The 56,893-nt window shown below is 61.9% G+C and carries 52 protein-coding genes and 2 riboswitches (1 of these 54 running past the window's edge); of the genes, 25 read left to right on the plus strand and 27 right to left on the minus strand.

The annotated features are described in order from the left end of the window. On the plus strand, window positions 1-794 hold the end of the coding sequence (locus C8K58_RS22410) for a dermonecrotic toxin domain-containing protein (protein ID WP_108574334.1). The gene continues 4,312 nt to the left of window position 1, outside the view; the window shows 794 of its 5,106 coding nt (coding positions 4,313-5,106); its start codon lies beyond the left edge, outside the window; the stop codon is at window positions 792-794. A gap of 20 nt (window positions 795-814) precedes the next feature. Here C8K58_RS22410 and C8K58_RS22415 read toward each other — a convergent pair whose 3' ends face one another. Then, a complete protein-coding gene (locus C8K58_RS22415) occupies window positions 815-1,084 on the minus strand; it encodes a PepSY domain-containing protein (RefSeq protein ID WP_034104642.1) in 270 nt (89 codons plus the stop codon). Between the two features lie 142 nt (window positions 1,085-1,226). Here C8K58_RS22415 and C8K58_RS22420 point away from each other — a divergent pair, with 142 nt between their 5' ends. The 7 genes from C8K58_RS22420 (at window position 1,227) to C8K58_RS22450 (ending at window position 7,240) form a co-directional block, all read left to right on the plus strand. Then, window positions 1,227-2,222, plus strand: coding sequence for a FecR family protein (locus C8K58_RS22420; RefSeq protein ID WP_027606444.1), 996 nt, complete (start codon window positions 1,227-1,229; stop codon window positions 2,220-2,222). Window positions 2,223-2,547: 325 nt separating this feature from the next. Continuing rightward, window positions 2,548-2,997 carry a hypothetical protein gene (locus C8K58_RS22425; RefSeq protein WP_108574335.1) on the plus strand — a complete coding sequence of 150 codons (450 nt, stop codon included), beginning with the start codon at window positions 2,548-2,550 and terminating at the stop codon, window positions 2,995-2,997. After that, a complete protein-coding gene (locus C8K58_RS22430; RefSeq protein ID WP_027606446.1) occupies window positions 2,997-3,548 on the plus strand; it encodes a hypothetical protein in 552 nt (183 codons plus the stop codon). Before C8K58_RS22425 ends, C8K58_RS22430 begins: the two co-directional genes overlap by 1 nt. Before the next feature lie 67 nt (window positions 3,549-3,615). Beyond that, complete coding sequence (locus C8K58_RS22435; RefSeq protein WP_027606447.1) at window positions 3,616-4,362, plus strand: hypothetical protein; 747 nt, start codon at window positions 3,616-3,618, stop codon at window positions 4,360-4,362. Between the two features lie 61 nt (window positions 4,363-4,423). After that, complete coding sequence (locus C8K58_RS22440) at window positions 4,424-5,104, plus strand: C39 family peptidase (protein WP_027606448.1); 681 nt, start codon at window positions 4,424-4,426, stop codon at window positions 5,102-5,104. Window positions 5,105-5,142: 38 nt separating this feature from the next. After that, a complete protein-coding gene (locus C8K58_RS22445; protein WP_027606449.1) occupies window positions 5,143-5,886 on the plus strand; it encodes a hypothetical protein in 744 nt (247 codons plus the stop codon). Between the two features lie 49 nt (window positions 5,887-5,935). After that, window positions 5,936-7,240 carry a hypothetical protein gene (locus C8K58_RS22450; protein WP_027606450.1) on the plus strand — a complete coding sequence of 435 codons (1,305 nt, stop codon included), beginning with the start codon at window positions 5,936-5,938 and terminating at the stop codon, window positions 7,238-7,240. Window positions 7,241-7,321: 81 nt separating this feature from the next. On the opposite strand, the gene C8K58_RS22455 is transcribed toward C8K58_RS22450, so the two are convergent. Beyond that, window positions 7,322-8,644, minus strand: coding sequence for a sigma-54 dependent transcriptional regulator (locus C8K58_RS22455; protein WP_027606451.1), 1,323 nt, complete (start codon window positions 8,642-8,644; stop codon window positions 7,322-7,324). A gap of 344 nt (window positions 8,645-8,988) precedes the next feature. Here C8K58_RS22455 and C8K58_RS22460 point away from each other — a divergent pair, with 344 nt between their 5' ends. Then, window positions 8,989-9,249: a hypothetical protein gene (locus C8K58_RS22460; protein WP_027606452.1), complete on the plus strand. Its 261-nt coding sequence runs from the start codon at window positions 8,989-8,991 to the stop codon at window positions 9,247-9,249. A gap of 65 nt (window positions 9,250-9,314) precedes the next feature. Here C8K58_RS22460 and C8K58_RS22465 read toward each other — a convergent pair whose 3' ends face one another. Genes C8K58_RS22465 through gnd form a run of 3 tightly spaced genes read right to left on the minus strand, consistent with a single transcriptional unit; the run spans window position 9,315 to window position 12,684 of the window. After that, entirely contained in the window at window positions 9,315-10,139 is an 825-nt protein-coding gene (locus C8K58_RS22465; protein ID WP_092357825.1) for an HAD family hydrolase, read from the minus strand. After that, window positions 10,136-11,659, minus strand: coding sequence for a glucose-6-phosphate dehydrogenase (gene zwf, locus C8K58_RS22470; protein WP_027606454.1), 1,524 nt, complete (start codon window positions 11,657-11,659; stop codon window positions 10,136-10,138). Before zwf ends, C8K58_RS22465 begins: the two co-directional genes overlap by 4 nt. Then, the gene (gene gnd / locus C8K58_RS22475; protein ID WP_256592540.1) at window positions 11,656-12,684 is read right to left on the minus strand and encodes a phosphogluconate dehydrogenase (NAD(+)-dependent, decarboxylating); all 1,029 of its coding nucleotides are present in this window, start codon (window positions 12,682-12,684) and stop codon (window positions 11,656-11,658) included. Before gnd ends, zwf begins: the two co-directional genes overlap by 4 nt. Window positions 12,685-12,910: 226 nt before the next feature. On the opposite strand from gnd, the gene C8K58_RS32540 reads away from it, so the two are divergent. From C8K58_RS32540 to C8K58_RS22490, 4 genes are all read left to right on the plus strand, one after another. Beyond that, window positions 12,911-13,090, plus strand: a complete 180-nt coding sequence (locus tag C8K58_RS32540; RefSeq protein ID WP_256221270.1) for a DUF6026 family protein — start codon at window positions 12,911-12,913, stop codon at window positions 13,088-13,090. Window positions 13,091-13,250: 160 nt separating this feature from the next. Beyond that, the gene (locus C8K58_RS22480; RefSeq protein WP_108574337.1) at window positions 13,251-15,008 is read left to right on the plus strand and encodes a phosphoethanolamine transferase CptA; all 1,758 of its coding nucleotides are present in this window, start codon (window positions 13,251-13,253) and stop codon (window positions 15,006-15,008) included. Window positions 15,009-15,122: 114 nt separating this feature from the next. After that, complete coding sequence (locus tag C8K58_RS22485) at window positions 15,123-17,348, plus strand: TonB-dependent siderophore receptor (RefSeq protein ID WP_108574338.1); 2,226 nt, start codon at window positions 15,123-15,125, stop codon at window positions 17,346-17,348. Window positions 17,349-17,492: 144 nt separating this feature from the next. Then, window positions 17,493-17,702: a hypothetical protein gene (locus tag C8K58_RS22490; protein WP_027606458.1), complete on the plus strand. Its 210-nt coding sequence runs from the start codon at window positions 17,493-17,495 to the stop codon at window positions 17,700-17,702. A gap of 102 nt (window positions 17,703-17,804) precedes the next feature. Here the strand turns inward: C8K58_RS22490 and C8K58_RS22495 are convergent, their stop codons facing one another. From C8K58_RS22495 to C8K58_RS22550, 12 genes are all read right to left on the minus strand, one after another. Next, a complete protein-coding gene (locus C8K58_RS22495; protein WP_027606459.1) occupies window positions 17,805-18,296 on the minus strand; it encodes a GNAT family N-acetyltransferase in 492 nt (163 codons plus the stop codon). Between the two features lie 173 nt (window positions 18,297-18,469). Then, window positions 18,470-19,573 (minus strand): cell division protein ZapE, encoded by a 1,104-nt coding sequence (zapE, locus tag C8K58_RS22500; protein ID WP_108574339.1) that lies wholly within the window; start codon window positions 19,571-19,573, stop codon window positions 18,470-18,472. 15 nt (window positions 19,574-19,588) lie between these two features. Next, on the minus strand, window positions 19,589-19,924 hold the full coding sequence (locus C8K58_RS22505) for a nuclear transport factor 2 family protein (RefSeq protein WP_065927894.1): 336 nt from the start codon (window positions 19,922-19,924) through the stop codon (window positions 19,589-19,591). 51 nt (window positions 19,925-19,975) lie between these two features. After that, window positions 19,976-20,692 carry a YafY family protein gene (locus tag C8K58_RS22510; RefSeq protein WP_027606462.1) on the minus strand — a complete coding sequence of 239 codons (717 nt, stop codon included), beginning with the start codon at window positions 20,690-20,692 and terminating at the stop codon, window positions 19,976-19,978. Between the two features lie 566 nt (window positions 20,693-21,258). Beyond that, on the minus strand, window positions 21,259-23,916 hold the full coding sequence (gene pepN, locus C8K58_RS22515; protein WP_108574340.1) for an aminopeptidase N: 2,658 nt from the start codon (window positions 23,914-23,916) through the stop codon (window positions 21,259-21,261). 13 nt (window positions 23,917-23,929) lie between these two features. After that, window positions 23,930-24,760 (minus strand): DUF2797 domain-containing protein, encoded by an 831-nt coding sequence (locus C8K58_RS22520; protein WP_108574341.1) that lies wholly within the window; start codon window positions 24,758-24,760, stop codon window positions 23,930-23,932. After that, window positions 24,757-25,017, minus strand: coding sequence for a YeaC family protein (locus tag C8K58_RS22525; RefSeq protein WP_027606465.1), 261 nt, complete (start codon window positions 25,015-25,017; stop codon window positions 24,757-24,759). The genes C8K58_RS22520 and C8K58_RS22525 overlap by 4 nt, the downstream gene beginning before the upstream one ends. Before the next feature lie 62 nt (window positions 25,018-25,079). Next, window positions 25,080-26,003 (minus strand): lipopolysaccharide assembly protein LapB, encoded by a 924-nt coding sequence (locus tag C8K58_RS22530; RefSeq protein WP_027606466.1) that lies wholly within the window; start codon window positions 26,001-26,003, stop codon window positions 25,080-25,082. Beyond that, window positions 26,003-26,488, minus strand: a complete 486-nt coding sequence (locus C8K58_RS22535; RefSeq protein ID WP_092357813.1) for a hypothetical protein — start codon at window positions 26,486-26,488, stop codon at window positions 26,003-26,005. The genes C8K58_RS22530 and C8K58_RS22535 overlap by 1 nt, the downstream gene beginning before the upstream one ends. Next, window positions 26,488-27,837, minus strand: a complete 1,350-nt coding sequence (locus C8K58_RS22540) for a 26S protease regulatory subunit (RefSeq protein ID WP_027606468.1) — start codon at window positions 27,835-27,837, stop codon at window positions 26,488-26,490. Before C8K58_RS22540 ends, C8K58_RS22535 begins: the two co-directional genes overlap by 1 nt. A gap of 38 nt (window positions 27,838-27,875) precedes the next feature. Further along, window positions 27,876-28,850, minus strand: a complete 975-nt coding sequence (locus C8K58_RS22545; RefSeq protein ID WP_166655324.1) for a metallophosphoesterase — start codon at window positions 28,848-28,850, stop codon at window positions 27,876-27,878. Next, window positions 28,847-29,737 (minus strand): NAD(+) kinase, encoded by an 891-nt coding sequence (locus C8K58_RS22550; RefSeq protein ID WP_003190745.1) that lies wholly within the window; start codon window positions 29,735-29,737, stop codon window positions 28,847-28,849. Before C8K58_RS22550 ends, C8K58_RS22545 begins: the two co-directional genes overlap by 4 nt. A gap of 147 nt (window positions 29,738-29,884) precedes the next feature. On the opposite strand from C8K58_RS22550, the gene C8K58_RS22555 reads away from it, so the two are divergent. Then, window positions 29,885-30,832, plus strand: coding sequence for a DUF1853 family protein (locus C8K58_RS22555; protein WP_098479704.1), 948 nt, complete (start codon window positions 29,885-29,887; stop codon window positions 30,830-30,832). A gap of 126 nt (window positions 30,833-30,958) precedes the next feature. Here C8K58_RS22555 and C8K58_RS22560 read toward each other — a convergent pair whose 3' ends face one another. The 4 genes from C8K58_RS22560 to cobW all read right to left on the minus strand — a co-directional run bounded on the left by C8K58_RS22560 (window position 30,959) and on the right by cobW (window position 37,668). After that, entirely contained in the window at window positions 30,959-31,561 is a 603-nt protein-coding gene (locus C8K58_RS22560) for a VWA domain-containing protein (RefSeq protein WP_108574367.1), read from the minus strand. A gap of 53 nt (window positions 31,562-31,614) precedes the next feature. Beyond that, window positions 31,615-32,613 (minus strand): ATP-binding protein, encoded by a 999-nt coding sequence (locus tag C8K58_RS22565; protein ID WP_027606472.1) that lies wholly within the window; start codon window positions 32,611-32,613, stop codon window positions 31,615-31,617. A 228-nt stretch (window positions 32,614-32,841) separates the two neighbouring features. Next, window positions 32,842-36,603, minus strand: a complete 3,762-nt coding sequence (cobN, locus tag C8K58_RS22570) for a cobaltochelatase subunit CobN (RefSeq protein ID WP_108574342.1) — start codon at window positions 36,601-36,603, stop codon at window positions 32,842-32,844. Window positions 36,604-36,606: 3 nt separating this feature from the next. Beyond that, window positions 36,607-37,668, minus strand: coding sequence for a cobalamin biosynthesis protein CobW (gene cobW, locus C8K58_RS22575; protein WP_027606474.1), 1,062 nt, complete (start codon window positions 37,666-37,668; stop codon window positions 36,607-36,609). Window positions 37,669-37,760: 92 nt separating this feature from the next. Next, a riboswitch (cobalamin riboswitch) is annotated at window positions 37,761-37,961 on the minus strand. Window positions 37,962-38,003: 42 nt separating this feature from the next. Then, window positions 38,004-38,209: riboswitch (cobalamin riboswitch) on the plus strand. A gap of 96 nt (window positions 38,210-38,305) precedes the next feature. On the opposite strand from cobW, the gene C8K58_RS22580 reads away from it, so the two are divergent. The 4 genes from C8K58_RS22580 (at window position 38,306) to cobM (ending at window position 40,416) form a co-directional block, all read left to right on the plus strand. Next, entirely contained in the window at window positions 38,306-38,494 is a 189-nt protein-coding gene (locus C8K58_RS22580) for a CbtB-domain containing protein (protein WP_027606475.1), read from the plus strand. Between the two features lie 11 nt (window positions 38,495-38,505). After that, complete coding sequence (locus C8K58_RS22585) at window positions 38,506-39,210, plus strand: CbtA family protein (protein WP_092357811.1); 705 nt, start codon at window positions 38,506-38,508, stop codon at window positions 39,208-39,210. Further along, complete coding sequence (locus tag C8K58_RS22590) at window positions 39,207-39,599, plus strand: cobalamin biosynthesis protein (protein ID WP_027606477.1); 393 nt, start codon at window positions 39,207-39,209, stop codon at window positions 39,597-39,599. The genes C8K58_RS22585 and C8K58_RS22590 overlap by 4 nt, the downstream gene beginning before the upstream one ends. Window positions 39,600-39,669: 70 nt before the next feature. Continuing rightward, entirely contained in the window at window positions 39,670-40,416 is a 747-nt protein-coding gene (gene cobM, locus C8K58_RS22595; RefSeq protein ID WP_108574343.1) for a precorrin-4 C(11)-methyltransferase, read from the plus strand. A gap of 441 nt (window positions 40,417-40,857) precedes the next feature. On the opposite strand, the gene nfuA is transcribed toward cobM, so the two are convergent. Next, on the minus strand, window positions 40,858-41,442 hold the full coding sequence (nfuA, locus tag C8K58_RS22600; RefSeq protein WP_027606479.1) for a Fe-S biogenesis protein NfuA: 585 nt from the start codon (window positions 41,440-41,442) through the stop codon (window positions 40,858-40,860). Between the two features lie 93 nt (window positions 41,443-41,535). Next, entirely contained in the window at window positions 41,536-43,827 is a 2,292-nt protein-coding gene (locus C8K58_RS22605) for a fatty acid cis/trans isomerase (protein ID WP_108574344.1), read from the minus strand. A gap of 165 nt (window positions 43,828-43,992) precedes the next feature. Between C8K58_RS22605 and metH the strand changes: the two genes are divergently transcribed. Both metH and C8K58_RS22615 read left to right on the plus strand, forming a co-directional pair. Continuing rightward, a complete protein-coding gene (metH, locus tag C8K58_RS22610; protein WP_108574345.1) occupies window positions 43,993-47,703 on the plus strand; it encodes a methionine synthase in 3,711 nt (1,236 codons plus the stop codon). A gap of 52 nt (window positions 47,704-47,755) precedes the next feature. Beyond that, on the plus strand, window positions 47,756-47,974 hold the full coding sequence (locus C8K58_RS22615) for a DUF2970 domain-containing protein (RefSeq protein WP_027606482.1): 219 nt from the start codon (window positions 47,756-47,758) through the stop codon (window positions 47,972-47,974). Here C8K58_RS22615 and C8K58_RS22620 read toward each other — a convergent pair. Continuing rightward, on the minus strand, window positions 47,971-49,038 hold the full coding sequence (locus C8K58_RS22620; protein ID WP_108574346.1) for an ABC transporter substrate-binding protein: 1,068 nt from the start codon (window positions 49,036-49,038) through the stop codon (window positions 47,971-47,973). The genes C8K58_RS22615 and C8K58_RS22620 overlap by 4 nt on opposite strands. A 422-nt stretch (window positions 49,039-49,460) precedes the next feature. Between C8K58_RS22620 and C8K58_RS22625 the strand changes: the two genes are divergently transcribed. Together C8K58_RS22625 and C8K58_RS22630 are read left to right on the plus strand one after the other, a co-directional pair. After that, entirely contained in the window at window positions 49,461-51,119 is a 1,659-nt protein-coding gene (locus C8K58_RS22625; RefSeq protein ID WP_027606484.1) for a nitrite/sulfite reductase, read from the plus strand. Beyond that, window positions 51,103-51,597, plus strand: coding sequence for a DUF934 domain-containing protein (locus C8K58_RS22630; RefSeq protein ID WP_003235539.1), 495 nt, complete (start codon window positions 51,103-51,105; stop codon window positions 51,595-51,597). The genes C8K58_RS22625 and C8K58_RS22630 overlap by 17 nt, the downstream gene beginning before the upstream one ends. 40 nt (window positions 51,598-51,637) lie before the next feature. Here C8K58_RS22630 and C8K58_RS22635 read toward each other — a convergent pair whose 3' ends face one another. After that, a complete protein-coding gene (locus C8K58_RS22635; RefSeq protein ID WP_027606485.1) occupies window positions 51,638-52,042 on the minus strand; it encodes a MerR family transcriptional regulator in 405 nt (134 codons plus the stop codon). A 71-nt stretch (window positions 52,043-52,113) separates the two neighbouring features. On the opposite strand from C8K58_RS22635, the gene C8K58_RS22640 reads away from it, so the two are divergent. Together C8K58_RS22640 and poxB are read left to right on the plus strand one after the other, a co-directional pair. Next, on the plus strand, window positions 52,114-53,346 hold the full coding sequence (locus tag C8K58_RS22640) for an NADH:flavin oxidoreductase/NADH oxidase family protein (RefSeq protein ID WP_108574347.1): 1,233 nt from the start codon (window positions 52,114-52,116) through the stop codon (window positions 53,344-53,346). 77 nt (window positions 53,347-53,423) lie between these two features. Further along, window positions 53,424-55,148: a ubiquinone-dependent pyruvate dehydrogenase gene (gene poxB / locus C8K58_RS22645; protein WP_108574348.1), complete on the plus strand. Its 1,725-nt coding sequence runs from the start codon at window positions 53,424-53,426 to the stop codon at window positions 55,146-55,148. A 251-nt stretch (window positions 55,149-55,399) separates the two neighbouring features. Here the strand turns inward: poxB and C8K58_RS22650 are convergent, their stop codons facing one another. Beyond that, entirely contained in the window at window positions 55,400-55,957 is a 558-nt protein-coding gene (locus tag C8K58_RS22650) for an NADPH-dependent FMN reductase (RefSeq protein ID WP_092488663.1), read from the minus strand. A gap of 226 nt (window positions 55,958-56,183) precedes the next feature. Here C8K58_RS22650 and C8K58_RS22655 point away from each other — a divergent pair, with 226 nt between their 5' ends. Next, window positions 56,184-56,420, plus strand: coding sequence for a hypothetical protein (locus tag C8K58_RS22655; RefSeq protein WP_027606489.1), 237 nt, complete (start codon window positions 56,184-56,186; stop codon window positions 56,418-56,420). 63 nt (window positions 56,421-56,483) lie between these two features. Here C8K58_RS22655 and C8K58_RS22660 read toward each other — a convergent pair whose 3' ends face one another. After that, window positions 56,484-56,828 carry a hypothetical protein gene (locus tag C8K58_RS22660; protein WP_074846394.1) on the minus strand — a complete coding sequence of 115 codons (345 nt, stop codon included), beginning with the start codon at window positions 56,826-56,828 and terminating at the stop codon, window positions 56,484-56,486. Window positions 56,829-56,893 lie beyond the last annotated feature (65 nt).

Here is a 56,893-nt window from a genome sequence, read left to right on the forward strand (position 1 = left end):
ATGTCGCGACGTACTATGCGGTCACCTGCAAGCGCAACCTCCTGCACTTTGCCACGCACCTGGACCCCAACGGCCGCGCGGGGCGGTTTTTCAGTGAGTTGTTCGGCGTGGTCACGCTGACCTCCGATCAAGTGCAAAGAGTCGAGCGACGCGTCGACGAACTGCTCGATGAGTTGACCAATCACACCCTGATCGGTCCCGACTCACAGCGTTTTGTCGCCGGCACCCATCGCTATAGCCCACACGACACGTTTGCCTTCGTACTGCCCAATGACACGGAGCAGAAAATCTATTTGCTCGATCGCTTCTTCGACCCGCACATGGATATCTACCAAAACCGTCTGAACACGCCCTTCAACCTCTCTGCCCATGCACGGGCAACGGTGCTGATTCACGAAATCACCCACATCAAATCCTTGACCGAAGACCTGGCCTACCTGGACAGCATGCGGCCGTTCCACGACCTGATCAATGTCAGCATCCGCGGCGCCAGGCCGATGCAGACCGACCTGGCCGACTTGCGTGAGACCGCCTTGTCCACCCTCACGCCCGCCGCCCTGCTGTTCAAGACCTGGGACGATTTTTCCCAGGAATGGGAAGACTTCGGCAGCAACCGCGGGACCACACCGGCCAAGGACAAGGTGCTGAGCACCACCGGCACTCGCACCCTCAGTGATGCCCGTGCCATCTTCATGAGCGACGCCGATAAACGTATCGATACCATTCTGGCGAATGCCGACTCGGTGACCTACATGATCAGCCAACTCGGCCGGGAACTGGATGCGGGAGCCTGAACAGGCTCCCGGCGGGTCTATCAGTCTTTCTGGTCACGCAGGATATTGCCCGAAGCGCCATCGATGCGCGCTTCATACACGGTGCCGTCTGACTTGCGGCCCTTGACTTCCCAATAGCCGTTGTCATCGGCTTCGGCCGCATAGACTTCGATGTAGCCGGCCTTGGTCTTGGCCACTTCAATCGCCTTTTCAATGGTGATCCAGCCCGCACCGGGCTTATCGGCCATGGCGGCGCCGGCACTGAGCAGCGCGGTGGTTGCACACAGGGCGACTAAGGTTTTCTTCAGCATATTCGTACTCCATTGTGGGAATGTCCTGAATTTTTTAGGTCCTGGCAAATAAGAATAAGTTCCAATTGATGTGCAATCGCCATGACGCCTGTTCTCGCGGTCCACCTCGGGAGGTTAGAATGTGCGAAATCAGGATGAGTTAATGAGCGAAAAGTCCGTTTCAGAAGCCGAATATGACGCCATCACCGACGCCGCCGCGCATTGGTGCATGCGCCTGCACGCCAGTGATTGCACCGCGGATGAACGTCAGGCTTTTGCGCAATGGCATGACTCCCATCCGCTGCACGCCTTTGAATACGCGGCCATGCTGGAAATCTGGGACGTCGCCGACCACCTGCCGCGCCACGAGATCCCGTCGGTGGTGGTGCCGTTCAAGCCGCGCAGCCGGCTGCGCACCTACGCGGTCGCGGCGGCGATCTGCCTGGTCGCCTTGCCTCTGGCCGCCTTCACTGGCTGGGAAGCCGGCTGGCTGCCGAGTTCCTATGAGCGTTTCCAGGCCGCCAACGGCTTGCGCCAGGTCACCCTGGGCGACGGCAGCCAGGTGGAACTCAACCTGGGTACCGAGCTGGTCTTCAGCAACTACAAGGATCAGCGCCGCGTCACGTTGAACAAGGGCGAGGCGTTCTTCAAGGTCAGCCATGACAGCGCCCATCCGTTCATCGTGCACGCAGGCGAAGGCCAGGTGCGCGTCACGGGCACCCAGTTCAACGTCTGGAAGTATGAAGACCAGGTGCGGGTCACGTTGCTCGAAGGCTCGGTGCAGATTGCCAGCGACGCGTTACACGGCAGCGTGCCCCTGACGCCGGGCATGCAGGCCAGCTACCAACAGGGCGATGCAACGCCGCGCATACAGGCAATCACCGCCAATGACAGCGCCCTGGCCTGGCGCCAGGGCAAGCTGGTGCTCGACAACCTGGCGCTGGTGGATGCGTTGCCGTTGATCAACCGCTACCTGAACAAACCGGTGATGCTGGCAGACGCCAACACCGGGACGATTCGCATCGGCGGCATCTACAACATCACCGAGGTCAATAACCTCATCCCCTCCTTGCCCAAGGTCTTGCCGGTCTATCTGACCCAGAACCAGGATGGCAACCCCGTACTCAATTCCATCCCGCGTAAATCCCCCAAAGGCTGAGCTTGCCCCCGGCTCGGGCGTCGTTGCGCCTGAAGTGTCCATTTTTGAGACACTCGACTCCCCTGGACCGCCCCTGTGGTGCGGATTCATCGTTTTGTCATAGGCAGTGTTACAACGCTGATACAGCTTGGTGAATCGTTTGTGGTACGGCGCTGTGTGTATGCCTGGGCGGCAGGTGTCTCAGCGCTGAAACAGCACTGACATCACTTCGCCCACAAACAACTCCAAGCCATTGAATAACAACGGTAAATAAAAAGCGGCACGGCTTCTGCTCTATCCCTTGCAGCGCTGTTTAGGGTCAGCGCGACGAATAAGGAATGCCGCCGTGGCCACACTCACTCAAGGTTCGATGAACGTGCTGCTGATCAGCTGTGTACTCAGCGTCGGCATCAGTGTTCCCAGCTTTGCAGAGGATGGCGTGATCGTGACAGGGCGCAACGTACAGGCTCATATGTACGGCCGCGCCGCCTTCGGTAAAGACCCCTACCCCACCACCGCCAACGCCAACCCCAGCCGGGACATCATCGGTGCCACTGGCGAGCTCAGTGATATGGATATCGGCGGCATCAGCAGCGGCTCAAGCATTGTCCGCGCAGTTCAGACCAACGGCACCTTGACCGGCCTGCACGCCACGCAAAACAGCATGTCCACCCTGGGGGCCGGCTCCGCCGCGGGCCACGGTGCGGGCAGCAGCATAGGCGGGCAGATCAGCGACTCGGTCCAGCGCGGCATGGCGCCGTTGAATAACATCGGCAGCATGCTGGGGGGCAAGTGATGAATCGTTCCCTGCTCGTTCTCGCCCTGTTGGCCAGCGCCCCGGCATTCGCCGACGACACGGCGGTGATCCACAACAGCGGCCAACAATACCAGGGTGTCGTGTCGATCAACCAGGCGGCCGGCAACCAGCAACAAATGTCCAACAGCCGCGCCATCGCGCTCGGTGGCCAGGCCACCAACGTCAACATCCAGCGCCTCGACGGCAGTGTCGACCCGTCCCTGAACGCCAGGGCGGCGATCCAGGGCAGCTCATTTACCAACGGCAACGGTGTACTGGGCATCAACCAGTCGGCCGGGGCCAATAACCAATCCATCAATGCCGTGCGGATCAGCATCAACCCTGGCCCGCAAAGCATCGATGACAGCGTCCTGTTGCAACAGAACACCACGACGCTGGCAACCGACTCAGGGCTCACCCCCACCACTGGCAGCCGCCTTGTCGTTACGAGCGACCAGGCCTTCACAGGCAGCCGAGGAGTGATTCAGGTGAACCAGAGTGCCGGGGTGGGGAACCGAGTGGCTAACACCCTGGGCATCACTATCAAGTAAACGCTTGGTAGCACTCGTTAGACCGTACCAACACTTAACCAACTAATTAGAAGCAAGGAGAAACACCATGAAACCTCAAATGGCTCTGAAACCACTGGTTTTCGCACTGGCCGCACTCATGGCTGCTGCTGCTCAAGCAGGTGGTGGCTGGCACCCTGCGCCTCAACCCACCGGTGTGGTTGCCTCTGTGGTGACCGATGTGCAGAACAGCGTGGGCAACAAGTTCGATGACACCAAAACCGAAAACAACGCCTCCGCCGACGGCTCGGTCACCAGCAACAGCGGTAACACCGGGGTCAACGTACAGGCGGGCAGTGGTAACCAGGCCGACAACTCCGGCGCCATCTCCAGTGCCAAAGGTGACTTTGCAACGGTATTCGCTGTCGTCGATGTCAATCAAAACAGCGGGCTCAACAACTTCGTCAACAAAGGCACCCAGAACAACGCCTCGTTGGATAACTCGGCTAACGGGAACTCCGGCAACCTGGGTTACAACGGCCAGGCCGGTCAAGGCAACCAGGGTAAAAACAACCTGGCAATCACCACCGCTGATGGCAAAAACATCGCAGCGGCCGCCAACACCGAGCAAAACTCGCTCGCCAACAGCTACCTGAACACTGCCGCTACCAGCTACGGGTATGGCCATGGCAGCAAAGCCCAATACGTGTCCAACAACTCCAGCCTCGACAACTCGGTTAACCGCAACTCCGGCAATGTGGGTGTGAACCTGCAATCCGGTTCGGGCAACCAAGGCAGCAACAGCCTGTCGATCGGTCAAGGTTGCAGCGTCTGCGCCAGCGGCGTGCGCTTCTGATCCAACGGGGCCTTGGCAACAAGGCCCTTTTTTATTCCAGTGTCCAGCAGGTCACACGATCATGCGCCTCGCGACCCTCACCCTCCTGATGCTGCTCACCGGCCCGACCTGGGCAGGCACCATGGCGATCTCCGCCCTGCCTGGCGGTACAGTGATCTACAAGAAGGTCGAGAGTATTCGTGAACGCCGGTTCGCCAACCTGGTGGAACAGAAAACCGATTTCAGCTGCGGTGCTGCGGCACTCGCTACCATTCTGCGCCAGGGTTATTGGCTGGATGTAGACGAAGATCACGTCATCAAAGGCATGCTGGTCAATGCCGACCAGGACCTGGTGCGTACCCAGGGCTTTTCCATGCTGGACATGAAGCGCTACCTCGAAAGCATCGGCATGCGTGCCCGGGGCTACAAAATCGCGCCAGAAACACTGGTCACCGTAAGGATCCCCGTGGTGGTCCTGCTGGAAATTCGTGGCTACAAGCACTTCGTGGTGATGCAGCGGGCCGACAAGGACTGGGTCTATATCGGCGACCCGGTACTGGGCCATAAGCGCTATTCCCATGATGACTTCGTCAAGGGCTGGAACGGCATCGTGTTCGCCGTGCTGGGTGAAGGTTACGACAAGGCCAACGCCCTGCTCGACCCGCCCACGCCACTGACCGCCAAGAACCAGTTGAATGAGTTCAGGCCCGTAGGCGATGCCGAGCTGATGGATTTCGGTTTTATCCAGAGCGACTTCTTCTAAGAAGCGCAATAAGGGGCAGGACGCTCCAGGAGCAAAAGATGAACACTTCCCGTTGGCTGACGGTCTTGTGTCTGGCAGCCTCAATGCCCGCTTATGCTTCGTCGGGGTTCAAACCCATCGAGCTCAAGGATTCGGAAATGGCCGACCTGCGCGGTCGTTACGTGATGCCGGGACGGATCATCAGCTTCGGCATTGTCATGAGCAGCACCTGGACCAACGCCGTGGGTGACACCATCACCGGCAAGGCCAGCATGCAGATCGATTCGTCGACCATCACCCCGCAATTCTACGTACAAACCACCGGCTCGACCGGCAACGGCACGAACCCGAACACCGGCACCGGCACGGTAACCGGCGGCGCCGGCCTGGGCAGCGGCCAGGGTGTGACACAAAGCGTACGCACCGCCGGCGATGGCAACACCGCCTACAACAATGTGGGCATCACCGTCGAGAACGGTTTTGCGCCCTCCAACATCGTGCAATCAGGACAGGTGCTGGTCGCCGGCGGCACGGTGACCGGTGACAGCGCGGCAGGCCGCGTGAGCGTGTCGGCCAACAACGGTGGCTTGCAGATGGCGATCCAGGCCAACCACAACCAGGGCAACAGCCTGCAGCAGATCGGCGGCGGGAATGTGCTGCAAGGCACGGTGCTGACCGGCAACACTAACTTCGTCAACAACATGACCCAACTTAACGTCGTGATGAACAACAACGGTTTGAACAACGGTGCGTTGAACTGCAATCTGGATCAACTCAAAGCCCTACGCACGCTCGGTTATTGAACTACGCTGACCGTCGACACTTACGCATTAGAAAAGGACGGCTTATTTCATGCATCGATCGTTATCGCTCCGTGCTGTGATCTGTTTAAGTACGCTCTTGCCCGCATCCGTTCTGTATGCAGCGCCAGACAGCGACATCGAAACCCTCAAACGGGAACTCCTGGAACTCAAGCAGCGGTACGAAGTGCAGCAAAAAGCGCTGGCCGTGCTGGAGCAGCGCGTGCGTCAGGTCGAAGACCAACCGGCAACCCCGGCCCCCAAACGCCTGGCCAAGTCGCCGGCAGACTTTCAAAAAGCCAACGGCACCACCGTCGCGGGCACGGGGGCCGCGGCGGCATCCGGTGGGGCGGGGGGCGGCGGCAGTTCCTACGGCCAGTCCCTCAAGGATGATTCGGCCCCGGCGCAAAGTGTCAGTAACCTCTATAACGAAGCCAGCGGCTTTTTCGGCAACGGCAAGTTCAGCTTCGAAACCGGCGTTACCTATGCCCGTTACGACGCCCGTCAGTTGACCCTCAACGGATTCCTGGCGCTGGACTCGATTTTCCTCGGCAATATCAACCTGGACCGGATCAAGTCCGATAACTGGACCCTGGACCTGACCGGGCGCTACAACGTCGATAACCGTTGGCAGTTCGACGTGAACGTGCCGGTGGTGTACCGCGAGTCGACTTACCAGTCTGCCGGTGCCGGCAACAACGGCACCGCGACGTCGGAACAGTCGGTGACGCGCGACCCGACCATCGGCGACGTCAACTTCGGCGTGGCCTACAAGTTCCTCGACGAAACCCCCACCCTGCCGGATGCCGTGGTGTCGGTGCGGGTCAAGGCGCCCACCGGCAAAGAACCGTTTGGTATCAAGCTGATCAATACACCCGGCAACGACAACCTGTTCGTGCCGGAAAGCCTGCCTACGGGCAATGGCGTGTGGTCGATCACTCCGGGCATTTCCCTGGTCAAGACCTTCGATCCTGCCGTGTTATTCGGCTCGCTGTCCTACACCCATAACTTCGAAGAATCCTTCGATGACATCAGCAGTGACGTCAACCAGAAGGTCGGCGGCAAGGTCAGCCTGGGCGACAGCTTCCAGTTCGGGGTCGGCGTGGCCTTTGCCCTCAACGAGAAGATGAGTATGTCGTTCTCGGTGTCCGACCTGGTGCAGCGCAAGAGCAGGCTCAAGCCCAACGGCGGCGACTGGCAATCGGTGGTTTCCAGCGATGCCAACGCCGGTTATTTCAACGTGGGGATGACCATTGCCGCGTCGGATAACCTGACCATCGTGCCGAACCTGGCAATCGGCATGACAGACGATGCGCCGGACTTTACGTTCAGCTTGAAATTCCCGTATTACTTCTAACCCGACCGCTACAGAATCCGGTGCACAAGGAAAAGCCCCGCAACGATAAGGGTCGTTGCGGGGCTTTTCGGTTTACCCGCCCTAGCGGATCTGGTGTTTGTGCAGCAACCGGTAGAACGTCGGCCGGGAAATCCCCAGCACACGGGCCGCGACACTCAGGTTGTCGCTGTGCCGATTGAGCACATCGCACAGCGCCTGGCGTTCAGCACGGTGCTTATAGTCTTCCAGTGTAGCCATGGGTGGCGAAATTGCCTGTTCGCCCAGCAATCCCAGATCGGCGGCTTCGATCTGGCGCCCTTCGGCGAGTACCAGGCCGCGGCGCACGCGGTTGGCCAGTTCGCGCACATTGCCCGGCCACGGGTGTTGCCCCATGGCCACCAGGGCGTCATCGCTGAAGCTGCGGGGGCGGCGGCCGGTTTCCTGGCTGTAGAAGCGTGAAAAGTGGTTGGCCAGCATCGCCACATCACCATGGCGCTCGCGCAAGGGCGCGGTGACCACCTGCAGCACATTGAGCCGGTAGTACAAGTCTTCGCGGAAAGCGCCCTTGGCGACGGCCGCCTCAAGGTCGACGTGGGTGGCCGCCAACACCCGCACGTCCACCGGAATCGGCTGGCTGCCGCCGACCCGCTCGACCTGCTTTTCCTGGAGAAAGCGCAGCAGGTTGGCTTGCAGTTCCATGGGCAAATCGCCGATTTCATCGAGGAACAGGGTGCCGCCATGGGCCGCTTCGATGCGCCCGACCTTGCGTTGATGGGCACCGGTAAACGCGCCCTTCTCATGGCCGAACAGTTCGGATTGGATCAGGTGTTCAGGAATGGCGCCGCAGTTGATCGCGACAAAGGGCCTGGCATGGCGCTGGGATTGGCGGTGCAGGGTCTTGGCCACCAGCTCCTTGCCGGTGCCGCTGTCGCCACGGATCAGTACCGGGGACTCCGTGGGCGCCAGCTTGGACAATAATTTGCGTAATTCACGAATGGGGCGGCTTTCCCCCAGCAACTCGTGCCCTTCATCTACCGGGGTGTGACCCTTGCCACGCAGGCGCGCCATGCCAAACGCGCGGCCCAGGGTCACCTGCACCCGCGCCACGTCGAATGGCAGGGTATGGAAGTCGAAAAACCACTCGCAGACGAAGTCCCCCACATTTTGCAGGCGCAGCACATCCTGGCTGAGTACGGCGATCCACTCGGTGCCACTGCGGCTGATCAGTTCCTTGACCGCTTCGGGCCGCTCCAGATGATAGGGCTGCAGGCGCAATAGGCCGACATCGCATGAGCGCTCTCCTACCGATTCCAATGTGCAGCTGTCGACATCCCACCCGGCCGTACGCAAACCGGGCAGCAACCCGTGGCAGTCGTCACAGGGGTCAACCACGAGCAAACGACGTTGGACGAGGGGCACACCCATGACTGATCCTTGGCGTCAAAAATCACTAAAGTTATTTAGAAACAACAGTTTGTAATGGTTGCCGATAACCCTAGCAAGATCTTGACAGCGTGCTTGTATCGTTTCGCTATAAGTGCGGACAAAAAGCCACTACTCGTGTTTGCAGGTCAAAAAGTTGCGTCTTCGCAAAACTTTCAATCAGCTTTCAAAACAGCCGCTTACATGACGTCCATCAGGAAAAGTTGAAATTTGTTGCTCTAACATGTGACCCGTACCCCGTCATCGCGCATCAGTACAAGTAACCCGCCGCACGGTCAGCCCAACCGCCGGTACTCACTTGAATGGGCATTTAGAGAGAGACCCACATGAACGCCCCGCTCCGCATCAACGAAGCTCTTTTGATCGCAGACCGTGCTTTCCAGCCCTTTCAATGCGTGGCCTGGCACGATGGCAATGGCGCCCTGAGCCTGAGTGTCATCGACCGCACCAATAACCGTATCGGCAGCAAACAGCTGTCGTCGAACACCTATAGCGACCCGGCGCAATTGGAAGACTTGCTGTTGCAGGCCCGCGCCGAACTCGACAAAGATGGCTACCAGTTGCAGTCCTGGGCCATGCCGAAGTAAATCGCGGCTAACTTGCGATCACTGCAAAACAGTGATCGCAAGTTGCACAATGGAACTTAAGACGCTTATCGCGCCGCTAGAATAAACCGTTCGATTGCTTCCGCAGCGCCCTCCTCGACATTGCTGCCGGTGACCACGCTGGCCTGGCGCTTGACGGCTTCTTCCGCCTGCCCCATGGCAATCGACAGCCCGGCCACCTGAAACATCGCCGGATCGTTCCCCCCGTCCCCGATGGCCGCCGTCTGCTCCAGCGGCACCCCAAGGTGCGCCGCCAGGGTCTTCAACGCCTCGCCCTTGTTGGCCAGCATGGCCGTCACATCCAGGTAAATCGGCTGCGAACGCGACACCTGGGCCAAGCCCTGGACCTTGGGCTGCAATTGCGCTTCCAACGCCACCAGCAATTGGGTGTCGTTGCTCGCGGCGACGATCTTGTCGATACGCTCCAGGTAGGGTTCGAAACTTTCCACCACCACCGGCCCATAACCCAGGCCATGGGCTTCCCGCGGTTCCACCGGCCCTGGCGGACCACGGCGCAGCCAGTCGCCGTCGGCAAACACCCAGACTTCCACATCCGGCTCGGCCGAGAACAGCGCCAAGGTCACCAGCGCCGCCTCCGCCGGCAGGTGGTGGGCAACCAGGATGCTGCCATCCGGGTTGATCAAGGTGCCACCGTTGAAGCCCGCCACCGGCACATCGATCCCGAATGTCTCGATCAGGTGCAGCATGGCCTTGGGCGGTCGCCCGCTGGCCAGGCTGAAAAACACCCCGGCCTCGCGCAGGGCGCTCACCGCGTCGACAGTACGCTGGCTCAGGCGGTGATCCGGATGCAGCAAGGTGCCGTCCACGTCGCTGAGGATAAAACGGATGGGATGAATCGCTGCATCACTCATCCGAGCGAGTGCCAGGTGCGGCCATCGCGCGCCAGCAACCCATCAGCCGCTGCGGGCCCGTCTTCACCGGCCTTGTAGGTCTGGATCCCGTCGTCCTCCTTCCATGCATCGAGGAACGGTTGCACTGCTCGCCAGCCGTTTTCGATGTTGTCGGCGCGCTGGAACAAGGTCTGGTCGCCGGTCATGCAGTCGTAGATCAGGGTTTCGTACCCGGTCGACGGTTGCATCTCGAAGAAGTCCTTGTAGGCAAAACCCAGCTGGATGTTGGCCATGTCGAGGGTCGGCCCGGGCTTTTTCGCCAGCAGGTCGAACCACATGCCTTCGTTGGGCTGGATCTGGATCTTCAAGTAGGTGGGCTTGACCTCGTCCACCTCGGTGTCACGGAATTGCGCATAGGGCGCCGGCTTGAAGCAGATCACGATTTCGGTGTCGCGCACGCTCATGCGCTTGCCGGTGCGCAGGTAGAACGGCACGCCGACCCAGCGCCAGTTATCGATCATCACCTTGAGGGCGACGAAGGTCTCGGTGCTGCTGTCGGGAGCGACGTTGGCTTCTTCGCGGTAGCCGGGCAGTGGCTTGCCGGCGATTTCGCCCGCGGTGTATTGCCCGCGCACCGAGTTGGCCCGCGCGTCTTCCAGGGACCACGGGCGTACCGCGCCGATGACCTTGGCCTTTTCACCGCGCACCGCATCGGCACCAAAGGCAGCCGGGGGCTCCATGGCCACCATCGCCAGCAGCTGGAACAGGTGGTTGGGCACCATATCGCGCAGGGTGCCGGTTTTTTCGAAGAAATTGCCTCGCGTCTCCACGCCGACGGTTTCGGCGGCGGTGATTTGCACGTGGTCGATGTAATGGTTGTTCCAGAACGCTTCGAACAGCACGTTGGAGAAACGGCTGATGAGGATGTTCTGCACCGTCTCCTTACCCAGGTAATGGTCGATGCGATAGATCTGCTTCTCGCTCATCACCTTGAGCAGGCTGGCGTTCAACGCTTCGGCGGTGGCCAGGTCGGAGCCGAAGGGCTTCTCGATCACCACGCGCCGGAAACTGTCATCGGTTTCCGTCAACAGGCCGGCACTGCCCAGGCGCTGCACCACGTCACTGAAGAAGCGCGGTGCGGTGGCCAGGTAGAACACCGCGTTGCCGGTACCGCTGCCGGCGATCTTCTTGCCGATGTCGGCGTAGGTGCTGTCATCGAGGAAATCGCCCTCGACGTAGCTGATGCCTTTGGCCAGTTGCGCCCACAATGCCGGATCGAGGGCGTTATCCCCATTGCCCTTGACCTTGCTCGCCGCCTCGGTGCGGATAAAATCCTCGAGTTTCTTGGCGAAGTCGGCATCGCTGATGGCGTTGTGATCGACGCCAACGATACGCAGGCCATCGCCCAGCAAGCCATCACGACTGAGGTTGTACAGCGCCGGCATCAGCAGGCGCTTGACCAGGTCGCCATGGGCGCCAAACAGAAACAGGGTGGTGGGTGGAGCAGGTTCGGCCTTGAGTTTCTTGCCGTTGGCGGTCATTTTTTGGAAGTCTCCACGTGGCCGCCAAAGCCAAAGCGCATGGCAGACAGCATCTTGTCACCGTAGGTGCTCTGCTGGCGCGAGCGGAACCGCGCGAACAACGACGTGGACAGTACCGGCACCGGTACGGCTTGCTCCATGGCGGCTTCGATGGTCCAGCGGCCTTCGCCACTGTCGGCCACGGAACCGGAGTAACCGTCCAGCTTGGGGTCGGTGGCCAGGGCGTCGGCGGTCAGGTCCAGCAACCAGGACGAGACCACGCTGCCACGGCGCCAGACTTCGGCGATATCGGCAACGTTGAGGTCGAAGCGCTGGTCTTCGGGCAGGTTTTCCGAGTTCTTGGTCTTGAGGATGTCAAAACCCTCGGCAAACGCCTGCATCATCCCGTACTCGATGCCGTTGTGGATCATCTTGACGAAATGCCCGGAGCCCGCCGGGCCGGCGTGGATGTAGCCCTGCTCGGCACGCTTGTCAGCCGACGCGGAACGGTCCTTGGTGCGCGGGATGTTGCCCAGGCCCGGTGCCAGGCTGGCGAAGATCGGGTCGAGGCGCTGCACCGTCTCGGTGTCGCCGCCGATCATCATGCAGTAGCCACGCTCCAGGCCCCAGACGCCGCCGGAGGTACCGACATCGACATAGTGCAGGCCCTTTTGCGCCAGGGCCTTGCCGCGACGCACGTCATCCTTATAGTTGGTGTTGCCGCCGTCGATGATCACGTCACCGTCTTCCAGCAGCTCACTGAGTTCATTGATGGTGTTTTCGGTGGGGTCGCCTGCCGGCAACATCACCCAGACGGCACGGGGTTTCTGCAGCCCGGTCACCAGGGCCTTCAAGTCGGCAACGCCGGTGGCGCCTTCTTCGCTCAAACCTTTGACAAATGCTTCGTTACGGTCGTAAACAACGGTGGTATGCCCATTGAGCATCAGGCGCCGTGCAATATTCCCGCCCATGCGGCCTAGTCCGATAATCCCCAGTTGCATGTGCTGATGCTCCCAACTACTGAATAAATGTGTGACATAGTTTATAGCGCAATGAGGCTAATGAGGGTTAGTCCAGGGCAGATCCGTGTAGTTTCATGGGAAAAAATTGCCATCGTTTCACCATCACGCCGCCGAAAGTCACACGACCACCAAAAATAAAAAAGTTCCATTGAAGTGGAAAAGAATTCAGAATTGCTTCCGACTGTTGCCGAGAACCTCGACTCAAGCGTTCTGGCACACCGCGACACACCGGCTATTTGCGAGGCAAGCAATGAGCACAGCACAGATGACCCGTCCTCCACAGACCCTCTACGTCACACTCCGTCGCGATGAATTGCGCCAGTTGAAAGACGAACGCGATCAGTTGCAGCTTGAGGTCATGCGCCTGCGTGCCCATATCATTCAAGCCCAGCTGGACCAGCCTTCCGGTGTGCAGCCCGCGCTCTGCTGAGCCCGTCATCACTTTGTAAGATAACGGCTACATAAATCTCACAAAGTTTTCACATGCCCTTCCCGATACTCCCGCCCCCAAGGGCCATCCCATGCAAGGGTGGCCTCTGTTGCGTGCAGCCCTGCGCGTCAACTGAAAAATTATCGGGTTGGAGCGCTGGATGGCGATGTTCGAACGCAGCAGCAAGTCTGCGAAAGGCTTTGATTGGGCCGGTCTTGCCTGGCTATTCGTGTTTTTCTGGTACTTCTCCGGCATTACCCAACTGCTGATCCAACTCAGCGGCACTTCCGGCTTCAGTGGTTTTCGCCAAGCCTTCTTCATGAGCGCGATATGGCTCGCGCCCCTGCTGGTATTCCCCCGCCGTACGCGCCTGCTGGCCGCTGTGATCGGCGTGGTGCTGTGGGCCTGTTCCATGGCCAGCCTGGGTTATTTCTTCATCTACCAGCAGGAATTTTCCCAAAGCGTCATCTTCATCATGTTCGAGTCGAACATCTCCGAAGCCGGCGAGTACGCCACCCAATACTTCGCCTGGTGGATCGTGCTGGCGTTCATTGCCCACACCGCCGTGGCTATTTTCCTGTGGACCCGGGTACGCCCGGTGTATTTGCCGCGCGGCCAGGCCCTGGTGGCGGCAACGGCGATCCTGGTGGCGATCATCGGTTACCCGCTGGTCAAGCAGATTGCCCGCAGCGACACCCTGGACGACGCCATCGACCGCTTCGAATCGCGCATCGAACCGGCCGTGCCCTGGCAGATGATCGTTGCCTACCGCCGCTACACCGAACAGCTGGACAACATGCAGGGCATGCTCGACAGCGCCAGCCAGATCGCGCCCTTGACCAACCTCAAGGACACCATGGCCGGCCAGCCGTCGACCCTGGTGCTGGTGATCGGCGAGTCCACCAACCGTCAACGCATGAGTCTCTACGGCTATCCGCGCAACACCACGCCGGAACTGGACAAGCTGCGCGACCAACTGGCGGTGTTCGACAATGTCATCACCCCGCGCCCGTATACTATCGAAGCCCTGCAACAGGTACTGACGTTCGCCGACGAGGAGAACCCCGATCTCTACCTCAAGACACCGTCGATCGTCAGCGTGATGAAACAGGCCGGGTACAAGACCTACTGGATCACCAACCAGCAGACCATGACCAAACGCAACACCATGCTCACGACCTTTTCCGAACAGGCCGACGAGCAGGTGTACCTGAACAACAACCGCAACCAGAACGCCCGCCAATACGACGGCGATGTACTGGAGCCATTCTCCAAGGCCCTGGCCGACCCGGCCGAGCGCAAGTTCATCGTGGTGCACCTGCTCGGCACCCACATGAGCTACCAGTACCGCTACCCACCGACCTTCGACAAATTCACCGACCGCCAGGGCGTGCCTGCCGGGATCAGTGACGATCAACTGCCCATCTACAACAGCTACGACAATGCGGTGCTGTACAACGATTTCGTGGTGTCGAGCCTGATCAAGGACTACGCCAAGACCGATCCCAACGGCTTTTTGCTGTACCTGTCGGACCACGGCGAAGACGTATTCGATTCCGCTGGCCACGCCACGCTGGGGCGTAACGAAGGCAAGCCGACAGCGCCGATGTACACCATTCCGTTCATGGCCTACGCCTCGCCGAAATGGCGTGAAACCCACGACTGGAAGTTTGCCGGCGACTTGCAACGCCCTTACAGCAGCTCGCAATTGATCCACACCTGGGCCGACCTCGCCGGGCTGAGTTTCAACGAACTGGACCGCAGCAAGAGCGTCGTGAGCGACAGCTTCACGCCGCGCCCGCTGATGATCGGCAACCCCTACATGCGCCCGCAAAAGGCCTTGATTGACTTCAGCCTGATCAAGCCCAGGAAGGTTAATCCGACCGATGTGGTCCTGCAGGAACCGCCGGCCTTGTAACAGAAAGATAACAATCATTCTCGTTTAACCCTAAAGTTCCCCCGCTCCTTTCGTCTTTGAGCCAAGGCCTTCCCTTTCCGGGGTGGCCGCAAAGACGACAAGGAGTCTTCCGCGATGTTCGCGCCTTTTACCCGCTCCATGACCCTCACGCTCGGCCTGTGCGGCGCCGCCCTAAGCCCGGACCTGCTGGCTGAAACCGACCCCGAACACACCCCGCTCGAACTCGGCGCGACCAACATCTCCGCCGAAGGCCTGGGCGCCACCACCGAACACACCGGTGCCTACACCACCGGCTCGATGAGCACCGCCACCCGCCTGAACCTGTCGGTCAAGGAAACCCCACAATCGATCTCGGTGATCACTCGCCAGCAGATGGATGATTTCAATCTCAACACGTTGACCGACGTGCTGCGCCAGACCACCGGGATCAACGTCCAGCACAACGACTCCGACCGCGTGTCCTATTCCTCCCGCGGCTACGGCATCACCAACTTCCAGATTGACGGAATGCTCAATACCTTCGGCTACATGAAGTCCGACGCCGATACCATCATCTATGACCACATCGAGGTGGTACGCGGTGCCACGGGCTTGACCACCGGCGCCGGCGACCCCTCGGCCACCATCAATATGGTGCGCAAGCGCCCGACGGCCCAATGGCAGGCGAAAACCGGCGTCAGCGCCGGCAGCCATGACAACTATTACAGCTACGTGGACGTGGGCGGCCCGCTGGCGTTCGACGGCAAGCTGCGCGGACGCACGGTGCTGGCCTACCGTGACAGCCAATCGTTCCGCGACAACTATGGCCTGCAGCGGGCGGTCGGCTACGGCATCCTGGAAGGCGATCTTTCCGACGATACCGTGCTGGCCGTAGGTTTCGATTACCAGAACAAGCAGGTCCAGGGCACCTCATGGGGTACCGTGCCGTACTGGAACAGTGAGGGCGGCAAGGCCGGACTGTCGCGCTCCACCAATATGGCGGCGCACTGGAGTTCCTGGCCGCTGACGGACAAGACCACCTTCGCGACCCTCGACCATCGGCTGGGCGGCGACTGGCACGTGAAGGCCGCCTACACCCATCGCCAGAGCGATACGGATGGCAAGGTGTACTACGGCGGCGCAGGCTTCCCCAACGATGACCGCAGCGGCATGACCGCCTGGGCGAGCCATATGCGCGGCACATCGAGAATGGAGGCCGTCGACCTCAACCTCGCCGGCAGCTATGCACTGCTGGGCCGCGAACATGCACTGATGATGGGCTATGGCGAGGCCACGCAGCGGGACGTCTCCCCCGTGATGCGCAGCAACCTACCCGCCGGCTATTACACCATCGAAGACTGGAAATACATGGGCGGGATCGCCAGGTTCGGCGACACCGTCACCGACCTCAAGGGCGAACACAGCAGCAAGCAACAAAAGGCCGGCTACCTGGCCACGCGACTGAGCCTTACCGACCGCTTGCATGCGGTGCTGGGCAGTCGCTATGGCAGTTGGGAACTGAAAAGCGCCGCCCCGCACTACGATGCCAACGACCAGCTTACCGCCGCCGGGAAAACCAGCCAGACCCACAATGATATGTGGACGCCCTACGCCGGCCTGCTCTACGACCTGACACCGGAGTACACCGTCTACGCGAGCTATACCGACATTTTCAAACCCCAGAGCCTGCGGGATGCCAACAAGAAGTACCTGGAGCCCGTGGTCGGCAGCAACTACGAGGTAGGCCTCAAGGGCAGCGTGCTCGACGAACGCTTGAACCTGGCGGCGGCATATTTCTGGAGCACCCAGGACAACGTCGCCGAGCGGGACGATTCGGTGGAGCGAAACCCGACCACCGGCGAGGAGTACTACAAGTCCGGCGGCAAAGGTAACAAGGTCAACGGCTTAGAATTGGAAGCTGCCGGAGAAATCCTGCCCGATTGGAACCTGACGGCCGGTTATACCTACACCCATTCGGTCAACGGCTCGGGCAAACGCAACAACACCGGGCAGCCGCTGAACCTGCTGAGAGTGTCCAGCGCCTACCGTTTGCCGGGGGCGTGGCGCAACCTCACGGTCGGCGGCGCGGTGAACTGGCAGAGCGACATTTACGATTGGAGCAATCGACCTACAGGGGTACGCGTCGGCAACACACCGGTGACCGAACGGGCGAAGATCACACAACAGGCGTACACGGTGGTCAACCTGATGTCCCGCTATCAATTCGACGAGCACGTCTCAGCGTCGCTTAACGTCAACAACCTATTCGATAAAAAGTATTACGAACGCGTCGGCTTTTATAACGGCGTGTATTGGGGCGACCCACGCGCCATTACGCTGGCCTTGGACTGGAAGCTTTAAAGCCGGCCATCCGAAGTTAACGATATTGTTAACTTCGGATGTTTCTCGCGTTAATTCCCACTTAATAAGATCGCACCAGAATCGCCCCAAGATTCTGATCAAGGACAGAGCAGATAACCGATCACACTTAATGAGTAAACACAGATGAAACTCTCGACCTTGATGCTTGCCAGCCTGATGACCCTGGGCTCCGCCGCCGCGTTTGCCGAAGGCGGCTCGGAGCGCTCGAAGGAGTTCTACAACAACTTCACCTTCACGCAGCAGACGCTTCACGGCACGACTGAACAAACGGCGTCCGCCAACGGCAAGACACCGAACACCAACACGACCGAACAGGAACAGCCCAAGAGTTAATTTAATCGTTAGTTAATCCGCAATACCCTCGGCCATTCCGCTCCGTTGGCAAAGGTTTATTGGGCGCCCTCTGCTGGCGCCCTTTTTTTCGCCGGTTATTTATTAAAGCGGCTTGTTCCAGAACAACATGCGCCCATGGGCCGGATCAAACTTCGCATCATCAAAACCAAACTTGCGATACGCCGACTGGGCGACGGCATTACCTTCCAGCACCTCCAGGGTGATCTTGCAGCAACCACGCTGGCGGGCGATGTCCTCGACCTTCAGCAGCATTTTCTGGCTCAGCCCCAAGCCGCGAAACTCATTCATCACCACCACGTCGTGAACGTTGACCAAAGGGCGGCAGGCAAAGGTGGAAAACCCTTCAAAGCAATTCACCAGACCCGCCGGCTCACCGCCGACAAACGCCAGCACACTGAACGCATGGGGGCGCTTGGCCAACTCGGCCGGCAGTTGCTCCAGCAGGTCGGCGGGCAGGCTATGGCCGCCGCCCATGGGGTCTTCGGCGTAATGGTTAAGCACCTTGGCAATGGCTTCGGCATGTACAGGATTGGTGTAGCTGGCTTGCAGCACCAGGATATCTGGGGTGTCCATTTCCGTCCTCGATCACGACTACAAGGGAACCGGTTCCCTTTGAGGGGCACGATTGTAAGCGTGGAGTCAGCACCAGATGAAGGAGATTAACTACAAATGTGCGCCCGAAAGCGCGAAGGCTTTGGCACTAAAAAAACCCAAAGTGCCCATCCAGGGCTTTTTTCGTACAGGCCTCAGCCGAAGCGCTGCAGCTGCATTTCTTGCAACCGGCTCAGGGTGCGACGGAAAGGAAACGCCAGGTAACCGTCGGTATACAGGCGCTCCAGTGGCACCTGGGCGTCGATGAACAACGGCACCTTGCGGTCGTAGCACTCGTCCACCAAGGCGATGAAGCGACGCACACTGTCATCGTGCACCGACAACTGCGGCAACTCGCGATCACCGGCCACCACGCGCTCGACCCCATCCTCGGTGCCGCGGGCAATCCGGCCTGGGCGCTGTTGCGCACTCAGGTTGGGCACCTCCCCCAACAGGATCGCCTTGAAGCGGTCGCACAGCAGCATGAAATCCATTGCCGCCAGGGGTTGTTCGCAGAGGTCGGCATAGCGGCACCACAGTACGCTGTCACTGGCCTGCACGCACACGATGGAACGATGGCCGACGGTGACCGGGCCACGACTCACCGCCTGCCCTTCGGCCAATTGCGCGAACACGTTCGCCAGCGCCTCGGGCTGGTTCACCCAGTAGCGCTGCCGGCCCACGCCTGGATGCAAGCGATGATCCTCGCCACCGTCGACCGCCACCACGTGCATATGCCGCCCGATCGCCACAATGCCCGGCAGGAAGCGCTCCCGATTGAAGCCATCGGCATACAGCCGGGCCGGTGGTTGATTGGAGGTGCAGACCATCACCACACCTTCCTCGAACATGACCTGGAACAGCCGGCCGAGGATGATCGCGTCACCGATGTCACTGACGAACAGCTCATCGAAACACAATACCCGCACCTCCCGGCTCAGCTCCCGCGCCAGGGCCTGCAACGGGTCATGGGTGCCGGTGAGCTGGAACAGACGCTGATGCACCCAGCCCATGAAGTGGTGAAAATGCTGACGCCGCGCGGGCACCCGCAGGCTTTGGTAGAACTGATCCATCAACCAGGTCTTGCCGCGGCCCACCGGGCCCCACAGGTAAACGCCAGCCACGGGCGAACGGCCCTGATGCAGGGCCGCATGGCAGGCTTGCAGGGCATCCACCGCTCGGCGCTGGGCGTCGTCGGCAACGAAACCCTGTTGGGCGATGGCGTGTTGGTAAGCAGCGAGGGGCGAGTCGAAAGTCATGCCCGCGATTATGACCTACAGGGAGATGTCCAGCCGTGAAATCTTGCCCTGCGCGTCCAGGCGAAAGGTGTAGCGCAACTCCAGCGGGCTGCCGGGAAAATTGCCGGAGACCACATTGCTGACCAGCACCTTGCCGGTACGGTGCTGCACCTTGAGCACCTCGACACGCGGCTGGTAGCGGCGCCCGGTGTCTTCCATCCAGCGTGCAATGGCGGCGGTGCCCACCTGGTGCTGGCCTTCATCGAACACATTGGCATCGTCGGCAAAACACTGGGCAATGACCGAGGTGTCGCGGGTATTGGTCGCCGCGATATAGGCGGCGATGGCGGGGGCCAATTCAGGCTGGGACATGGCAAAGCTCCTTTTCAGGTGGTTGTAACAGCATGCTAAGCCAGGGGTGTGTCAGTTTTTGTCAGGAGTGAACGGCCCGGATTCATTCTGCTCCATCAGCTTGCGCCAGGCCCGCAGCCAGTCGCTGCGCCGCCCCGGATAACGTTCGCCGACGACCTCGGCACTCGCCACGCGGTCGGTGCGAAAGGTGCGATACGCGCCGCGCAGCTCACACCAGGCCACGATCACCCGCACTTCATTGAGAAACCCCAGGGCCAGGGGCCAGATCAGGCGTTGACTCTGGGTCTGGCTGGCATCGGCGTAGTCGATATGCAGCTTGTCCTGATGCCGAATCGCTTCGCGAAATACATCCAGCGGCACGCGGTTTTCCGGGTAGCCAAACCCTGGCGGGCCGGGCAGCAATGTCGGGTTGCGCAAGGCTTCCTGCGCCGTCGGGTCGAGCACATCGGCGATTTTCGCCAAGGCGTTGGCGGCGGCACGGCTGAGCACGTCATCGCCGCGCTGGTCCACATAACGCAAGCCCAGCACGATCGCTTCGGTTTCTTCGGCGTTGAGCATCAAGGGCGGCAAAAACAGGCCGCTGCGCAGCACATACCCTACCCCGGCCTCGCCGAAAATCGGCGCGCCCAGGGCGGTCAACTCGGCAATGTCGCGGTACAGCGTACGCTCGGACACCTCCAATTGCGCCGCCAGCACGGCAGCGGTCACCGGGCGTTTCTTGCCCCGCAGGGCCTGCAACAACGTCAGTAAACGAGTGGTACGCGACACGTTGATCCTGCCGAAAAACAAAAGAGCTGCAGATTAGCAGAGCACCCTGTCAGAAAATGTCAGCAGGAAAACAGCCCCGATCAGACGAGCCCCGTCATTTAAGGAAGAACACTGCACTTGTGGCGAGGGAGGTGCCACTACCTCTTCGACGTAGCGCTGTCGCGCAGCAAACTGGGACCTCTGTGGCGAGCGGGCTTGTCGAATCGTCGCACCGCCCGCGCTGGGGCGCGAAGCGCCCCTGATGGAGACAAATGTGGTGTATCAGACACTCCTCTGCGCCTGGTTTTGGGGCTGCTGCGCAGCCCAACGCGGGCGGTGCGACGATTCGACAAGCCCGCTCACCACAAAAATGCGCTCGCCTGAAATTATTTATGCAGGACTCAAGACTTCAGTGTGAAATTTTATCCCTTTAAAATCAGTGAGTTATTTTAAGCTTGATAAGAGCTTGCTCCCGTCCGGGTCGCGAAGCGCCCCCAAAAGAGGGGACTGCTACGCAGTCCAACGGGAGCAAGCTCCCTCGCCACAGGTTACCCGTTGCACGTTCTATCGCTTACCTGGCCGGCGCTTTAAGCAAGACTCTTGCTGACCACCTCGAACACATCGCTGGACAACTCACCCGACCCACGAATGCGCTCCAGCTCCGCCTTCATCAACGCCTGGCGCGCGCCGTCGTATTTACGCCAGCGGGTCAGCGGCGCCAACTGGCGCGAAGCGATCTGCGGGTTGAACGCATTCAACTGGATCACCAGGTCCGCCAGGAAGCGGTAGCCCGAACCGTCGGCGGCGTGGAAGTTGATCAGGTTCTGCCCGGCAAACGCGCCGATCAGTGCACGCACCTTGTTCGGGTTCTTGAGCGTGAACGCCGGGTGCTCCATCAACGCCTTGACCCGCGCCAGCCCGCCCGGCAACGGGCTGCCGGCCTGCACGCTGAACCACTGGTCCATGACCAACGGGTTGTCCTTGAAGTTCTCGGCAAATACCGCCAGCGCCTGGGCCTTCTCCGCTTCGAACGGCGAGTTCACCAGCACCGCCAGCGCGGTCAGGCGCTCGGTCATGTTGTCGCTGGTGTCGAACTGCTCAAGGGTCGCCGCCAGCACTTCGGGCTTGCCGCTGAGCATCAGGTACGACAGCGCGATGTTCTGCAAGGCCCGCCGGGCGAAGTGCTCGGCCGCCGCCACATAAGGCGTCTGCTTGGACAGTTCGCGGTTGGCCTGGTAACGCAACCACAGCGGCTCATGCAGGTTGTCAGCCAGTTGCCTGCGCGCAAACTCACGCGCGGCGTGGATGGCATCCACGTCCGCGACGTCGCTGATTTCCGTCAGGTAGGCTTCGCCCGGCAACGACAGCATTTCCGCAACCATGGCCTGGTCCAGGCTTTCGTCGCTCAACACACTGCGCAAGGCCGTGATCAGGCGCTGGTCCATCTGCAACGCCTGGCCCTGCTGATGCTGGCCGATCAGTTCCTGCAACACCTGCACCGACAGCTGCTGGCCCGCATCCCAGCGGTTGAAGCCGTCGCTGTCGTGCTGCATCAGGAACATCAGTTGGTCGCGGTTGTACGGGAAGCTCAGTTTCACCGGCGCCGAGAAGCCGCGCAGCAGCGACGGCAACGGCTGTTCGGCGATATCGACGAAGGTGAAGGTTTGCTCGGCTTCGGTCACCGAGATCACACGGGACGTGGCGCCGGCCGTGGCTTCACCGGCCAGGCGCAAGGCGATGCCCGCGCCCTGCCCGTCCAGCAGGCCCAGCTCGACCGGGATCACGAACGGCAGTTTTTCGACCTTGTCCGGGGTCTGCGGGCAGCTCTGGCGGAAGGTCAGGCTGTAGGTCTTGGCCGCAGCGTCGTAGGACTCGCTCACCGCCAGGCGTGGCGTGCCGGCCTGGCTGTACCAGCGCTTGAACTGGCTGAGGTCGGCGCCGTTGGCGTCTTCCATGGCCTTGATGAAATCGTCGCAGGTCACGGCCTGGCCGTCATGGCGTTCGAAGTACAGGTCGCTGCCTTTGCGGAAGCCTTCGGCACCGAGCAAGGTGTGGATCATGCCGACCACTTCCGAGCCTTTTTCGTACACGGTCAAGGTGTAGAAGTTGGAGATCTCGATAAAGCTGTCCGGGCGCACCGCATGGGCCATGGGGCCGGCATCTTCCGCAAACTGGTGGGTACGCAGGTAGGCCACGTCCTGGATGCGCTTGACCGTGGCGGAGTTCATGTCGGCGGAGAAGCCCGAATCACGGAACACGGTAAAACCTTCCTTCAGCGACAGCTGGAACCAGTCGCGGCAGGTCACGCGATTGCCCGACCAGTTGTGGAAGTATTCGTGGGCGACGATCGCCTCGACCCGCTGGTGCGCGGCGTCGGTGGCGGTTTCGGCGCGGGCCAGCACGGCGCTGGAGTTGAAGATATTGAGGCCCTTGTTCTCCATGGCGCCCATGTTGAAATCGTTGACCGCGACGATCATGAAGATGTCGAGGTCATACTCGCGGCCGTAGGTTTCTTCGTCCCAGCGCATGGATTTTTTCAGGCTGGTCATGGCGTGCTGGCACTTGTCGATATTTTCCGGCTCGACGTAGATGCGCAGTGCCACTTCACGCTGGGTCATGGTGGTAAAGCTGTCTTCGACACACCACAGGTCACCGGCCACCAGCGCGAACAGGTAGGCGGGTTTCTTGAACGGGTCCTCCCAGGTTGCCCAGTGACGGCCGTCTTCGCCGGGGCCGCTGGCAATCGGGTTGCCGTTGGAGAGCAGCACCGGGTAGCGGTGTTGCTCGGCGATCACCGTGGTGGTGAAGGTGCTCATCACGTCGGGGCGGTCGAGGTAGTAAGTGATCTTGCGGAAGCCCTCGGCCTCGCACTGGGTGCAGAACATGCTGCCGGACTTGTACAGGCCTTCCAGGGCGGTGTTGGTTTCCGGGTGGATGCGCACGCTGGTGTCGACCGTGAAGGTCTCGCGGGTCGGATGCAGGGTCAGGTGGCTGTCCGTCAGCTGGTAGTCAGCCTCGCTCAGTTCCTGGTCGCCGAGGTTGACGGTCAGCAACTCCAGTTGCTGGCCGTCGAGTACCAGCGGCGGCAGGCCGGCGCCACGCTCGGGGTTACGGCGCATTACCAGCTGCGCGTGGACCAGGCTGTGGTCCTCGAACAACTCGAAGGTCAGGTGCGTCTCTTCGATCAGGTAGTCCGGCGCCTGATAGTCCTTCAGGTAAATCATCTTCGGTTGTTCGGTGCGCATGGGTGGCATCCTTCTACTGATGCACGGCGAGCTGGTAGGCCGTGTACTTACGAATATTGATAACGCCGGTGTCGAAGATCAGGTATTGGCCCTTGATCCCCAGCAGCGTGCCTTCGGCAATCGGGTTCTTGTCCAGGTTGAAGCTGACGATCTTGGCTGGATACTGCTCCACCGGGTAGCGGATTTCCAACGGTTCGAGGTCGGTTACCGGTTGGATGGCCTGCAGGCCGAAGCGTTCCTGCAATTGCAGCAGGCCATCGGCGCAGGAGGCGAACAACTCGTCGCGCACCTGCTTGAGGTCCACCGCCGCCGCGTCACCCTTGAGCAACGCACGCCAGTTGGTCTTGTCCGCCACCTGGCTGCGCAATACATCCTCGACAAACCCGGATTGCTGGCGCGTCGCCACGCGCATGATCGGCAGCGCCTGGCTGGCGCCCTGGTCCAGCCAACGCGTCGGCAATTGGGTGGCACGGGTGATGCCGACCTTGATGCCCGACGAATTGGCCAGGTACACCACGTGGTCGGTCATGCAGAATGTCTCGCCCCAGCCCGGATCGCGGCAGGTGCCGGCGTCGTAATGGCAACGCTCGGGGCTCATGATGCACAGGTCACACTGGGCCAGCTTGGTCATGCACGGGAAGCAATAGCCCTGGCTGAAGCTGGTCTTGGTCTTGCGGCCGCAATGGCTGCAATGGATGGCGCCGAGGTATTCCAGGCGTACATGGGTGCCGATCAGGGGGTTGACCGGCACCTCGGTATCGCCCAGGCGAAACGCGTATTGAACGGTCGGCTCACCGAGTTGCGCCGACATTTTGCTGACTGCACCGCGACCAATTTCAATCAATGGATCGCATCCGACTTGAACAGGATGTTCGGCACGGTGGTCGACTTCGACTGGCATTCCTGCGGGCCCATGTAGCCGGTGCGCTGGTCTTCCGGCAGGTTCTGGATCTCCCAGGCGATCATGGCCTGCAGGGACAGCTCGCGCTGCTCGGCACTGAGCTTGCGGCCATCGGACCACTTGCCGATTTCCACGGCGAGCTTGAGGCTCGCGTAGATGTCCGGGGTGATGTTTTCGATCATTTCAGCAAAAGACGACATGTGAACAACCTCTGATAACGGTCGCTGGTTCAGCGAGTACATGGGTGACAGGGCCTGGCCCGTCAGAATTCCTTGGAGAGCTTGACCTGTACCAGCTCCTTGTCGAGCAAGCGCCGGAAGATCTGCGGCGCGGCAAAGGTGTAGGCGGCAAACGCCAGCCACACCCAGTTGACCATCTCGGCCACTTGCGGATAGCCCTGGGCTGTCAGGGTAATGACCACTACACGGTAGACCACAAACATGAACAAAAGCAGGATGATGGCGCGGGTAGCGCTGCGCTCGTTCATCCAACTGTTGAAACGCCACCAGGTGCCGAGGAACACATTGCTGCGAGCCTTGACGGCGGTGAGCAAATGCAGCGCCGCGACGTTTGTGGCGTTTTCCTGCAGGGCCCAGATCGCGTGGTCACGGGCGCCGTTGATGTCACCTTCGCGCAGCAACAGGTGACCAAGCACCACCACCGCGGCCGCGTTCGAAGGGTCTGCCTGTAAAGCCTGGCGGGCGAATTGATACGCCTGGTCCCAATGGCTGCTGGCGCGGTGGAACTGCGCCATGGCCACCAGGTTGGCCGGATCGTCCGGCCCCAGTTCCAGGGCTTTTTCCAACGGCTCGCGGCTCTGTGCCAAACGGCCGGTCAACTGATACAGGTCGGCCAGGCAACGATAGTTCACCGGGTTGAGCGGCTCCATATCCAGCAGTTGGGTCACATGGTCCTGCGCCAACTTGAACTTGCGTAAGGCGATGGCGACTTGCGCGGCCGCGTAATGGGCCAACGGCAGTTGTGCATCGGCGGCCAGGGCCAGTTGCACTTCACGCTTGGCGGCATGCACCCGGCGCATGTTCATCAGGCAGATCGCCAGCAAGGCGTGGGCTTCGGCCGAATGCGGGTCGCTGGCGAGCAATTGGCGCAGCGCGTCGATTGCGCCGTCGTTATGGTCGGCCTGCAGGCGTTGGTAGGCCAGTTGCAGCAGATAGTCGGTATTCATCAGCTCACCACCAGATACCACAGGGTGTACGGCAGCCATTTGACGACCATGCCTTTAAGCACGAAGCCACCAATCAACGCCAAGGGAAAACCAAAGCGGCTCAACTCGCCGCCGTAATACTGGTAAATCTCGATGGTCGCGTTTTGCTGCATGTACAGCAGGTAGCCAATGGTGAGTTTCCACACCACCAGCACCAGCAAGGCGTATTGAATTTCCGCCTGGGTCTGGAGATAACCGGCGCCCACCAGTTGCAGCAGTACAAACCCGATCACCAGGCTGCCCAGCAGCGCCACACCCGCAAGTATCCACTCGCGCACGCGCGTCGGACTGCCGACGGCAATCGAGTTGAACACAAACCACGGCAAGCCCAGCCAGGCACCGCCGAGCATCAAGCCTAACAGCGGCCAGAACGGCGAAACCGCCCACTTGGCCAAGGCCCCCGGACGCGGTTCATCTTCGATGCGGTAACCACCGTACTGCGCCATCAGCGGCCCTTCCCGTGTTTGTCGAGGAAGGCCAGGACTTCGTCGTACTGGTTGCCTTCATTGGCGTACCGCGCGTAGTTACGCGCCGTGGTCAGCCATTCCAGGGTCGTGGCGCGCACTTCTTTCAACGCCGCCTTGAAATGCCGATCGCAGATGGACTGCTCGGTGCCACTGTCGATCGAGGCCTCAATCGCTTCGTCAGCCGCAGTCTCCACCAGCTCGCTGAGGTCGGCGCCGGAGAACCCCGAGGTGTTCTTGGCCAGGAAGGCAAAGTCGATGTCGTCAGCCATAGGGCGACCTTTCATCATCGACTTGAGCATGCTTTCCCGCGCCGGACGGTCCGGTGGCGGCACAAACAACACCCGGTCAAAACGGCCAGGGCGACGGAACGCCGAATCCACCGACCATGGCACGTTGGTCGCCGCGAGAATCAGCACGCCATGGTTGTCATTGGTGAAGCCATCCATTTCGGAGAGGAACTGGCTCACCAGCTTGGACGACGTCGACTCACGGGTATTGGCACGCTTGCCACCCAGCGCCTCGACCTCGTCAAAAAACATCACCGCCGGCGCCTGGGCCCGCGCCTGTTCGAACAACGCGTGCAACTTGCGCTCGGACTCGCCGATGTACATGTCCAGTACATCGGAAATTGCCACGTTGAAGAAGGTTGCCTTGCACTCCCCCGCCGTAGCGCGGGCCAGCATGGTCTTGCCGCAACCCGGCGGACCGTACAACAGCACACCGCCGCCGACTTTCTTGCGAAAGCGCTGGAACAGGCCCGGCTTCTGGTACGGCAGGATGATCTTTTTATGGATGGTCTTTTTCAGCTCATCCAGGCCACCGATGTCGTCAAAGGTCAGGGTTTCCTTTTCCGGCACCAGCAGGCGCACCACTTCGCTCTGGTCGGTGTCGTCATTGGAGATCACGCGCAAGCGCGGGCGGCCCTCGGCACCTGGAAAGTCCACCACCGACACGTTCAAGCGGCGCCACAACGCCATATCTTCCAGGGCCGGGTTGGCATCCACTGCCGCCCGGTATTCCACCTGGGCCTCTTTAAGGCGCTCGAGCGCTGCCAGGGTGCGAGCCTTGAGCAGGCGCGCGGCTGGGTCTTCACCCTCGATCAAAGGCAATGCCTTGTGCGCCTGGCCGGCGGCCAGCAGTAGTTGGGCGGCCGCCAGCTTCAACGCCGGGGCGTCAGGCCACTGCTCAAGGTCGGCGGGCAACAGCTTCAGCCCGCGCTCATGCTCGCCGCGCTCAAGGCTGGCACCGAGCAGCAGGGTCAGCAGCGCGACGTTACCGGGGGCAGCGGACAGCGCGGCCTCCAGTTGGTCGAACGTCGAATCATCCATGGAGTTTCCTCAAAAGTGCGTTTGCAGCGCGCAGGGGCTCATGTGAGCACCTCCGGCCGCTCGACATCGACCCACACGAACTTACGCGGGTCGAGGCGGGTTTCCTGGTCCAGCCGATACGCCACCAGCTTGCCGTACAGCACCGCGCTGTAGTCCAGGCACGCCAGGTTCGGGCGGATCGGCGCCGGTTTGCCGCTGCGCCAGTAATGGCCGACGAACAGCAAGGGTTCGTCGGCGCCGTAGCGCAGCAGGGAATTCTTTTCATGGGGCGACAATGGCGTGCGCGCCACCGGCTCCGGCAGTGCGTCGGGCTGGAACACGATGTCGCCGTAGGTCTTAGGGTCGTCTTCCCAGAACTTGGTGCGGAAGAACGAGCGCGTCAGGCCATCGCCACCGGTCAGCGTCAGGCCATCCGGCAGGCGCATATCGGTGCCGCGCAACAGGCGGTCGAAGGCGTTGCAGGCAAAACTGCCGGGCACGGCGGCGGCCTGCAGGAAGTGCTGGTCGATGCAGCCATCCGGGAACGTCGCGCGCAGCGGTTGGATAAAGCCGTCATCCCAGCACGCATGCACCACGCGGAAGCGCCCGGCATCGACAAACAGCGGCATGTCGTAGAACCAGGCGAGGAAGTCGTGCCAGTCGGCCGGGTGCTGCTCGAACTGGGTCAGGGTCTCGTGGATCAGCCGCTCATGCCGTGGGGTGTGCTCACGCACGAACTGCCTGCCACTGCCCGGCGGCGCCGGTGTGGCCCAACCCAGTGCATTGAACTCGTGGTTGCCCATGATGCACAGCGCCTGGCCGGCCTCGGCCATGTCGTGGACGATATGCAGCGCCTCGCGAATGCGTGGGCCACGGTCGATGATATCGCCGAGGAACACCGCCATGCGCGAAGGATGGCGCCAGGTGCCGCCCTGCTTGTGGTAACCCATCTGGTCGAGCAAGTGCTCAAGGGTATGAGCGCAACCGTGCACGTCACCAATCAGGTCGTAGCTACGCGCGGGATCGAGCATCAGTCGCCTCCACCCCCCAAGCGGCTGCCCCAGCCCAACTTGGTGCGGCACACTTCGTAGTAGTTGTGATCCAGCGGGTGGATCAAGCGCAACTTCTGTGCCTTCTTGCTCACGGTGATGGTGTCACCGGGGGCGCAGGTGAAATGGTTCTGCCCGTCGCAGGAGACTTGCGGGTAGATCTGCATGTCTTTGGACACCACGATTTTCAGCTCACTGTTGCCATCGACCACAATCGGTCGGCTGGACAACATATGGGGGTACATCGGCACGATCACAATGGCATCGAGCTTGGGGTGCATGATCGGGCCACCGGCCGACAGCGCATAGGCGGTGGAGCCGGTCGGGGTGGCGACGATCAGGCCGTCGGCCTTCTGGCTGCACACGAACTGGCCGTCGATATACAGCTCGAATTCGATCATCCGCGTGGACTTGCCGGGGTGCAGCACCACGTCATTGAGCGCATCGCCCTGGCCGATGGCTTCGCCGTGGCGGCGCACTTCGGCCTGCAGCAGGAAGCGGTTTTCCACCAGGTAATGGCCGTCGAGCACCTTGGCCACTTCGACTTCCAGCTCATCGGGGCGGATATCGGTGAGAAACCCCAGGCTGCCACGGTTGATCCCCAGCACCGGCACGTTATGCCGCGCCAGGGCCCGGGCCGCGCCGAGCAGGCTGCCGTCGCCGCCGACCACGATGACCATGTCGCAGACTTCGCCGAGCATCTTGCGCGAGGAGGTTTGCAGGCCGTGACCGGGAAGGATTTCAGCGATGGTGTCTTCGAGGATCACATGCAGGTGGCGTTCCAGCAGGAATTTTTTCAGCCGGCGGACGGTGTCCAACACCTGGGTACTGCCCAGGCGACCGATAATGCCGATATTGCGAAAGTGCTCCATGGGGCTCCTGCGGGATTGGGGGGTGGGGCAAAAAAGAAACGATTATGGGCGAAAGGCCGGCTCAGGCAAAATCCTTTGTCGCCGTGAAGCCTTGATGACAACGGTTCTCAGCCCCCTGCGCAACGGTTAAAAGGCTATGCTCGGACCATGACTGTGTTCCCGGATTTGCACAACCTGCCCCGCCAGCTGCGCCACCCCGAGGTGCGCGACCTGGCGTGGGTGATGCTTGCCCCGCCGATGCTCGCGCAGACACCGTGGCCACAGCGCCACCCGCTGGCGGGCAGCGACTGGGTGCAGGCGCCCGACCTCCTTGAACACTGGCTACGTGCACTCGACCGGGACAGCCGTGCCTTGCAGCACTGGTTGAGCCTGTCACGCACCCGGCGCCTGGGCCTGTACTACGAACGCCTGTGGCAGTTCGCCGTGCAGCATGCGCCGGGGGTGGAACTGCTCGCCGCCAACCTGCCGATCCGCCGCGCCGGGCACACCCTGGGCGAGCTGGACATGCTGCTGCGCGACCGTGATGGCGTGCACCACCTGGAACTGGCGATCAAACTCTACCTGGGCCCGCAGGACGGCAACGGCCAGGACACCGCGCAGTGGCTGGGCCCAGGCTGCCATGACCGACTGGACCGCAAGCTGGCGCACCTGGCCCAGCATCAACTGCCGATCTCGGCGCGGGCAGAAAGCCGCGAGGTGTTGGCGGCCCTGGATATTCAGCAGTTTGATGCGCACCTGTGGCTCGGCGGGTATTTGCTCTATCCCTGGCCTGGGCTGGCCGAACCGCCCCACGGCGCACACCCGCAGCATCTGCGCGGGCGCTGGTTGCATCAGCGGGACTGGCGGGATTTTGTCAGCGCCAGTGCGCCAGGTCGCTGGCAACCATTGCCCCGGCACGCGTGGCTGGCGCCGGCGCACTACCCGGCGGATGAAGTGTGGAGTGAAGCACAGATGCAGGCCTGGCTGGCAGACCTTGATCCGATGGCGCCTGCGCAGTTGCTGGTGCGCATGGTGCAGAACGGCGAGGATTGGGAGGAAGCCGAGCGCTTGTTCCTGGTGGCGGATCTTTGGCCGAATGTGCCGGGGGCTGGCTGATAGAGTGTGTGGTGTATGTGAGGGCCTCATCGGGGGCAAGCCCCCTCCCACACTGACTGCATTCCAAATGGGTGTACTCGATCAAATGTGGGAGGGGGCTTGCCCCCGATGGCTGTGGTACCGCCACTACACCTCATCGATATGCCGATAATCCAACTGCAACCCCACCGCCAGCTCCTGGGCCCGCCCCAGCCTGATCGGCCCGCGCTCGATATCCACCAGCAACCCCGCACACGCCAGTAACGGCAACCCGACGATATCCTTGAGGCGCCCATCCGTAATCACCAGTACACGCTGCTGCTCGGCCGGATAACGCTTGCGCCGCGCCACCAGCCAATGCGCGGCCTCGGTCAGCGCCGCCAGCAACGGCGTACCACCGCCCGCGCCCAACTGATCCAGCCAGCCCGCCAGGCCTTTCGCTGCTTTCAAACCCTGTACCTGCCACTTCGGTGCCTGGCCGCTGGCAGTCAACAACGCCATGCGCGCCCGTTGCCGGTAGGCGTCGTCAAACAGCTGGGCGAGCAAGCCCTTGGCGTCGGTTAATGCACGATGCCGCCGCGTGGACGCCGACGCATCCACGATCACCAGCCACAACTCATGGGCCGAGCGGCTGCGCAGGTGGTAGCGCAGGTCTCCACGGGAGTGCGGCCGGCCGCCGAGCAAGGTGCCCGGCCAGTTGATCGAACCCTGCTGTGCGCCGCGTGCCTTGCCCTGCCTGCCGTTGTCCAGTCGCCCCGCCTTGGGCCGGGCATCCGCCCCCGCGTCAGGTCGGGGGCGAATGCCTAGGGCTTTTTTGGCCAGGCAGGCACGTCTCGGCGAGCGCCAGTGGGCAGTGCCGGTGCGGGCATATCGCCCCATTGGCCTTGGCCGGGCGAGGTGTCCGAGGGTGTCGGCGCCTGCCCTTGATTGGGTGGGCTGGCCGGTGGGGATTGCACCTGGCGACGGTGGCGCAAGGCAAATTCCGCCACTGCTTCGATGTCTTCTTCGGCAATGGTATCCGCGCCCCGCCACGCCGCGTGGGCCCGGGCGCCGCGCAGCCAGACCAGGTCGGCGCGCAAGCCGTCGACACCGGCAGCAAAGCAACGCTCGGTGATCTGCGCCAGGGCCTGATCATCCAGCTCGATACTGTCCAGCCGCGCCCGCGCCTGGGTACAGCGCTGGCGCAGCGCCGCCTGTTGCCCGGCCCACTGGGTGCAGAACGCGGCGGGGTCGCTGTCGAAATCCAGGCGCCGCCGAATAATCTGCCCGCGTTCGGCCGGCAGCGTCTGCCCGCTCAGCGCCACGTTGAAACCGAAGCGGTCCAGCAGCTGCGGGCGCAACTCGCCCTCCTCCGGGTTCATGGTGCCGATCAGCACAAAGCGCGCCGAATGGCGATGGGAAATGCCGTCGCGTTCGATCAGGTTGGTGCCGCTGGCGGCGACGTCGAGTAACAGGTCCACCAGGTGATCGGGCAACAGGTTGACCTCGTCGACATACAGCACGCCGCCGTCGGCCTTGGCCAGCACCCCAGGGGAAAACTGCGCGCGGCCTTCGCCCAGCGCGGCATCCAGGTCCAGGGTACCCACCAGGCGCTCTTCGGTGGCGCCCAACGGCAAGGTGACGAATTGGCCGCTGGCCAGCAGATCCGCCAGGCCACGGGCCAGGGTGGATTTGGCCATGCCACGCGGGCCTTCGATCAGCACACCGCCGATCTTCGGGTCGATGGCGGTCAGGCACAGCGCCAGTTTCAGGTCGTCGGCAGCGACCACGGCGGACAGCGGGAAATGGGGAATATCGGTCATCCGTTCTCTCTTTAAATTCTGCTGTACAAGTAATCACCCGGTCATGAGCAAGCTACTTGTGGTGAGCGGGCTTGCCCCGCGCTGGGCTGCGAAGCAGCCCCAATAGGAGCGCTGCAGTGTGCCAGGTAGCTCCGGGACTATGTTTTTGGGGCCGCTTCGCAGCCCAGCGCGGGGCAAGCCCGCTCACCACAACAAGCCCGCCAGCCACAACAAGCCGCATCTCGCGTTCTAGCTGTCTTCTTCTATATCCAGCAACAGGTTTTCCAACGCCTCGCGGTACGCCCCCGGTTCCTGCCACAAACCGCGCTGCTGGGCTTCGAGCAGGCGCTCGGTCATATCGCGCAGCGCCGCAGGGTTGTGCTGCTGCACGAACGCGCGGGTGTCAGGGTCCAGCAGGTAGGCGTCAGCGAGCAACGCATATTGATGATCGTCGATCAGCGCCGTAGTGGCGTCGAAGGCGAACAGATTGTCCACGGTCGCGGCCATTTCGAACGCACCTTTATAGCCATGGCGCTTGACCCCTTCGATCCACTTGGGGTTGGCGGCGCGGGAACGGATCACCCGGTTCAGCTCTTCCTTCAAGGTGCGAATCCTGGGCAGGTCCGGCTGGCTGTGGTCGCCGTGATAGCTGGCGGCCTTGTCGCCGCTCAGGGTTTCCACGGCGGCGAGCATGCCGCCCTGGAATTGGTAGTAGTCGTTGGAGTCGAGCAGGTCGTGCTCACGGTTATCCTGGTTCTGCAACACCGCCTGCACCTGGCTCAGGCGCTGGGCGAACTGCTCGCGGGCGGCGGTGCCTTCATCGGAACCGCCATAGGCGTAGCCGCCCCAGTTCAGGTAGACCTCGGCCAAGTCCTCGCGGCTTTGCCACAGACGCCCGTCAATGGCGCCCTGCACGCCGGCGCCATAGGCACCGGGCTTGGCCCCGAAGATACGCCAGCCGGCCTGTTTCGCCGCGGCCTCCGCATCCAGGCCGGAGGCCAGCAATGCCGCGCGCTCACTGCGCACCTTGGCGGCCAGCGGGTTCATGTCGTCCGGCTCATCCAGGGCCGCCACGGCTTGTACCGCCGCGTCGAACAGGCGAATCAGGTTGGCGAAGGCATCGCGAAAAAACCCGGACACGCGCAAGGTGACGTCCACGCGCGGGCGGTCCAACAGGCTGATGGGCAGGATTTCAAAATCATCCACCCGTTGACTGCCGGTGGCCCACACCGGCCGCACGCCCATCAGCGCCATGGCCTGGGCAATGTCGTCGCCACCGGTGCGCATGGTGGCCGTGCCCCACACCGACAGGCCGAGTTGGCGCAGGTGGTCGCCGTGGTCCTGCAGGTGCCGTTCAAGTATCAGGTTGGCGGACTGGAAGCCGATGCGCCACGCGGTGGTGGTGGGCAGGTTGCGCACGTCAACGGTGAAGAAATTGCGCCCGGTCGGCAGCACATCCAGGCGCCCCCGGCTCGGCGCGCCGCTTGGCCCAGCCGGCACAAAGCGCCCGCCGAGGGCCTCCAGCAAGCCGCGCATTTCCGCCGGGCCGCAGGCGTCGAGGCGTGGCGCCACGACGATGCGCAGGCTTTCGATCACCGCCTTCACTTCTTCCCAGCCGGGCTCTTCCAGCTGTTCCAGCGGCCCTTCCAACGCCTGCTCGATCATTCGCGCAGCGTACAGTTCCAGGCGCTCGCGGGTATCCCCGGCGGTGCGCCACTGCTGCCCATCGATCTTCTGCAACACTGCCGGGCGTCGCCCGGTCCAGGGCTCGGCCAGGGCACAGTCCAGGGGGTCAAAACCCAGCGCGAACGCCTTGGCCAACACGCGCAGCAGGCTCGATTGCGGGCCACGGCCGTCGCCACGCGGGATGCGCAGCAAGGCCAGCAAGGTGTCGATGCGCAAGCGGCCCACGGGGGACTCGCCAAAGATGTGCAGGCCGTCGCGGATCTGCGACTCCTTCAAGTCGCACAGGTAGGTGTCGAGGCGCGGCAGCCAGATAGCGGCATCGGCGTCGCCATCCAGTTCAAGCTCCTGATCGATGCGGGTTTCGCGCACCAGCTTGAGGATGTCTTTTTGCAGCTCGCGGGCCCGGCGTGGGTCGAGCAGTTGGGCTTCGTAATATTCGTCCGCCAACAGCTCAAGGTCCCGCAGCGGCCCGTAGGTTTCGGCGCGGGTCAGCGGCGGCATGAGGTGGTCGATGATCACCGCCTGGGTACGCCGCTTGGCCTGGGCGCCCTCGCCCGGGTCATTGACGATAAACGGGTAGATGTTCGGCAGCGGTCCCAGCAGCGCATCCGGCCAGCAGTTTTCCGAGAGTCCCACGCCCTTGCCCGGCAGCCATTCGAGATTGCCGTGCTTGCCCACATGGATCACGCCATGGGCGCCGTAGGTGTGGCGCAACCAGAAGTAGAACGCCAGGTAGCCATGGGGCGGCACCAGGTCCGGGTCGTGGTACACCGCGCTGGCATCCACCTGGTAACCCCGGGCCGGCTGGATGCCGACGAAGGTCTGGCCCAGGCGCAGGCCGGCGATCATCAGGCGGCCGTCACGGAACATTGGATCGTTGTGCGGGGCCCCCCATCGCTCCAGCACCGCCTGGCGGTTGGATTCAGGCAAGCGATTGAACATGGCCTGGTAGTCGTCCAGGCCCAGGCTTTGATGACAGGGGCGCAGGTCGAGGCTGTCGAGGTCGTTGGTGACGCCGCCGAGCAGGTCATGGATCAGCGCAGTGCCGCTCTCAGGCAGTTGATCCGGCACCGGATAGCCTTCGGCCTGCAGGGCACGCAGGATATTCAGCGCGGCAGCCGGGGTGTCCAGGCCCACACCATTGCCGATACGACCATCGCGGGTCGGGTAGTTGGCAAGGATCAGGGCGATGCGTTTATCCCCATTCGGCACCCGTGCCAGCTCGACCCAACGGCGCGCCAGTTCGGCGACGAAATCCATGCGTTCGGGCGCTGCGCGGTAGCACACCACGTCCGACTGGCTGCGCTCGCTGCGCCAGGCCAGATCCTTGAAGCTGATCGGCCGGCTGATAATCCGCCCGTCCAACTCGGGCAAGGCAATGTGCATCGCCAGGTCGCGCGGGCCCAGGCCTTGCTCGCTGGCCTGCCAGCCCGGCTGGTTATCCTGGGCGCAGATCGCCTGGATCACCGGGATATTGCGGCGAAACGGCCGCAGATGCGGGGCTTCGGGGCTGGATTGGGCAAAACCGGTGGTGTTCAGGATCACCGCCGCGCCGACCTCATCCAGCAGGTCCTCGACCACCGTCAGGCAGCCGGGCTCTTTCAAACTGGCCACCGCCATCGGCAACGGGTTAAGGCCCGCCGCTTGCAAACGCTGGCAGAACACATCGATAAAACCGGTATTGGCCGCCTGCAGGTGGGAGCGGTAGAACAGCACCGCCGCCACGGGCCAATCCGCGTGCCAATCGGTCTGCCAGTCATTGAGGCGAGGGTTGGCTTTGTGCGGGTGATAGATCGCGGTGCGCGGCAAGGTCTGCGGCTCGGACCACGGGTAATCGCGGTCCAGGTAGCCGCTGGCCAGGCAGCGGAAAAAATCCAGCGCGTTAGCGAGCCCGCCCTGGCGCAGAAAGTGCCACAGGCGGTCGCGCTGTTCGGCACTCACCGTGCTCAGGCCGCTGAGTTCCGGGTCCGGGCGGTCATCCCCCGGCACCAGGATCAGCGTAACGCCGCGCTCGGCCAGCTCCACCAGGCGCTCGATACCGTAGCGCCAATAAGCGATGCCGCCGTGCAGGGAAATCAGGATGACCTTGGCGTGGCGCAGCACCTCGTCGACATACAAATCGACCGAGGCGTGGTTCTGCACCTGCATCGGGTTGGCGAGGCGCAGGCTGGGGTAATCCTCGGGCAACTGCTGGGCCGCTTCGGCCAGCAGCGCCAGGCTGGAATCGCCGCTGCACAGGATCACCAGTTCGGCGGGAGTTTGGCCAAGGTCGGCAATATTGTCGTCCGCGACGAAACCACCGGGCTGAGTCCTGAGCAGGTGCATGGGTTAAACGCTGAGGGCGGCGCGCAGTTGCGCTTCGAGGCCCGCGGCGTCCAGCTCTTGGCCGATCAGCACCAGCCGCGTGATGCGCGCTTCGTCGGCGCCCCAGGCACGGTCGAAGTGCTTGTCGAAACGCGTACCCACACCCTGGATCAGCAGGCGCATCGGCTTGTTCGGGATGGCGGCGAAGCCTTTGACGCGCAGGATGCCGTGCTGAACCACCAATTGGTTCAGGGCGTCGAGCAGCAGCGCTTCGTCGGCTTGGGGCAGGTCGATGGAGATGGAATCGAAGGCGTCGTGATCATGCTCGTCTTCACCTTCGTGGTGATGATCGTGGTGGCTATGGCGAGCGTCGATATGTTCTTCGGACCCCGCGCCCAGGCCAATCAATACGTCCAACGGCAGGCGACCGCTGCTGGCTTCGATGATCTTCACCGCCGGCGGCAGCTCTTCAGCGACTTCCAGGCGCACACGGGCCAGGTCTTCGGCGCTGATCAGGTCGGATTTATTGAGGATCACCAGATCGGCGCTGGCCAGCTGGTCGGCAAACAGCTCGTGCAGCGGCGATTCATGGTCCAGGTTCGGGTCGAGCTTGCGCTGGGCGTCGACCTGGTCCGGGAACGCGGCAAAGGTGCCGGCGGCCACGGCCGGGCTGTCGACCACGGTGATGACCGCATCAACCGTGCAGGCGCTGCGGATTTCCGGCCACTGGAAGGCCTGCACCAAGGGTTTTGGCAGGGCCAGGCCCGAGGTTTCGATAAGGATATGGTCGAGGTCGCCGCGACGGGCGACCAGTTCGCGCATCACCGGGAAGAACTCTTCCTGCACCGTGCAGCACAGGCAGCCGTTGGCCAGCTCGTACACACGGCCGTTGGCCTCTTCTTCGGTGCAACCGATGGAGCACTGCTTGAGGATCTCACCGTCGATACCCAGCTCGCCGAACTCGTTGACGATCACCGCAATACGACGGCCCTGGGCGTTGTCGAGCATATGGCGCAGCAAGGTGGTCTTGCCCGAGCCGAGGAAGCCGGTAACGATGGTGACGGGAAGTTTGGCCAGTGTTTTCATCGGATGCCCTTTGGGGCGGGCATACGGGACGATAGGCCCTGCGGCGGCGCGCAGCAGCAGATTTCGTCACCGGATCACCCCGCCCGGTTGAATTGGAAAATCGGTGGCGAGGCAGGTCTCCTGGCTTGGGGCTTGCGGGTCTTGCGACCGGCGCCGACTGCGCCTTCCCGCCGCAGTGGCAGTGGCGTGGCAGTCAGATAAACCCTTCACAGTTGCGGGGGCAGCCGCGGCTTGGACCGCGTTCCCTTCTTAGCTTCGGCCTGGGCCGAAGAACCTCGAGGGTGCAAGGCTACAGGGGCTCGCCGCATTTGACTACCGTCCCCGGCCCATGCTCTCCTACACATCTTGTTTCGGGTGCCCTTCACAGGGTGAAACGGGAAACCGGTGAGTCATGGCGTCATGACGAGTCCGGTGCTGCCCCCGCAACGGTAAGCGAGTGAAGCGTCAGATCCACTGTGCCTGTACGGCATGGGAAGGCGACGCTTTATAGACCCAGTGTCCCTCGCAAGCCCGGAGACCGGCCCGAATAACATCGAATAACAAACCCGCGGTGGGCGGGCGCTGTTAAAACCCTGCGTGCCTGGCTCGCGGGGTTTGCATGCGCTCGTGTCACCCTGACACCTGAAAGGGACGCGCCATGTCGATCATCAGCAGCACCTCGCACACCGCCAGCAGCTCCGCCACCCTCAGCCAACGCCTGACCGCCGCCATCGGCGCGTCGATCCTTGGCGCGTGCCTGGTGTATTTCGCCGGTTTCTCCCATATCGAGGCGGTGCACAACGCGGCCCACGATACCCGCCACAGCGCCGCGTTCCCGTGCCACTGAGGCCTGCCGACATGATCAAGCGTATTGCGCAAACCGCAGGGTTCACCGGCTTGCTGGCCGCCCTGCTGCTGACCCTGCTGCAAAGCTTCTGGGTCGCTCCGCTGATTCTGCAGGCGGAAACCTTTGAAAAAGCCCCGGCCGCGACCGAAGTCGTGCACGAGCACGCCGCTGGCGCCGCTGCACACTCCCACGACGCCGAAGCCTGGGAGCCCGAAGACGGCTGGCAGCGTGTGCTGTCGACCACCGGCGGCAACCTGGTGGTGGCCGTCGGCTTCGCCCTGATGCTGGCCGGCCTCTACACCCTGCGCGCACCGACCCGCACGGCCCAAGGCTTGCTGTGGGGCCTGGCCGGTTACGCGACTTTTGTGCTGGCGCCCACCCTGGGTCTGCCACCGGAGCTGCCGGGCACTGCCGCCGCCGACCTGGCGCAACGGCAAATCTGGTGGATCGGCACCGCTGCCTCGACGGCTGTGGGTATTGCCCTGATCGTGTTTGGTCGCAACTGGCTGCTGAAAGTCCTGGGCGCGGCGATCCTCGTGGTGCCGCATGTGATCGGTGCACCGCAGCCGGAAACCCATTCGATGCTGGCGCCGGAAGCCCTCGAAGCGCAGTTCAAGATCGCTTCGCAGTTGACCAACGTGGTGTTCTGGCTGGCCCTGGGCCTGATCAGCGCCTGGCTGTTCCGCCGCAACCGCGACGATCAATACTCGGCATGACCCTGGTGGTCGGCCTGGGTTGCCAGCGGGGTTGTGATGTAGACACCCTGCTGGGCCTGTTCGACAGCGCCCTGGCCGAGGGCGGGGTCGAGCGCCAGCGTGTCACCGCACTGGCCAGCATCGACCGTAAACAGAACGAGCCAGGGTTACTCGCCCTGGCCCGACTGCTCGACCTGCCCTTGCAGTGCTTCAGCGCCGGGCAACTGGCCGTTTACGAAGCCCGGCTGAGCCACAAATCGGCGGTCGCGTTTGCCCATACCGGCTGTTACGGCGTCGCCGAAAGTGCCGCCCTGGCCCTGGCCGAACAGCTCTGCGGCGGCCCTGCCCGCTTGTTGATCACCCGCCAGAAAACCGCCCAGGCCACCTTTGCATTGGCCTGCGCCGGCTAAAATCCCGATAATCGCCCTTCCCGATCATGAGCAATCTTCATGCTCGCCCGTTTTTCCACAGGAATTCTCCATGACCATCTACTTCATCGGCGCCGGCCCCGGCGATCCGGAATTGATCACCGTCAAAGGCCAGCGCCTGATCCGCAGTTGCCCGGTGATCATCTATGCCGGCTCACTGGTGCCGGCGGCGGTGCTGGAAGGTCATCAGGCGCAACAAGTGGTCAACAGCGCTGAACTGCACCTGGAACAGATTATCGAACTGATCAAGACCGCCCACGCTAATGGCCAAGACGTGGCACGGGTGCACTCCGGCGATCCGAGCCTGTATGGCGCGATTGGCGAGCAGATCCGTTATTTGCGTGAGTTGGGCATCCCCTTTCAGATCATTCCCGGCGTCACGGCGGTGGCCGCCTGCGCAGCCTTGCTGGAGACCGAACTGACCCTGCCGGACATCGCCCAAAGCGTGATCCTGACCCGCTACGCCGATAAAACCCGCATGCCGGCCGGAGAGGACTTCGACAGCCTGGCCCGCCATGGCACCACCATGGCGATTCATCTGGGGGTCAACCATTTGGAGAAGATCGTCGCCGAACTGCTGCCGCACTATGGCGCGGACTGCCCGATTGCCGTGGTGCACCGGGCGACATGGCCGGATCAGGATTGGGCGGTCGGCACGCTCAGCGATATTGCCGACAAAGTCGCCGCCAAGGGCTTTCGGCGTACGGCGTTGATTGTGGTGGGTCGGGTACTGGCGAGTGATAGTTTCAGTGAGTCGTCGTTGTATCGGGCGGGGCATGCGCACCTTTATCGGCCTTGATTATTTACTTTAAAAAATCAAAGCAATCCATTGATTTGAATAGCTAAACACAAAAAAATGTGGGACGGGGCTTGCCCCCGATGGCGGTGTGTCAGCCTGCTCATGAGTCGACTGAGGCACCGCTATCGGGGGCAAGCCCCCTCCCACATTTGACCTTACTTGTCAGGGAGATAGAGTCAACATTCGAAATTGATTTTTTAATTCACAAATCATCAGCAACACGCTGATTTAACTGAATAAATTCAAAAAAATGTGGGAGGGGGCTTGCCCCCGATGACGGTGTGTCAGCCTGCTCATGAGTCGACTGAGGCACCGCTATCGGGAGCAAGCCCCCTCCCACACTTAATCCTACTTGTTAGATAGATGGCATAACTGCTTGAATTTTAATAATAAAAAACGGCGCTCACGGGCGCCGTTTTTTGTTCGCAGTGAACGCCTTACTCAGTAGTAGGCGTTTTCTTTCTGCGTGTGGTCTGTCACGTCACGGACGCCCTTGAGCTCCGGAATACGCTCGAGCAAGGTCCGCTCGATGCCCTCGCGCAGGGTCACGTCTGCCTGGCCGCAGCCCTGGCAGCCGCCGCCGAACTTCAATACGGCAATGCCGTCATCGACGACGTCGATCAGGCTGACCTGACCGCCGTGGCTCGCGAGCCCCGGGTTGATCTCGGTTTGCAGGTAGTAGTTGATGCGCTCGTTGACCGGGCTGTCGGCATTGACATTAGGCACCTTGGCGTTGGGCGCCTTGATGGTCAATTGGCCGCCCATGCGGTCGGTGGCGTAGTCGACCACGGCATCGTCCAGGAAGGCTTCGCTGAAGTTGTCGATATACGCGGTGAAGCTTTTCAGCCCCAGGGCGGTGTCTTCAGGTTTCTCTTCACCGGGCTTGCAGTAGGCGATGCACGTCTCGGCGTACTGGGTGCCAGGCTGGGTGATAAAGACGCGGATGCCGATTCCCGGGGTGTTCTGCTTGGACAGCAGGTCAGCCAGGTAATCGTGGGCGGCGTCGGTAATGGTTATGGCAGTCATGGAAACTCCTCACAGGCTTGCCGGCAGTTTACGCCAAAATATTACGCAGGTACAAAGTCCGAGTAATTTTGTCGGAAAAGACGCTGGCCTCTGTCAGAGGTTTTCATAACGGTTCATATCCAGCACCCCTTCTTCCACCGGCGTCGTCTCGCGGATGTACTGGGACAAATCGTGGAAATACTGCCAGAACAACGGGTGGCTGCGGCGCACACCCCAGCGGTCGACAATTTTCTCAAAGCGATTGGCGTCCTTGGCCCGCTCCATTTCGGCGACGAATTCGGGCACCTCCTGGGCAGGGATGTTGAACATGAAGTTCGGGTAACTGCTGAGCACTCCAGGGTAAAGGGTCAGCGTGTCCAGGCCCGGCTGATAGCGATAAGCCTCACCCAGCAGAAATGCCACGTTACTGTGGGCGCGATTGCGCAGCAGGCTGTAGACCACGCGCTTACCGCTGGCGGTTTCGACGCGCAGCATCGTCGCTTCAGGTAACTGGTCAATCACCTTGAGCCCCGCCGCCGGGCGTGAAGTCAGGCGGCTGAGCGCCTGTTCGGCGTCCTGCAGCGCCGGGTCGATACCGTCGCGCGAACAAAACGCGCCCCCGCAACGGTTGATCGGATCCGGGCTGGCATTCAGGTCACCGTAGCGGGCAAGCAACTGGTTGGCGAAGTCGCGCTTGGGGTCCTTTTTATCCAGGTGCAAGGCGGTAGGCGTGTCGTCGTCGATGGCTTCGTAATCCAGCCACAGCTTGATCTTGCCGCTGTTCTGGTACCAATCATCCATAAAGGCATCGCGGCTATTGGCCGGCATCAGGCGCAGGAAGTTCTGCTCGGCACCGTTGCGGATCAGGTCGAAGTACAGCCGGGTCTGGGCCTGGTGCGATACGTTGCCGAACACATCGAAATTGACCACCAGTTGGTAGTAGGTGCGTTCGAGCAACGGATAGTCGAACAACCACAGTGTCTGCGGGACTTCACCGATCAGGCCCTTATTCACCGAGGCGCTGTCGAAATGACGGAAGATGCTTAACAGGGCATTGTCATTGCCGGCCCACAAGGTCGACCAACTGGGCGCCGGCAGCTCGGCATAGCTGTCTCGCCGCAGGGCTTCGTACTGGTTGCGCTTATCGCGGTATTCGAGCCACAGGCTGAGCACACTGCCCACGTCGTCATTCTGCCCTGGCATCGCCAGCAACGGCGTGGCCTGGCCGCGATAGCGGGCATCGGTGATGTACAGGTCGTGGTCGGGCGCCTGGAACAACGCCCAGAAATTGTCGCGGATCACGTCCGTGGCAATTTGCCCGCGGCACACCGGCCCGCGAATAAACGTGCGCACAAAGTATTCGGCGTTATCCAGCATGAACTGGTAACGCGCCTGGGCCGGAATCGCCTCGAACGTCTCGAAAGGGTTGGCCCGCCGGCCAGGGCCGTAGCCGGGCAAGGCGCTGACCTGCCAGTCGCCGCTGTAGAACAGGGCTTTGACCCGCGCCATTTTTTCCGCGCTGAGGGGGTAGGTGATATGGGTCTTGTGGACGATCACCCCTTCCACCGGCCACAGACGGTAGTACACGCGGGTGCCGGGATCGTCATTGGGGCGGCGGGTATTGATCAGGTCAATCGGCTGGCCGCTGGGGGTACGCGAGCGCACCCACTGGAAGAAATGCCCAGGCTCACCGTCTTCGAAATACAGATGCGCAATGAACAGATGCTCGAACAACCAACGGGCCACCAGGCTTTCCCGTGCGCCGGGGGCGTTGAGCAGGTTCTCCCATTGCAGCACCTGTGCGGCTTCACGGGCGCTGGGGGCCACGCCCTGCTGGTCAATCGGTGCACCGGAGGCCAGCCAGCGCTGCAGGGTCTGGTACTGCTGGTCGCTCAGGCCGGTGACCGCCAACGGCATGCCCTCCTTGGGATGAGCACCGGCATAGGCGTTGAACTCGCCGGGTGTGGCGCACATGTTTTCGCGGTTCAGGCCCAATACGATCTCTTCGGGCAACCTGGCATTGGGCTTCAGCGCTGCGGTATGCCCCAGCTCCAGCATGCGCGCCATCAACGCGGCCTGGCTGCCCTGGGCGTCGAGTACCGAATAAAAGCCCTTCTGCTGCCAGGCCTGCTTGCCGAAGGCATCATAGAACAAGCGCGTGGTGGGTGTGGCCTGGCTGCGCTCGCCGTCGTAGACCGGCACTTTGGTCGCACCGCGCGCCGCGCCCTCGGCACTGCCCAGGTTGAGCTGGCACGCGGAGTCATAGCACGCATGGCAGGCCACGCATTTCTCGGTGAAGATCGGCTGGATGTCGCGGTTATACGAGATCGCCGGAGCGGGACCTTCTGCCAGAGCGCTGCTGGCTATCAATGCCAGGACGGCGCTGACGATAAGACGAAGTGACATGTATCCGGTCCCGATTCAATGCGTGCGATTTAAAGTGGCGGTGATTCTACCGGGCCATGCACCCGCTCAACATGAGCGATATTCATGCAAAACCCCGGCATGCCGCAAATCCGCACAGGTTTGTTATGATCCACGCCCTCCGTAATGCCTGACCAGAGTAGTCCCATGTCCGATCGTAGCGCTCGTCTGCAAGCCCTTCACCACGCCCTCAAGGAACGCATCCTGATCCTCGACGGCGGCATGGGCACGATGATCCAGAGCTATAAACTGGAAGAACATGACTACCGCGGCAAACGCTTCGCCGACTGGCCGAGCGACGTCAAGGGCAACAACGACCTGCTGGTGCTCACCCGCCCGGACGTGATCGGCGGGATCGAGAAGGCCTACCTGGATGCCGGTGCCGACATCCTCGAAACCAACACCTTCAACGCCACCCGTATCTCCATGGCCGACTACGGCATGGAAGAGCTGGCCTATGAACTGAACGTCGAAGGCGCACGCCTGGCGCGCAGGATCGCCGATGCCAAGACCGCCGAGAACCCGGCCAAGCCGCGTTTCGTCGCCGGCGTCCTCGGCCCGACCAGCCGCACCTGCTCGCTGTCGCCCGATGTGAACAACCCTGGCTACCGCAACGTCACCTTCGATGAACTGGTGGAGAACTACACCGAGGCCACCAAGGGCCTGATCGAAGGCGGCGCCGACCTGATCCTGATCGAGACCATCTTCGACACCCTCAACGCCAAGGCCGCGATCTTCGCCGTGCAGGGTGTGTTCGAAGCACTCGGTATCGAATTGCCGATCATGATCTCCGGCACCATCACCGACGCCTCCGGCCGCACCCTGTCGGGCCAGACCACCGAAGCCTTCTGGAACTCGGTGGCCCACGCCAAGCCGATTTCCGTGGGCCTGAACTGCGCCCTCGGCGCCAGCGAGCTGCGCCCGTACCTGGAAGAGCTGTCCAACAAAGCCAACACCCATGTGTCCGCGCACCCCAACGCCGGCCTGCCCAATGAATTCGGCGAGTACGACGAATTGCCGTCGGAAACCGCCAAGGTCATCGAAGAGTTCGCCCAGAGCGGCTTCCTCAATATCGTCGGCGGCTGCTGCGGCACCACCCCGGGCCATATCGAAGCCATCGCCAAGGCCGTGGCCGGCTACGCGCCGCGCACCATCCCGGACATCCCCAAGGCTTGCCGCCTGTCGGGCCTGGAGCCGTTCACCATTGATCGCAGCTCGTTGTTCGTCAACGTCGGCGAGCGCACCAACATCACCGGTTCTGCGCGTTTCGCCCGCCTGATCCGCGAGGACAACTACACCGAAGCCCTGGAAGTCGCCCTGCAACAGGTGGAAGCCGGCGCCCAGGTGATCGACATCAACATGGACGAGGGCATGCTCGATTCGAAGAAGGCCATGGTGACCTTCCTCAATCTGATTGCCGGCGAGCCGGACATCTCCCGCGTACCGATCATGATCGACTCCTCCAAGTGGGAAGTGATCGAAGCCGGCCTCAAGTGCATCCAGGGCAAGGGCATCGTCAACTCCATCAGCATGAAGGAAGGCGTCGAGCAGTTCATTCATCACGCCAAGCTGTGCAAGCGCTACGGCGCCGCCGTGGTGGTGATGGCCTTCGACGAGGCCGGCCAGGCCGACACCGAAGCGCGCAAGAAGGAAATCTGCAAGCGCTCCTACGACATCCTGGTGGATGAAGTCGGCTTCCCACCGGAAGACATCATCTTCGACCCGAACATCTTCGCAGTCGCCACCGGCATCGAAGAGCACAACAACTACGCCGTCGATTTCATCAACGCCTGTGCCTATATCCGCGACGAGCTGCCGTATGCGCTGACCTCCGGTGGCGTGTCCAACGTGTCGTTCTCGTTCCGCGGCAACAACCCGGTGCGGGAGGCGATCCACTCGGTGTTCCTGCTGTATGCGATCCGCAACGGCCTGACCATGGGCATCGTCAACGCCGGCCAGCTGGAGATCTATGACCAGATCCCGGCCGAGCTGCGCGATGCCGTGGAAGACGTGGTGCTCAACCGCACCCCGGAAGGCACCGACGCCCTCCTCGCCATCGCCGACAAGTACAAGGGCGACGGCAGCGTAAAAGAAGCCGAGACCGAAGAGTGGCGCGGCTGGCCGGTCAACAAGCGCCTGGAACACGCGCTGGTCAAGGGCATCACCACCCACATCGTCGAAGACACCGAAGAGTCGCGGCAGTCGTTCGCCCGCCCGATCGAAGTGATCGAAGGCCCGCTGATGTCCGGCATGAACATCGTTGGCGACCTGTTCGGCGCCGGCAAGATGTTCCTGCCCCAGGTGGTGAAATCCGCCCGCGTGATGAAGCAGGCCGTGGCCCACTTGATCCCGTTCATCGAGCTGGAAAAAGGCGACAAGCCGGAAGCCAAGGGCAAGATCCTGATGGCCACGGTGAAGGGCGACGTGCATGACATCGGCAAGAACATCGTCGGCGTGGTACTCGGCTGCAACGGCTATGACATCGTCGACCTCGGCGTGATGGTGCCGGCGGAGAAGATCCTGCAGGTGGCCAAGGAGCAGAAGTGCGACATTATCGGGCTGTCCGGCCTGATCACGCCGTCCCTGGACGAGATGGTGCATGTGGCCCGCGAGATGCAGCGCCAGGACTTCCACCTGCCGCTGATGATCGGCGGCGCGACCACCTCCAAGGCGCACACGGCGGTGAAGATCGAGCCCAAGTACAGCAACGACGCGGTGATCTACGTCACCGACGCCTCCCGTGCGGTGGGCGTGGCCACGCAGTTGCTGTCCAAGGAATTGAAGGCCGGCTTCGTCGAGAAGACCCGCCTGGAATACATCGACGTGCGTGAACGCACCTCCAACCGCAGCGCGCGCACCGAGCGCCTGAGCTACCCGGCGGCCATCGCCAAGAAGCCGCAGTTCGACTGGAACAGCTACACGCCGGTCAAGCCCACCTTCACCGGTTCCAGGGTGCTGGACAATATCGACCTCAACGTCCTGGCCGAGTACATCGACTGGACCCCGTTCTTTATCTCCTGGGACCTGGCCGGCAAGTTCCCGCGCATCCTGACCGATGAAGTGGTGGGTGAAGCCGCCACCGCGCTGTATGCCGACGCCCAGGAAATGCTCAGGAAACTGATCGACGAAAAACTCATCAGCGCCCGTGCAGTGTTCGGTTTCTGGCCGACCAACCAGGTGCAGGACGATGACCTGGAAGTCTACGGTGAAGACGGCCAGCCGATTGCCAAACTGCACCACCTGCGCCAGCAGATCATCAAGACCGACGGCAAGCCGAACTTCTCCCTGGCCGACTTCGTCGCGCCCAAGGACAGCGGCGTGACCGACTACATCGGGGGCTTCATCACCACCGCCGGCATCGGCGCCGAGGAAGTGGCCAAGGCCTACCAGGACGCGGGCGACGACTACAACTCGATCATGGTCAAGGCCCTGGCCGACCGCCTGGCCGAGGCCTGTGCCGAGTGGCTGCACCAGCAGGTGCGCAAGGAACACTGGGGCTACGCCAAGGACGAGCAACTGGACAACGAAGCGCTGATCAAGGAGCAGTACAGCGGTATCCGCCCTGCCCCCGGTTACCCGGCGTGCCCGGACCACACCGAGAAAGCCCAGTTGTTCCAACTGCTCGACCCCGAGGCCCGCGAAATGCACGCTGGGCGCAGCGGCGTGTTCCTCACCGAGCACTACGCGATGTTCCCGGCGGCGGCGGTCAGCGGCTGGTACTTCGCCCACCCGCAGGCGCAGTACTTTGCCGTGGGCAAGGTCGACAAGGACCAGGTGACCAGCTACACCGCGCGCAAGGGCCAGGACCTGGCCGTGACCGAGCGCTGGCTGGCGCCGAACCTGGGCTACGACAACTAAGCCGGCCTGGATTGTCTATGCTGTCCCTCACACACCTTGTGTCGAGGGATGTATGGACGATCCGGTCAACAACAAGCCGCCGACCTTCTGGCAGATGCTCCACAGCGTCATGGCCGCCGCCTTTGGCGTGCAGAGCGGCAAGAATCGCGCCCGCGACTTCACCCACGGCAAGCCCAGCCACTTCGTGATCCTGGGCATTCTGTTCACAGCAGTATTCGCCTTGACGCTGTTCGGCATCGTCAAGCTGGTGCTGCACCTCGCCGGCGTCTAGCGCAGCAGCAGGTGCAGGCTGAACGGGTAACGATAGGACACGGGCTTGCCCTGGGCGGACAACGCGCGGAAATCCACCGAGGGTGTCGGCCCCAACAAGCGCCGCGCCTGGCCGGCATCGATCAATTGGAATAGCGCCAACTGCCGGTCGCGTCCGCCATAGGCGCCAATGTCCAGGCCCTTGGCATCGTCATGGACCAACACCATGGCCCAGCCGCCCACGGTGAAATGCCCGGCGACCAGGGACGACAAGCGTCCATCCAGGCGTGCCTGCAGGATCTCCGGCGAGCTGTTGAGCGCGCTGAACAGCACGTCCCTGCCCGGTAACCGCCCACTGCCCTGCAGCGCCTGCATGGCGCCCAGCGCCATCTGATCGTTGGCCGACCACACCAGCGCCGTCTGCGGGTAGCGCTTGAACAGTTGCTTCGCTTGTTCGAAGGCGCGTTCGCGGTTCCATTCGCCGTAGACCAACTGACGCAGGCGCACCTCGGGATGCTCGGCCAGCGCCCGACGCATGCCGCGCTCACGCAATTGCGCCCCCGGGGTGGACTTGGTCCCGGAAAACGCCAACAGGTCGAGGGGCTCGCCCGGCGCAACCGGACCGTGCTGGCGCAACAGATCACGGAGCATCAGGTAGCCAGCCTGTTCATCGTCAGCCACCAGGCTGCCGATCAAACGGATGCCACGGCGGGTTCCCAGCAATTGCGCCTGATCGGAGGTCAGCGCGCTGTTCACCAGCAGCAGCTTGACGCCACTTCCCTCGGCCATGCGCAGGATCTGCGGTGCAACGTACTGCTCATTCACCAGCACCAGGTAATCAGGCCGCTGGCTGCCTTGCAGCACCTCACGCGCCTGGGCCAGCGTGTTGCCGGCATCACGCTCGCCATAACGCACGCGCAAGTCCAGGCCGAGGTCCTTGGCGGCGGCCTGCATGAATTGCGCATAGCTGACCCAGAAGGTTTCCGTCGCCATGCCCGGATTGAGAAACACCACCGACGTTGCATGAGCCATCGCCCCACACGTCGATCCCAGCAACCAGACACACGTAATCAACACCTTCAACATGGATGCTTGAGCCTCGAAAATAGGCCGCCATGATAGTGGCAATGCCTGAACCAATCGAGGGTCAATCAACGTCCTTTATTGGTGGCTGACCCAGAATACGGCCGTTCCCACCACCAGAATGATCAGGAACAGAATGGCCCAGGCATCAACGGTACTGTCAGGTTTACGGGCTTTGGTCGGATTGCTCATTGCATCGCCTCTTGTCGGTTTTATAGGTGATTGCACTCAAACACGCTCACAGTAAAGTTCACGATTGCCCGCATGACAAATGTGGGTATCACGATAACCCTTCTCATTAGTCATTTTGGTTATGTGCATATACTCAAACATCACTTTTGCGCATAAACGCAAACTGGTATCGTGCGCCGGCTCCGTTGGGAGTGCGCGGCCGTGCGCGCAGATTTGCCGAGAACAGGACCTATATGTACGTATACGACGAATACGATCAGCGCATCATCGAGGACCGCGTCAAGCAGTTCCGTGATCAGACCCGACGCTACCTAGCAGGTGAACTGAGCGAAGAAGAGTTCCGCCCTCTGCGCCTGCAAAATGGCCTTTATGTCCAGCGCTTTGCGCCGATGCTGCGGGTGGCCGTGCCTTATGGCCAACTGACTTCGCGCCAGACCCGCATGATGGCCAAGATTGCCCGCGACTTCGACAAAGGCTATGCCCACATCAGTACCCGCCAGAACGTGCAGTTCAACTGGCCGGCCCTGGAAGATGTGCCGGATATCCTGGCTGAACTGGCCACCGTGCAGATGCACGCCATTCAGACCAGCGGTAACTGCCTGCGCAACGTGACCACCGACCAATTCGCCGGGGTTGCCGCCGACGAGCTGATCGACCCACGCCCGTGGTGTGAAATCGTCCGCCAGTGGACCACCTTCCACCCCGAATTCGCCTACCTGCCGCGCAAGTTCAAGATCGCCATCAATGGCTCGACCTCGGACCGTGCCGCCATCGAAGTACACGATATCGGCCTGGAGCCGGTGTACAACGCGGCCGGCGAGCTGGGTTTCCGTGTCCTGGTGGGTGGCGGCCTGGGCCGTACCCCGGTGGTGGGTGCGTTCATCAACGAGTTCCTGCCATGGCAGGACCTGCTGAGCTACCTCGACGCCATCCTGCGCGTCTACAACCGCTACGGCCGTCGTGACAACAAATACAAGGCGCGGATCAAGATCCTCGTCAAAGCGCTGACCCCTGAGGTGTTCGCCCAGAAAGTCGACGCCGAGATGGAGCACCTGCGCGGCGGCCAGACCACCCTGACCGAAGCCGAAGTGCACCGTGTGGCCAAGCACTTCGTCGATCCTGAGTACAAGGCCCTGGGCAACCAGGATGCCGAGCTCGCAGCGCTCGACCAGCAGCACCCAGGCTTCGCCCGCTGGCGCACCCGCAACACCCTGGCGCACAAAAAGCCGGGCTATGTGGCGGTGACCCTGTCACTGAAACCGACCGGTGTTGCACCGGGTGACATCACCGACAAGCAGCTGGACGCCGTCGCCGACCTGGCCGAGCGCTACAGCTTCGGCCAGCTGCGCACCTCCCACGAGCAGAACATCATCCTCGCGGACGTTGAGCAGAGCCAATTGTTCACCCTGTGGGGCGAGCTGCGCGAAGGCGGTTTCGCCACGCCGAACATCGGCCTGCTGACCGACATCATCTGCTGCCCGGGCGGCGATTTCTGCTCCCTGGCCAACGCCAAGTCGATCCCGATTGCCGAATCGATCCAGCGCCGTTTCGACGACCTGGACTACCTGTTCGACATCGGCGAGCTGGACCTGAACATCTCCGGTTGCATGAACGCCTGTGGTCACCACCACGTCGGCCACATCGGCATCCTGGGCGTGGACAAGAAAGGCGAAGAATTCTACCAAGTGTCCCTGGGTGGCAGCGCCAGCCGCGATGCGAGCCTGGGCAAGATCCTCGGCCCGTCCTTCGCCCAGGAAGCCATGCCCGAGGTGATCGGCAAGCTGATCGACGTGTACATCGAACAGCGCACCGAAGATGAGCGTTTCATCGACACCTACCAGCGCATCGGCATTGACCTGTTCAAGGAGCGCGTCTATGCAGCGAATCATTAAGAACAACGAAGTCCTCGACGAAACCTGGCACCTGCTGCCCAAGGATGCGAGCTTCGACGGCATCTCCAACTGCGACGACCTGATCGTGCCGCTGGCGCTGTGGCGCGAACACGGCCACGCGCTCAAGGCCCGCGACGGCGGCCTGGGTGTGTGGCTGGACGCCGATGAAGAAGCCGAAGAGATCGGCGCTGACGTGGAGCACTTCCAGGTCATCGCCCTGAACTTCCCGGCCTTCACCGACGGTCGCAACTATTCCAACGCACGCCTGCTGCGTGACCGCTACGGTTACAAAGGCGAGCTGCGGGCCATTGGCGACGTGCTGCGCGACCAGTTGTTCTACCTGCGCCGTTGCGGGTTCGATGCCTTCGCCTTGCGCGCCGACAAAGACCCGTACGAAGCACTGGAAAGCCTCAAGGACTTCTCGGTGACGTACCAGGCTGCAACGGATGAACCGCTGCCGCTGTTCCGTCGTCGCTGAGTCTGCACAAATGAAAAAGCCCTGGCATGCCAGGGCTTTTTTATGAGTTGAGCTTGATCGACGCTAGCACCTGCTTCTGCCCCATCGAACACGGCACACCTTCCGGTTGCGCGCGTACCGCGTCGATCACCCCGACTAACTGCGCCTTGCTGTGCGCCAGTTGCGCCTGCATCGCTTCAATCTGCTCGACCTTGCGCTCGAGCGCCTCGATCAGCTCGGCGCGCTTGTGCTCGCCGGGGGCCGGCATCAGCGCCTTGAGTTCCTGCAAGGTGAAACCGGCCTGCTGCGCGCTCTGAATCAAGCGCAGCGTCTGCAAGGCCTCCGGTGCATAACGGCGATAGCCATTGGCCTGGCGCCCCACCTGGCTGATCAACCCTTCTGCTTCATAGAAGCGGATACGCGACGCCGCCAGCCCGCTCTGTTTTGCCAGCTCTCCAATATTCATCAAAACGCCTGCTTGACATTAAAGTTAACTTTAAGCTTAGCCTGAGGCCTCCCCTGCTCAGGAGTCAACCCATGTCACCCTTTGAACCCTTGCAACTGCCCAATGGCCAGGTCCTCGCCAACCGTATCGCCAAGGCGGCGATGGAAGAAAACATGGCGGATGCGCAACAGGCGCCCTCCCGCGAATTGAAGCAGTTGTACAAGACCTGGGCGGACGGCGAGCCCGGCCTGCTGCTGACCGGCAATGTGATGATCGACCGCCGCGCCATGACCGGCCCCGGCGGCGTTGCCCTCGAAGACGAACAGCACCTGGACAGCTTTCGCGAGTGGGCCGCCGTGGCCCGCGACAAGGGCGTGCACTTTTGGGTACAGCTCAGCCATCCGGGTCGCCAGACCATGGCCAACCTCGGCCAGCAGGCCCTGGCGCCCTCCGCGATTGCACTGGACCTCGGCGGCTTTTCGAAGATGTTCGCCAAGCCCAGGGCCATGACCGAAGACGACATTCAAGACGTGATCAAACGCTTCGCCACCAGCGCACGCCTGGCCGAGAAAGCCGGGTTCACCGGGGTGCAGATCCACGGCGCGCACGGCTACCTGCTCAGCCAGTTTCTCTCCCCACTCAGCAACCAACGCACTGACCGTTGGGGCGGCCCCCTGGAAAACCGCGCACGCCTGCTGCTGGAAGTGATCCACGCCGTGCGTGCCAACGTCAGTCCTTCATTCTGTGTGGCGGTCAAACTCAACTCGGCCGACTTCCAGCGCGGCGGCTTCGACGCCAACGACGCGCGCGCCGTGGTCGAGCTGCTCAACCCGCTGCCCATCGACCTGCTGGAATTATCCGGCGGCAGCTACGAAGCCCCGGCCATGCAAGGCGAAGCACGGGACGGCCGCACCCTGGCCCGCGAAGCGTATTTCCTGGAGTTCGCCAAGGAACTGGCGACCATCGCCAAGATGCCGCTGATGGTCACCGGCGGCATTCGCCGCCTGCCCATCGTGCAACAAGTGCTGGACAGCGGTATCGCCATGGCCGGCATCGCTACCGCCCTGACCCTGGAACCGCAACTGATCAAGCACTGGCACGAGGGTCGCGACCTCAACCCGCAACTCAAGCCGATCAGCTGGAAACGCAAACCCTTGGCCGCCCTCGCCACCCTGGCCGTGGTGCGGGACCAGATGCGCCGCCTGAGTCGTGGCCGTATGCCTAAACCCAATGTCGTGCCATGGCTGGCGCTGGCGTGTGACCAATGGTTTATCGCCCGGCGCACCCGGCAATACCGCGCGGCCATGACGCAATCTTCACATTAAAGACGGAGCATTCGCCGTGATCGAACTGTCCCCTATTGATCAGCTGCTTTTAACCTCACTGACGATTGGAGTTCTTCATGGCGAAAATCAACCTGGCCCAGCAATTGGCGACCACCCTTGAACAGGCGGGCATCAAGCGTATCTGGGGCCTGACCGGCGACAGCCTCAACGGCCTCACCGACGCCCTGCGTACCATGGACAGCATCGAGTGGATGCATGTACGTCACGAAGAAGTCGCCGCCTTCGCTGCCGGTGCCGAAGCTGCAGCCACTGGCGAACTGACCGTATGCGCTGGCAGCTGCGGGCCGGGCAACCTGCACTTGATCAATGGCCTGTTCGATTGCCATCGCAACCATGTGCCGGTGCTGGCGATTGCCGCACAAATCCCCTCCTCCGAGATCGGCCTGAATTACTTCCAGGAGACTCATCCCCAGGAACTGTTCAAGGAGTGCAGCCACTTTATCGAGCTGGTCACCAACCCCGAACAGATGCCGCACGTGCTGCACCGCGCCATGCGTTCGGCGATCCTCAACCGCGGCGTGGCGGTGGTGGTGATTCCGGGGGACGTATCGTTGCTGGAAGTCGAAGACAAGCTCAAGCCCTGGCCGGCCCTGCACGCACCGCGTACCCTGCCGGCGGAACAGGACCTGCAGCGCCTGACCGAGATCCTTGAAAGCAGCGAGAAAGTCACCCTGCTGTGCGGCAGTGGCTGCGCCGGCGCCCATGATCAAGTGGTGGCCCTGGCCGACACGCTGGGGGCACCGGTGGTGCACGCCCTGCGCGGCAAGGAGCATGTGGAATGGGACAACCCATTTGATGTGGGCATGACCGGCCTGATCGGCTTCAGCTCCGGCTACCACGCCATGCTCGACTGCGACACGCTGATCATGCTCGGCACTGACTTTCCGTACCGCCAGTTCTACCCCACCGATGCCAAAATCATCCAGGTCGACCGCAACCCGCAGGCCCTGGGCCGTCGCGCCACGCTGGACCTGGGCATCGCTGCCGATGTGAGCGAGACCCTCGACGCGCTGCTGCCGCGCCTGACCCGCAAGACCGACCGCAGCTTCCTCGAGACCTCGCTGAAGCACTACGAAAAAGCCCGCCAAGGCCTGGACGACCTGGCGCAACCGTCAAAGGCCAACCGGCCGATCCACCCGCAATACGTGGCGCGCCTGCTCAGCGAACTGGCGGACGACGATGCAATCTTCACCGCCGACGTGGGCTCGCCGACCGTGTGGGCGGCGCGCTACCTGAAGATGAATGGCAAGCGTCGCCTGATCGGTTCGTTCAACCACGGCTCCATGGCCAATGCCATGCCCCAGGCGATCGGTGCCCAGGCGGCCTTTCCTGGGCGCCAGGTGATCTCGATGTCCGGCGACGGCGGGTTTGCCATGCTGATGGGGGATTTCATTTCACTGGCGCAGTTGAACCTGCCCGTCAAAGTCATCGTGTTCGATAACTCGTCCCTGGGCTTTGTCGCCATGGAAATGAAGGCTGCGGGCTATCTGGATGCCGGCACCGAGCTGAAAAACCCGGACTTCGCCGCCATGTCCAACGCCATGGGCATCCTCGGCATTCGCGTGGAGCAATCCGAAGACCTGGAACCGGCCCTGCGCCGCGCCCTGGCCCACAATGGCCCGGTGCTGGTGGATGTGGTGACGGCCACCCAGGAACTGGTAATGCCGCCGAGCATCAAGCTGGAACAGGCCAAGGGGTTCAGCCTGTACATGCTCAAGGCGGTGATGAGTGGGCGTGGAGATGAAGTGATCGAGTTGGCGCGGACTAACTGGTTGCGCTGATCCAATACTGAGGGAGCGGGCAAGCCCTAACTCCAGTCAGTTAAACCTGTAGTGAGCGGGCTTGCCCCGCGCTGGGCTGCGCAGCAGCCCCGAAACACAGCCCCGGACCTGCCTGGCACACTGCAGCGCTCTTATTGGGGCTGCTGCGCAGCCCAGCGCGGGGCAAGCCCGCTCACCACAGTTACAGTGTTCATCCTTAACTGACTGGCGTCAGGGCTCGCCCCCTCCCACAGTGGACAATGGGCGCCGATTCAAGCTGTCTGTTTTTCTACCCATTTGCCGTAGGCATCAATAAATGCCTGCAGGAACGGCCTGGTCTTTTCCGACACCTTGCCGGCGTCGTCGAACACGCTGCCCGCTCCGCCCAGGTAGGCTTCCGGCTGCTGCATGCATGGCACATCGAGGAACACCAGGGACTGGCGCAGATGGTGGTTGGCGCCAAAACCGCCAACGGCGCCCGGCGATACGCTGATGATCGCTCCCGGCTTGCCACTCCAGGCGCTTTGGCCATACGGACGGGAGCCGACGTCAATCGCATTCTTCAATGGCGCGGGTACGGAGCGGTTGTACTCCGGCGTCACAAACAACACCGCGTCGGATGAACGTACCTGCTGACGGAAAGTACTGTAGGCTGCGGGCGGTGATGCCCCATCGATGTCCTCGTTGTAGAGCGGCAAATCGCCAATTTCCACAATGTTTAACTTCAGGTTGGCGGGGGCCAGTTCGGCCAGTGCCAGGGCGACCTTGCGGTTGATCGAGTCTTTTCTCAGGCTGCCAACCAGGACGGCAATCGTGTAGACCTTGCTCATTGGGTTTCTCGACGTCTGACTAAGGGAGCTTGTAGTTATAAAGGCTTCGCAGTGCGTTCACCAGAAGGTTTTGATAATCCTCCAGACGTTTGGCCCGCGATTTGATGCGTAGGAACCGTCTGAAAATGTCAGCGAATAGTATTTTTTTTCAATAGGTAAACTCCCCCTCTTTATGACGGTCTACAGCACCGCGAATTGAGTGTTTATCTCCAGAGGTTCTAAACAGATGGCAGCAGTACTAGTCGGACAGTTTCATGCCAGAGACGCAGAAGGACGCGTGTATTCGGTGCATGAGTTCCAGGAATCCAACCCGGCGCAAGGCGACCTGGCTGGCTCGGCACCCACCACCACCTACAAGCTGGCCATTGGCGACCGGGTAGAAAAACTCGAAGGCGATGAGTTCAAACTGATTCAGTCGGGGACCATTATCGTCCGCGAATCGCAGACCACCCTCGCCTCATAAGCTTGATCGCCCAGGCGTACCTGCTCAGTCCCGGCCATTGACGGCATCGACTGGGCCGGGCGGTCACGGGCTGCGAATTTCCGTCACTTCAAGCCCCGACTCACCGTCCACTTGCTTGAGCGTCACCATCAACCGGCCCCGCTCGCCTTCCACCGCGTACATCACCCGCCTGTAGCCCGGCGAGTTGTACCCCGGATACGCCACCACCTGCTTGACCTGCGTCATGCCCAGCACCGTGCCGACCTGCGCGGCGACTTGCTCCTGGGCACGGATAAATGCCTCAAGCGTGAGGTTTTCCGGGGCCGATTCATCGTGATTGCTGAAGAGATAAGCAGCCACGCACCCTACGGTCACCAGGACCAGCAGTTGCTTGACCGTTACCCCGAGAACTGTCGAGGGCAGAGGCATATGAGACCAGACCTGTTTTTGTTGTATGTGCCGGTAATCGGCATTGGTCGTTGATGATCAGACTC

The sequence above is a fragment of the Pseudomonas sp. GV047 genome (assembly GCF_003058245.1).
In the GTDB taxonomy this organism is placed as follows: Bacteria; Pseudomonadota; Gammaproteobacteria; order Pseudomonadales; family Pseudomonadaceae; genus Aquipseudomonas; species Aquipseudomonas marginalis.

Excerpts from the sequence above, each read along its gene's own strand:
- C8K58_RS22415 (WP_034104642.1), bottom strand. The coding sequence starts at position 1,084 with ATGCTGAAGAAAACCTTAGTCGCCCTGTGTGCAACCACCGCGCTGCTC.
- C8K58_RS22420 (WP_027606444.1), top strand. The coding sequence starts at position 1,227 with ATGAGCGAAAAGTCCGTTTCAGAAGCCGAATATGACGCCATCACCGAC.
- C8K58_RS22430 (WP_027606446.1), top strand. The coding sequence starts at position 2,997 with ATGAATCGTTCCCTGCTCGTTCTCGCCCTGTTGGCCAGCGCCCCGGCA.
- C8K58_RS22435 (WP_027606447.1), top strand. The coding sequence starts at position 3,616 with ATGAAACCTCAAATGGCTCTGAAACCACTGGTTTTCGCACTGGCCGCA.
- C8K58_RS22440 (WP_027606448.1), top strand. The coding sequence starts at position 4,424 with ATGCGCCTCGCGACCCTCACCCTCCTGATGCTGCTCACCGGCCCGACC.
- C8K58_RS22445 (WP_027606449.1), top strand. The coding sequence starts at position 5,143 with ATGAACACTTCCCGTTGGCTGACGGTCTTGTGTCTGGCAGCCTCAATG.
- C8K58_RS22450 (WP_027606450.1), top strand. The coding sequence starts at position 5,936 with ATGCATCGATCGTTATCGCTCCGTGCTGTGATCTGTTTAAGTACGCTC.
- C8K58_RS22455 (WP_027606451.1), bottom strand. The coding sequence starts at position 8,644 with ATGGGTGTGCCCCTCGTCCAACGTCGTTTGCTCGTGGTTGACCCCTGT.
- C8K58_RS22460 (WP_027606452.1), top strand. The coding sequence starts at position 8,989 with ATGAACGCCCCGCTCCGCATCAACGAAGCTCTTTTGATCGCAGACCGT.
- C8K58_RS22465 (WP_092357825.1), bottom strand. The coding sequence starts at position 10,139 with ATGAGTGATGCAGCGATTCATCCCATCCGTTTTATCCTCAGCGACGTG.
- zwf (WP_027606454.1), bottom strand. The coding sequence starts at position 11,659 with ATGACCGCCAACGGCAAGAAACTCAAGGCCGAACCTGCTCCACCCACC.
- C8K58_RS32540 (WP_256221270.1), top strand. The coding sequence starts at position 12,911 with ATGAGCACAGCACAGATGACCCGTCCTCCACAGACCCTCTACGTCACA.
- C8K58_RS22480 (WP_108574337.1), top strand. The coding sequence starts at position 13,251 with ATGGCGATGTTCGAACGCAGCAGCAAGTCTGCGAAAGGCTTTGATTGG.
- C8K58_RS22485 (WP_108574338.1), top strand. The coding sequence starts at position 15,123 with ATGTTCGCGCCTTTTACCCGCTCCATGACCCTCACGCTCGGCCTGTGC.
- C8K58_RS22490 (WP_027606458.1), top strand. The coding sequence starts at position 17,493 with ATGAAACTCTCGACCTTGATGCTTGCCAGCCTGATGACCCTGGGCTCC.
- C8K58_RS22495 (WP_027606459.1), bottom strand. The coding sequence starts at position 18,296 with ATGGACACCCCAGATATCCTGGTGCTGCAAGCCAGCTACACCAATCCT.
- zapE (WP_108574339.1), bottom strand. The coding sequence starts at position 19,573 with ATGACTTTCGACTCGCCCCTCGCTGCTTACCAACACGCCATCGCCCAA.
- C8K58_RS22505 (WP_065927894.1), bottom strand. The coding sequence starts at position 19,924 with ATGTCCCAGCCTGAATTGGCCCCCGCCATCGCCGCCTATATCGCGGCG.
- pepN (WP_108574340.1), bottom strand. The coding sequence starts at position 23,916 with ATGCGCACCGAACAACCGAAGATGATTTACCTGAAGGACTATCAGGCG.
- C8K58_RS22525 (WP_027606465.1), bottom strand. The coding sequence starts at position 25,017 with ATGTCGTCTTTTGCTGAAATGATCGAAAACATCACCCCGGACATCTAC.
- C8K58_RS22530 (WP_027606466.1), bottom strand. The coding sequence starts at position 26,003 with ATGAATACCGACTATCTGCTGCAACTGGCCTACCAACGCCTGCAGGCC.
- C8K58_RS22535 (WP_092357813.1), bottom strand. The coding sequence starts at position 26,488 with ATGGCGCAGTACGGTGGTTACCGCATCGAAGATGAACCGCGTCCGGGG.
- C8K58_RS22540 (WP_027606468.1), bottom strand. The coding sequence starts at position 27,837 with ATGGATGATTCGACGTTCGACCAACTGGAGGCCGCGCTGTCCGCTGCC.
- C8K58_RS22550 (WP_003190745.1), bottom strand. The coding sequence starts at position 29,737 with ATGGAGCACTTTCGCAATATCGGCATTATCGGTCGCCTGGGCAGTACC.
- C8K58_RS22555 (WP_098479704.1), top strand. The coding sequence starts at position 29,885 with ATGACTGTGTTCCCGGATTTGCACAACCTGCCCCGCCAGCTGCGCCAC.
- C8K58_RS22565 (WP_027606472.1), bottom strand. The coding sequence starts at position 32,613 with ATGACCGATATTCCCCATTTCCCGCTGTCCGCCGTGGTCGCTGCCGAC.
- cobN (WP_108574342.1), bottom strand. The coding sequence starts at position 36,603 with ATGCACCTGCTCAGGACTCAGCCCGGTGGTTTCGTCGCGGACGACAAT.
- cobW (WP_027606474.1), bottom strand. The coding sequence starts at position 37,668 with ATGAAAACACTGGCCAAACTTCCCGTCACCATCGTTACCGGCTTCCTC.
- C8K58_RS22580 (WP_027606475.1), top strand. The coding sequence starts at position 38,306 with ATGTCGATCATCAGCAGCACCTCGCACACCGCCAGCAGCTCCGCCACC.
- C8K58_RS22585 (WP_092357811.1), top strand. The coding sequence starts at position 38,506 with ATGATCAAGCGTATTGCGCAAACCGCAGGGTTCACCGGCTTGCTGGCC.
- C8K58_RS22590 (WP_027606477.1), top strand. The coding sequence starts at position 39,207 with ATGACCCTGGTGGTCGGCCTGGGTTGCCAGCGGGGTTGTGATGTAGAC.
- cobM (WP_108574343.1), top strand. The coding sequence starts at position 39,670 with ATGACCATCTACTTCATCGGCGCCGGCCCCGGCGATCCGGAATTGATC.
- nfuA (WP_027606479.1), bottom strand. The coding sequence starts at position 41,442 with ATGACTGCCATAACCATTACCGACGCCGCCCACGATTACCTGGCTGAC.
- C8K58_RS22605 (WP_108574344.1), bottom strand. The coding sequence starts at position 43,827 with ATGTCACTTCGTCTTATCGTCAGCGCCGTCCTGGCATTGATAGCCAGC.
- metH (WP_108574345.1), top strand. The coding sequence starts at position 43,993 with ATGTCCGATCGTAGCGCTCGTCTGCAAGCCCTTCACCACGCCCTCAAG.
- C8K58_RS22615 (WP_027606482.1), top strand. The coding sequence starts at position 47,756 with ATGGACGATCCGGTCAACAACAAGCCGCCGACCTTCTGGCAGATGCTC.
- C8K58_RS22620 (WP_108574346.1), bottom strand. The coding sequence starts at position 49,038 with ATGTTGAAGGTGTTGATTACGTGTGTCTGGTTGCTGGGATCGACGTGT.
- C8K58_RS22625 (WP_027606484.1), top strand. The coding sequence starts at position 49,461 with ATGTACGTATACGACGAATACGATCAGCGCATCATCGAGGACCGCGTC.
- C8K58_RS22630 (WP_003235539.1), top strand. The coding sequence starts at position 51,103 with ATGCAGCGAATCATTAAGAACAACGAAGTCCTCGACGAAACCTGGCAC.
- C8K58_RS22635 (WP_027606485.1), bottom strand. The coding sequence starts at position 52,042 with ATGAATATTGGAGAGCTGGCAAAACAGAGCGGGCTGGCGGCGTCGCGT.
- C8K58_RS22640 (WP_108574347.1), top strand. The coding sequence starts at position 52,114 with ATGTCACCCTTTGAACCCTTGCAACTGCCCAATGGCCAGGTCCTCGCC.
- poxB (WP_108574348.1), top strand. The coding sequence starts at position 53,424 with ATGGCGAAAATCAACCTGGCCCAGCAATTGGCGACCACCCTTGAACAG.
- C8K58_RS22650 (WP_092488663.1), bottom strand. The coding sequence starts at position 55,957 with ATGAGCAAGGTCTACACGATTGCCGTCCTGGTTGGCAGCCTGAGAAAA.
- C8K58_RS22655 (WP_027606489.1), top strand. The coding sequence starts at position 56,184 with ATGGCAGCAGTACTAGTCGGACAGTTTCATGCCAGAGACGCAGAAGGA.
- C8K58_RS22660 (WP_074846394.1), bottom strand. The coding sequence starts at position 56,828 with ATGCCTCTGCCCTCGACAGTTCTCGGGGTAACGGTCAAGCAACTGCTG.